This window comes from Oxalobacter paeniformigenes, from assembly GCF_027158465.1.
GTDB lineage: Bacteria > Pseudomonadota > Gammaproteobacteria > Burkholderiales > Burkholderiaceae_D > Oxalobacter > Oxalobacter paeniformigenes.
In genome coordinates this window covers 1-56,382 of record NZ_JAMKYL010000008.1, presented here as the reverse complement: position 1 = coordinate 56,382, position 56,382 = coordinate 1, and the positions used below count along the sequence as shown (strand labels likewise).

The window sequence follows — 56,382 nt, the reverse complement described above, 5'->3', positions numbered from 1 at the left end:
CATTACCGGTGATATTGAGACTATCACCTGAGACAACTTGAGCACTTGCTATGTTGATCGCACCACTTGTAGCAAATATTGCCAGACTTGCAATCATTGTTACAACCAACTTGGTACCTGATTTTCCAACAGTAGCAGCTAGTTCACTAGCAACGACCAGCATACCCTTGGAGCGGCTGAATATCACCTTGTATATTTTATTCACGTTTCTCTCCTTCATCATCATGTTTACTTTTACGGGATAACCCGCTCAGGATGACGGCATTGCCAATGTCTGTTATTAAGCATTAACAGACAACAAAAGAAACGTAAATTATTGATTTAAATAATATTTAAAACAAAAAATCCATCAGCACAAAAAGAAAATGCCATGTTTTTCGCGATGATTATGGAATCGATATCTTGTTTATTGCATTACAGAATGTTACTGTCCAGAAGTCATGATGTACGGTCCGTTAATGCTTATTATCATTCACATGCTTCGTTACATTTACACAACAAACTCATAATTGAGACAAACTAACCTGCCTGTCTTGCACTCAGCAAAACCACAGCTCCACGATGCACATCCGCCGTACTGTACGCTTTGTCCAAAAAGAATACCGTTGATAATTCAGATAAAAAGAAAGATATGTCTGCGAGATATATCATATGGAATGACTTTTTCGCCATACATGACACAAGTGCGATGTCTTGTCGGTTATTCAGAAAACCGTATTACGCCGGACTGCCTCAAACGAACGGATCGATTCGGACAACAGTTTGCGCCATTGTTGCCGGTCCGCAGGCCGCATGAACCTGACGGATTCTTCTCTGTCCCGAGGCAAATCCGGCATCATTGCCAGTGCACGCGAAAGGCAATCGAAACCATGTTCCAGCGTTTTTTTGGCACGACTTCCCAGCGCGTTTTGCTCGGCCAGCATGACGAACTCCCCGCACAATGAACGATCCGCTATCCTGTGCCATTCAACCCGTGAGAAAACGGTCTCGCTCACTGTTTCGACACCATCCGGCATATCGAGCATGTCTTCCAAACAAACGATCAGGTTGCGCAAACGACCTTCCAGAATCGTCCCGTACATATAAACAAAAAGCTGGACATGATTGTCACGCTGTTTCTTGACATGAAAGGCCAGTACGGCGATCAGTACCAGTACGACCACGATACCGGCAAGCGGCAATATTTCCTGCATAGTGAACGACCCGGAACGGTATTTCAGACCTGTGATACGCCCCCGAAAACAGGCAAACGTATCCGATCCGCCAAAAGGCTTTTGCTATCATAAAAGCCAGAACGGTTTCTGGCTATTCCGACAATCAAGGTTTTGCCAGTCTGTCGTTTTTCTGAAAACATCCTGCCGGCTCGCATATACCCTCCGACATGGTAAACCATTGCAGCGCAATGCCACCGGAAACACATACTGCAGCACTCAGTCGGTTTCGTTATATTTCCTGTCGGAACCGCGTGCTTTTTCGACAGGATATTTCAGAGCGTTTTTTTTCATTTTCCGCAAGGCAGCCTGTTGCAAATCGATTTTCGCCAGTGACGCAAAGCGTATCAGATACAACAGAATATCGGCCAGTTCTTCCTCGGTATGTTGCCGTACCGCCGGCTCGGCGTCGAGTTCATTCCAGTCATGCTGGCCACGCGTCCACTGGAAAATTTCCAGCAATTCCGAGGCCTCGACAGAAAGTGCGGACGCGATATTCTTGGGCGTATGGAAACGCCGCCAGTCGCGTTCATCGGCGAACCGTTCCAGCTTTTCAGCCAGCATCGCATCATCGATCATTTTGCGCACTCCGTCTGTTTTCAGCGATGCTGTCGTCCATCACTGCCACATGACCGACATCTTCGGCAGCACTCATCCGGATTTTCCCGAAATCGCGTCCGCTGGGCTGCTGATAAGCGAACAACCCGAATTCATGCAAAATAGAATAAAGATGATCGAAAATATCCGACATGATGGCTTCATATTCATTCCAGTCCGTCGTGGTCGTATAGCAATAAATTTCTATCGGCAAACCGGTCGGTCCGGGATCCATCTGACGAACCAGTATCGTATCGTTTTTGGCGATATCCGGATGATTGTGCAAAAAACGCTCGACATATGCCCGGAAAGTACCGACATTGGTCAGGCGTCTCCGAATCGGGAAACCGGATTTTCCATCGTCGAAACGGCTGTTCCATTCCGCGATTTCCTTTTCTTTCGCGTCAAGATAATCACGCAAAAGCGGCATATCCCGAAGGCTTTCCCGTTCCTGTTCCGTCAGGAAATGAATACTTGTCTGGTCGATATATATGGCACGCTTGATCCGCCTGCCACCGGATTCCTGCATACCTCGCCAATTCTTGAACGGATCGGTAATCAGACGGCGTGTCGGAAACGTCGTGATCGTCCTGTCGAAATTCCTGACCTTGACGGTATGCAATGCGATATCGATCACCGTTCCATCCGCATTGAGATTGGGGACTTCGATCCAGTCACCTACCTTGACCAGACCATTCGCTGAAATCTGGATACTGGCGACAAGCGAAAGCAGCGTATCCTGAAACACCAGCATCAATACCGCAGCCATCGCACCCAGACCGGACAGCAAGATAATCGGCGATTTGTCTATCAGTGTCGCGATGATCAGAATCCCCGCAATCAGATAAATACCGAGTTTGAGCAACTGGATATATCCCTTGATCGGACGACTGGCTGCAATAGGCCGCTGGTTATATAACGTTTCCACGATATTGAGTACACCGCTCAACGCCATGGCAAGCGTCAGAATGATGAAAGAGGCAGCAACAGCACGAACGATGTAGGCAACCTTTTCCGGAAGATGAGGAACCCATGCAATCCCGTGCGTGAAAACCGTCGCAGGTACGATATTCGACAATCGTGCGATCACCTTGTCGATCAGATTGCCGCCGACCTCAGGTATCGGAGAAAGTTTCAGCGCACGACGCACCAGACGGAGCAGTATTTTCTTGACGATGAAATTGAGTATCCACGAAATGGCGATCAGCAAGGCCAATGCCGCCAGTGTGTACAAAAACGGCGAACCATCGAAAAAGGAAAGATACTCGTTGATCAGTGACATCATGTTGGCTATCCGGTTGGGCAATGCAGAACTGCAGACGAACCGTCAGGCAGCTCCTTTGTTATCGCAGTGGAATATAGCATATTCCCCCTTTGCCGGCTTTACGTCATGTATGAAAATGCGATCCTTCTTATGACACCATCCGGTACCGTCAACCGGACATTTGCCTGAGCATTTACGATAACGATTTTCCCCTCGGTACCACGCATTCACCGGTGAAATTGGTATCATGCACCATTATTTACCGACAAACAGGAACTGCCAGCATGACTACCGCATCGAACGATCAGGACTTCCCGCCAAAAGGTTTGAACCCCGAATCCGTATGGAAACATTTTGCCGCACTGTGCCGGATACCTCGTCCATCCAAACACGAGGAACGCGTCCGTGATTATCTCGTGCAGTGGGCAACCGGTCAGGGACTGGAAAGCATCATCGACCGCGGCGGCAACCTCATCATCCGGAAACCGGCCAGCCCGGGACGAGAAAACGCATCCGGCGTCATCCTTCAGGCACATCTGGACATGGTCTGCCAGAAAAACGATGGCGTTATACATGATTTTCACAACGATCCCATCCATCCCGTCATCCGCGACAACCTGGTACTCGCCGAAAACACGACGCTGGGAGCTGATGACGGTATCGGTGTCGCGCTGGCACTGGCCGCTCTGGAAGATAACACACTGGTACATGGCCCCCTAGAGGCATTGCTCACCGTCGATGAAGAAGAAGGCATGGGCGGCGCCAACAAACTGGAAACCGGTGTATTGCGCGGCAACATCCTGCTCAATCTCGATAGCGAAACCTGGGGAGACTTTTGCCTGGGCTGCGCTGGCGGCATGGACATTTCCGTTTCCCGCCCAGGCCATTCCGAACCCATCCCGTCAGACTGGCAAACGGTCTGTATCCGTGTCTCCGGCCTGCGTGGCGGACACTCCGGCATCAACATCCATGAAGGGCGTGGAAACGCCATCAAGATACTGGTAAGGATACTGAATGCGCTGCAATCGTCCCTTTCATTGCGCCTTGCCAGCCTGACTGGCGGTACGGCACGCAATGCACTGCCCCGCGAAGCATCCGCAGTCATCGCCATCCGCCCGGATGATATGGACACGCTCACAGAACGGCTCGGACAGTTACAGGCAATTATCCGGCACGAACTGGCCGGTGTGGACGAAAAAGTCCGTATCGATTGCGAACCTGCTACTGCCGTAAACATCATGTCCATTGCCGACCAGCACCTCTGGCTGCGTACCCTCCATGCCGCTCCGCATGGCATATGGCGCATGAGTCCATCGGTTCCCGGTGCTCCGGAAACCTCGAACAATCTGGGAACAGTCAATCTGCAACCGGATAACGGAGCCTGTACACTGATGGCTCGCTCGACGATCGACAGTGCATGCAACGCGCTGGCGGATGAAATCACCAGCCTGTTCATGCTGTCCGGAATTCCCGTCGTGAAAGAAAACGCCTATCCGGGCTGGGCGCCCGACACCACCTCTCCACTGCTGACGACCTGCCGCAACGTTTACCGGCAGACCTTCGGTCAGGAACCTGCCACCCATATCATCCATGCAGGGCTGGAATGCGGCATCCTCAAATCCAAATACCCTGTACTGGATACCATCTCCTTCGGTCCGACTATCCACAGCCCGCATGCGCCGGGAGAATCCGTCGAAATCGACACAGTGGAAAAAGCATGGCGATTCCTGAAAGCCCTGCTCGCTACCATCGACTGACAACATATCCGGAAAAATCGTGATACAGCCGCCGGTTGCATACCGGCAGCTGTATCACGGCAAACGTCGCCCCGCGAATCTCCCTGTCATTCTCTTCCGGACCATACAAACGATATAAACACGCGCCATATTCCGCTTTACGGCACGATCCATATACCAAAACGGAATATCTGCCTTTCGTAGCGCAACCAATACGGTACGCCGCTCCGTTATGCGGTCCTTCGTGCGGCCAGTGCACGATAAAAAGCAATCTCGTTTTCCCAGAGCGTCGTCAAATCGACTTGTCCACTTCTGAAAGCCTCCAGAAAACCGGGTAATGCTTCCATCGTGATATATCGGACGGATGATGCATTCCCGACATCCAACCATGCATCCGGGTCGTTGCCATACCATCCGATCGCATTATCGCCATCCATCAATGAAGAGACATCCTTGGCCAGGTTGTTCGGATTGTCATAAACATGACAAAAATCGTCTCCGTCATCAGCGACCTGTAATTGCAAATAACCACTCGGATAAAATATGACGCTCATCTCCATCAGCATGCTCCCGATTTTCCGTTACAAACCGTTTGAACCGGTTTCTATCATATCCGAAAACCTTACACAAAGACCGCACCGCCTGCCGGCCTCCCTTGCCAGAAAACACAAACATACCGCGACGGACACGACGACAACACCAGACATATTCCCATCATCTGCGACTCGATATAACCTGCCGACAAACGACAGCAAGATTTTTGCACCATCTGTCATTTAACCGATCGGAAAATGACAACATACGATCACGACGCAAACCGAACAGACAAAAGCCAGCGTATCCATGATTTCCGAAACAATGCCGTTCATGTACTCCCCTTTCACGAAATACTGTCAATACATACAGTCTATCATACTGTATAAAAAAACAGTACTTTTTTCTTTCACCTGCCCTTCAGGCAATATCACAATGACCTGCTTACCATCACCCCATCACAAGAAACGACACCGCTTCCGGTGAGGACATCTCCATCATTCATCTGTAACGAACTGTAAAAAAACATTCCGCGTGCAAGACATCCTGCCATAATGTGTTTCACATCACCCTAATCAAGAAAAAACACCTGCAAACATTACTGTTTGCAGGTGTTTTTTCATCTTCCGGCCGCAGTTTCCGTCATCTGCACACCATCACGGATAGTGCTCCATAAACCTCTTTATCTCCATTTCCTGTGGACCACTTCGTGAACAGTACACCTTTCTCCTTGCGGTACAATCATTTGTACTTCCTGGCAATCAAACAGGCGTTTCCTTCATCCGTTCCCACAGCAACTTTCATCCTGTTTCCCGAATTCCATCGCCGATGTTCTCCATAAAAAAACCGCTTTTTCCGCTATCAAAACAAACGATTCACCAACAACATTAAAATCTTTCAGTGAATCGCCGGAAATGCAATATGAACGTTCCGGCAACATGTCCTGATAACGTGACAGGCCCGCCTTTGCCTCTTCACCACACTCCATGCACATCACGCCATCAGGACATAAAAAAATCTCCCGTCAGCAAAACGGGAGATTTGCAGACAGGAATGGCTATCGATCACTCATTGATGTCGAGCAGACCTGAATAGCTGACGAATGCTTTTTCGCCACGATAAATCGGCAGGGGTTTTTCACCTTCTTTCAGCGGGGTATCACGCTGCTGGTTTTCATTGGCGAAGCTGACATAAGCGAAATTGCCTCTGGCGCCTTTTGCCTTGTATGCGGCCTCGATTTCGTGGATATTGTCTGGAATTTTCGCTTCCTGCGGATAACGGACAGCTTGCACGACAACCCATTGCAGCCCTGTGTCGCCACCCATCCAGATCGATGGCTGCAATTCCGGATTGCTGTTCGATGCCGTAACCTGTTCCCCACTTTCGACCAGATTCTTGCGAACGACCTGAACGGCGAAATCATGCAATTCCCAATCTGTCATTTCGATCTTTTCGTCGGTGACGAGATCTGGCGGATTGACCGGCTTGCGATCTTTCAGGGAAAGCAGTCCCCAGCCTTTTTCCGTCGGCAACCAGTATCCGAACGAGAATCGCATCGGCATGATACAGGCATGTCCTTTGCATTTTTCCGCGATTTTCTGCAAGGCCGCTTCAGAACCCGGTGTCTTGAGCTGACCGTCCGCATCCTCGATCCGGACAAAAAACAGCTGATTGCCGAGACGGAACGAAAGATGTTCCATAAACGGCTGATCCAGATGGGCGCGTATCCATACCGGACCGCCTTCCACCTGACATTGCAGGTGACGTCCCGCTGCCTGCCAGCACTGGATGAAATCATCGGTTACAACTGTGGATACTTGTGTTTCCTGCATAATGTTTCCTGTTCAATGGGGGAATAAAACCGTATTGTACCGGACATTGATGACATACTGGTTTGCCATCACAGCAACCGGCAGCAATATCATATCATTATGTTCTGAAATGTTTGTCGACCAGATCCTGAGGCGAAGTTCCCCGGATAAATTCCGATTCGACGATCTGTATGAACGGCTGTTTGCCGCCACACCGCCGTATCACAGGCGTCGGACGCAATCCTTTTTCCAGCAATACCTGTACCAGCTGGAAATAGTAAGGCAAGACACCTTCGATGAAATCCCAGCGTTTCGGCGCAGCGATGGAATACAGCCAGCGATCGACAAAGTGCGCCGGATCCTCGCCTGTTCTGTGCGATTGCGCGATAGTTTCATCATACGCTTCTTTCAACACTTCTTTCAGCAAGGTTTCTTCAGCGCCTTGTATGCGCAATTCACGGATGACGTGGATTTCATATGCCTGTGGTGTCGGATACTGTTCTCTGAATGTCTGTACGGATTGCACGCCGCTTTTGACTTCGTTGACGATCCGGCTTTTGCCGAACCATTTTTTCAGGACACCCAGCAGAAACACGATTACTACCGCCCCAATGACGGCTGTCACGATCACCCATGTCTCCATTCACTCGCCCCCATAATCCCCCGAATTGTCTTTCCCGTCCCATACATTCCGATACAACGGTCACGGATGTCTGTTCCGTATTTTATCCCATGCATACCGTGCATGCCGCTAATTTGCCGGCTCGCCACATTCAGGCAAATCATCCCAGGATGTCGTATAACGCGGCGAGGCCTTTTCCTTTTTTGGCATCCATCGCCGGCTGAGTCTGTCGTCCTGTGACAAACGCAGCGTACCGTCTCCGAAGCGAGCATTGATGGTATCCATGATTTCATCGATCCGCTTTCTTTTTTCTCCCCCCACCGAAAACAGATCGGAACAGCCACTGTCGGCAGAGGACAATTCGCTGACGCATAACCCACCCTTTCGGTATTCATGTCCGTTGCGGTATATCCGTCGCAATCCATGCATGGCATACCGGCTGATTTCCGCAGTGCTATCTGTCGGTTCTGCAAACGGCATGCAAAAACAGGGGTGATATTGCGGCTTGTCCAACCTGAAAGGATCGGTTTCCAGAAAAACCTGCACCATACCTGCCACCAGTTTTTCCTGACGCAACTGTTTGCCAACATGGGCTGCATGAAACGCCATCGCGTTTTCCAGATCGTCCAGACGGGTAATACGCACTCCGAATGATCGGCTCGACAGTATCTGTCGTCTGGGCGGTCTGACTTGCGTGATATCGAGACAGGAAACGCCACGCAACTCAAGAATCAGCCGTTCCATCGTCACACCGAACTGCGCACGCATCATCCGGATATCGGCATCATGCAGCTGTGCGGCATTTCCGATCCCCATTCCTGCCAGAGTACGAGAGAGCCGCCGGCCGATTCCCCATACTTCTCCTGCCGGAATTCCCGACAACAGTTCCCGCTTACGCACCATATCCAGCGTATCGCAGGTAAAAACGCCTCCGGATACGGGATGTTTCTTTGCCACGAAATTCGCCAGCTTCGCCAATGTTTTGGTCGGTCCGATGCCGACACAGACCGGTATGCCGACTTCACGCCAGACGGTTTCCCGAATGGCAAACGCCTGTTTGAGGACATCCGTTTGCCCGGTCATATCCAGAAACGACTCGTCCACACTGTATTCCTCATGTACCGGAGAAAAAACCGACAACAGCCGCTTGACACGGTTACTCAAATCGGAATACAGCGGGAAATTGCTGGAAAATACGATGACTTCACGATTTTTCGGTACACTGCTGACCTTGAACCAGGGTACCCCCATACCGATACCAAGTGCCTTGGCTTCATTGCTGCGCGAAATGACACAACCATCATTGCTTGAGAGCACAACGACAGGACGCCCCTCAAGGTCGGGTCGGAATACCCGCTCGCAAGATACAAAAAAATTGTTGCAATCGACCAGTGCGATACACCGCTCCATCCGTTTCTCCGCACAAACCGCTTCCGCTGCCAAAAACCGGCTTGCTTCGCCAGACTCCATTTGCACCGGCATCGCGAAATACTGTGATTATATACAGTTATTTGTCTTGTGAAAATGCCATGCCGAACGGATCGGATGATCGTCGGACACAATCGGAAAGCACAACCCGGGTGATTTCCTCAAACGAACATGTTATGGTGTGGCCAAACCAATTCCACCGATACCATGACGATTGAAATTCCTTACCGCTGTCCGGACTGCCGTTTCGAACGTATGCTTGTATATGGCACACAATGGCAACATGTCGACGAATTGCACCGTTACCGACGCGATATCCAGCGAGGGAAATATGGCGATGTTGCCGGAAAGTGGCTTGCGCGGTATCCGGATGCCATGCTTGTCATCTCGACTGCCTTGTTCGCCTGCCGCCGCTGTGATGCACTGCAAACCGCAGAACGGCTTTCACTGTATGCGTCCGGCAAACAGGTATGGGAAATGCCGGTCCGCTGCATGTCCTGTCATGCACCGTGCCATGTTCTGGATAAACCGCCGTCATCCCTGCCATGTACCGCATGCGGCAAAATTTGCCTGCGCCTCTGATGCTTTCCACGATACCTGCCAATACCATAAAAAAGCACGTCCTGTATCCAAAGAAATCAGGAAAAACTGCTGAAAACCTTGTCGATTTATCATTTTTTTAGCGCCAAATTTCCATAAAATTGCGAATTTTGCACATAAAATATATCTAATATGTCTATTGTAGACATTTTGCGATATTACAAAAACCGCTACACCAAGACAGCATAAATTGCTCTTACTTGACAGTTCAAGGCTAATTTATGAGTAACAGCATCGCTGCACGGCTTGGTAAAAATATCGCCGCAGTCCGCAAGGCCTCAGGAAAAACACAAGCGGAAATCGCAGAAAAAGTCGAAATCGATACCGTATCGCTTTCCCGTATCGAACGTGGTATCGTTTGCCCGAGTATCGCCACACTGGATCGCATCGCCAAAGTACTGGACAAACCGCTGGGAAGGCTGTTTGACAGCGTCTCTTCCGGAACAACGGCGCTGGCCGACGATATCATCACCATGCTGGAACCATTGTCTGAAAGCGACCGGCTTTTTCTGCTGGAACAAATCCGTTGCTGGGCCAACCGTCTGGCGAAAAAACCATAGCTTCTCCGAATATTACACAGACCGTACGTGTCGATCCGTCACGGTACGATCGCTATCGTCCATTCTTCACACTGGATACCCGTACAGCAATCACGCCCGATTCGCAAACGGGAAACCGCCTGTTTGCGCCTCGCCGAAAACGACTTGTTCGACCCGTCCGAAATCCAGATACCGGCTGTACAATGCATCGGCCAGATCCGGTTCACCAATCATACGATAGGCGTCAATGCATGCTTCCAGCGTCAATGCCCCGAACCCGGAAACTGCCGGATCATCGGACGCCAGATGTGCACGATAACGTGCCACAGCACGCTCACACAAATCATTCTGCGCCGGATAGATAACGACGAACCGGCCGGTATCGTAACGCCCGTTACAAACCATCACCCGGCTCAACATATGCTCGCGCCACAGTTGCTGTATCGGACTTGCACGCAACGCCACCGCATCGGCATCCCTGTACAACCCGACAAGACGCGACAATTCATCGTGGCGCGCTTTCGGACGCGTCGCAGCTTCCGCCATGGATTCGGTATATTTGACCTCGAGGGCGATATGTCCGCTTTCACCACCTGTCGTCACACATTCCACGAGCACATCGAACGCCGTGTAATCGCCGGTATAATCCGGATCGCCACGCGCCGGAGAATGCTCGAAATAAATTCCCTCCACACTCTCGACATAATCCGGAAAAAGATACCTGAAAAACCGGTTAGCCTTTTCGTCATCAAGTTTCAGTTCTCCGAACAGATTGAAGCACAACGGCTGACTGGACAACAGATTCATCCATAGTCGTTCCTCGTCGATCAGCGCACCGGTTTCCTGATAAACATATTCCCTGTACGCCAGTGCAGCGATTTCCGGCGTCAGAAAATTTCTTCCCTTCAATCCGCAATCTTCACTGATAAGGCTGCCGATTTCTTTCAGACCATTCCGGCTGTCATGACAACTTCCAATCGGCAAATTCCTTTCCTCACGCCACAACGCCTGCAACAGACGCGCCGCCGCCATGAAACGGTGATCTCCGGGTTCATTTACCTTGTGCGCCTTCAGAATATGTTTCGGAACACAGGGAAGTTTTCTGTTTTTCATGATGCCAGTCCTTTTTCATACAGCCGAGGCAAAACCACCGGCAAGCAACAAACGTATCTTTTTCATGCAAGACAGCCTGTTTCCGGATTCCTGCGTCCTTGCCATCCACTTCATGTACATACCATCTGCATGAACAGATACATCATATGGCGTGTATGCGACAAACCGTTTCGCATACAAAAACGCTCCGAATACGTGCGTTCCATTATGGAAACACATCCCGGACCGTGACGATCCACAGCCTTCATCCGGCTTGCGACATCCTTTTATATCATCCCCGCGTATATGGCGGACACGACCGCAAACATGCGAAAGGTTCTGCCGCCATGACCGGCAGCATCGACACCCTAAAAAGAAGAAAAAACGGAGAGAAAATACCAAGTGGACAAACGGCAGTATCCGCAATCAGAAACGCCTGCCGCCTCCGGTGCCTCGGCATCGGTAAAAACGACGACAAACAAGTCGGCTGCCGTCAAACACTATTCTTCGGTATCCTGACGCGAGGAAGATGCACACGACGAAAGCTTGTCGACCCAGCGCTCGATTTCTTCCATCAAAAACAGCCGTTCGGCCTGACCGAGCTTTTCCAGCTGCGCAATTATGTTTTCCGCCATCACAACCGAACTGGACGAAGCCGATCCGATCAACTGCCACAACGCGACCCCCAGTTCATCGGCGATTTTGTCCAGCGTCGGGATACTGGGCATGATGATGCCACGCTCCATTCTCGACAAGGAGCCCGTATCGATCCCCAGCTTCTCGGCGACATCGGCTTGTGTCCGGCGAACGGCTTTCCTGGCTTGCGCGATATTGCGTCCTATACGAGCCGCAATGTTCTTTTCCATAAGCAACCATGACCATTTCAGATATGCAAAGTCATGTTGTCTTATGCCAAGACATTTTGTAACATCATAAAATGCCATATCAGGCGTATAACGCCCTTATTTGTCCAGCTTATTGTTTTTTGCGCCCGTTGCTGGCTATCTTTCTGAAAATAAAGGCAATCCCGCCATTCCGATCAAAAACAGGTATTCGGAACCGGGGATGCGTAAGCATTGCATGTGCTTTCGGTTATGGGTGCACGATATCCCTTCCATGCCTGCCGCAATCTGCCTAATACCACCCCATCCGGTTCGCCTGCAACATGTTTTAGCGCATGCGTGGCATATTACGATATACCGTATTAGTTCATCGTATCCGTCATAACCGGATCATGACACATACAAAACAACCTTTTCCGGAAAACACGCGACAAAATACAAGCACTTGTGCTCTGCCAACCTGTAAACGTCAGTCTCCGGCATACGTCCTGACACATCCTGCAAAGCATCCTTCGCCCGCATGTACTGCAAGCGCTGCTGCACAGTATGACGACACACAATACCTTGTACTATGAACTGGCGAAATGACCGATTATCTGACAACCGACGACATCACCGACATCCATGCCACACCTGTTTCGACCTTGCGTGGCATGAGCCGCCTGCGGCGTCATTCTCCACATCAAAGGCATTACGCCGGACGGTGACAACGGCGAAATATACCGCCAGATCATCCAGTGGATCGCCCACTGACACAGGACGCCTGCGAAAAATCACCACCGGTTGCGTAAACCGGGGGACAACAGCGGCATAAAAAGATAATAACGATTTGTGCAGAAATTTTGTACCGATCTTGAAACGATCATTCACAGACTGAACCATTTTGCGGTCAGTAGAAGGGGAGTAGCCTATCCCAAAAACCGTCTTTGGAAGATTTTCCAAAAAAAAGACCGCCAGAAAACTGATCTTTGGCGGTTTCTTTTGCTTGTACTAGCGACTTAATCTGTGGCTTGGAAAGCGACACAACGCTATACAATGTTCCCGGATCGATGTTGTCATCACGGTCGTATGGCTGGCTATCATGGAATCGTCCCAGAAAGGTGCTATGCTGATTCCGCAACAGAAAAGCGCAATTGAAAGTAGAAAGAATTTCTGCCCATCTCTGATATATCCACAGAATGCGTTACAGGTTCTAAAATAAAATATTACCATCTTTCATTGAATGGAACATGCACTAATCGCCACCAACATCTCCTTTCCATTTTCCGGATACATACCATGCATTCCTGAAAGGCAAACAAAAATGCCAAATAATCGATATTTGTTGATTCCTTTTGCTTTTACAAGCAGACTAATCTACAGCGTAATATCAATAGTAAATTATTTCAAAATGTCATAAACTGATATAGATTGTGCATGCATGATTTGTTCTTGTGTCATTGCATTCTTAACTATTAGCAACCCATTTTTTGCATTTTCAGAACTATTTGCAACATGACTAAACAAAACATAAGCATAAATCTTGTTTTTGGGGACGCCATTTCCATCGTAATAAGCCCATGCCAAGCATTCTTGCGCAATAGCGTGACCTTGTTTTGCTGCTTTTTTCAGCCAATACACTGCTTTTTTAGGATTTTTTTTTACGCCTTGCCCAGACATATACATACTACCCAAGGCTGTCTGTGCGTTGGGTTCTCCTTGTTCCGCTGCCTTTGTTCTCCAATAAACAGCTTCTTTATAGTTCTGCGAAATTCCTACTCCAACGAAATAGGCATATCCCAACGAGGATTGGGCAAGTGCATATCCCTGTATTGCTGATCTTTGCCACCAATAGACAGCTATTTGCGGTTCTGGTTGCACAAATTGCCCATTAAAATATAAATTTCCTAATGTATATTGATCAGCTGCATTACCACCCGCTGCACTGATCATTAATTGCTGAATCTGGTAATTGACTCGCTGGAGTTCTTGTCTCCTATTTTCTTCTTCCTGATATTGCCGCCTCAAACGTTCATTTTCCATCTCTTCTCGTATTGCCTGCTGACGCAATATTTCATTTTCATAAACACGTCTTTCGGCATTAGACCATACCTCTCCCAGAGTCGGCATACGTTGCGCATAGGATATATTCAAAATTAAATATAAAAACAAGTATAAAAAAATCCTTTTTCCTAACATAATAATCCTTTAACCTTAATACATCAACAAGAATATTTAATATTTACATGTCACACTAAAATACTTTCGCTGAAGTAGGGTCTTTTAAATTTCTCGTAAATGTATTACACAGAAAGCAATATCCCCCATTGAAATTCGCCTTTAAGATTAGACGTTGAATTCTTATTCAACCATAAAACTCTTGTTATTTTATAGCAGTTTCTTACATTTTTTAAACATATTTTTATCATTAAAAATAACCAAATCATGATGAACTGCCGCCCCCATCACGTGGTTATTTCACGAGTGAATAGCAGTACTTGCCCCATGCTTCCATGATTTTTTGCGTTCTCCTGGCAGCCTGGCTCGGTCATAGGCTCCCTGATAGGCATAGTACTTCCCGTGTACCATGCACAGTTCCACTGCTTCCAGATCAAACAGACGGTTGTTTCCCAGCTCATCATCTTTTGCCCACGTCGTGCACGTCGAACACGCTGTCCAGCGTACTGTAATGCGTCATGGTTTGCCTCGCTCTGCGCACATGTTCGGATCAATCCGGCCACTTTTTATGCAATCCATCAATGAGCATTCTCATGGCATCATCCGATAAATGTGTTTCCTGATTGCAGGTGAAGACATAGGCGATTCCGGATAGCGCACCAGATTCTCGAGCAATTTGATAGCGTAACTGGATATAAAGAGGGTTCTGTCGCGCTTGGGTATTTTGATCTTGTCATGTTCCACGGGAACGACCCATATTCCCTTCTACAGATCAAATTCTTTCCAACGCGCCAGTCTGACTGCCTGTGAACGGGCAGCCATCGGTATGCTGAATTCGACTGCCTTTGCTGACATGGATAGATAGCCATGTATCTGCTTCATCAGTAACGGCAATTCCTTTACAGAGCAGGCAGCAAAATTTCCCTTTGCTTTCCGGTGCTTCTGCATGGATCCCATCAATACGCCCAGTGCACCATGCATGTCAGCCTGATTTTCCCGATTCTATCCTTTATGCAAGACTATCGCACACTGGAATATCTTATTGATATAGGTTCTGGTTTTTTTGCGATTGCCGGAATGAATTGCCAGATCAGTTCCATATTTTTGCGGATATCTTCCGACGCGATGGTTTCACCACCCAGAATTGGAAAAACGTGTTTCTTCAGAATCTGTGGCGACCTTGTTCGCCTTTGCATTCTGGCACCAGCATCCATTCACTATTCTGTCATGCACTCTCAAGCGTGATCTGCTCAAATGTTATGGTATCCAGTTCCACCTTTTGAACAATTTCTGTCTCAACTGTTCCTTTTCCAGTTTGCGCTATTCGACAGTATTCTGCACTGCATTGATCTTTTTTCTTTGTTCATGCGCATCGATGCGTGCCTGTTTCAGTGAACATTGTGGATAGTTTCCAATCTTGAAATCATGACGTTTTTTCGTGATGTCGGTATAACGCAAAAAGAAGTAAGCCTGACGTCCTGCTTTTTTAATATAAAGTCCCTTGGCACCGCCTACCGCATGAACACCATTTTTCAGATTTTTCACTTCTATCGCAGTCAGTTCCCGTGCTATCTTCGGCATATTTTATGATGGTTAATTTATACAGTGACCTTTTAGAACTCAAGAAACCATCATTGCAACCACCATAAAGACATGGATTTTATAAAACCACAATAAACCTTATGAGACAATAAACTCACATAAGTGATTGAAAGATAAAAAAATCCCAGACGTCTTTTGACTGTCTGGGACTATGTTCTGGCGGAGAGAGGGGGATTCGAACCCCCGATAGGCTATTCACCTATACACGCTTTCCAGGCGTGCGACTTAAACCACTCATCCATCTCTCCTGCAATGGACTACTTGTGAAGCGTCGCATTGTAGCATAAAGATAAGGAAAAACCTCATCTTTATGCCATTTTTTTGCATTCTCACAACGATTGGCGCAGTTGTTCGAGGATGGCAGGGTTTTCCAGGGTGGAAATGTCTTGCGTGATTTCCTCGCCGCGTGCGATGACACGCAAGAGACGTCGCATGATTTTGCCGGAACGCGTCTTCGGCAGGTTTTCGCCAAAGCGGATTTCCTTGGGACGCGCGATCGGGCTGATTTCCCTGGAGACCCATTTCCGCAGGTCGGATGCGATGTGTTTCGCAGCCTCACCTTTGGGCAGTTCATTCTTCAGAATCACGAATGCGCAAATGGATTCACCGGTCAAATCGTCCGGCTTGCCGACGACTGCCGCTTCGGCGACCATCGGATGCGCCGACAGGACGGACTCGACTTCCATGGTTCCCAGCGCATGACCCGAAACGTTGAGAACGTCGTCGATACGGCCGGTGATGGTGAAATAACCGGTCTGCGGGTCACGGATCGCGCCGTCGCCTGCCTGATACAGTCTGCCACCCAGTTCTTCCGGCCAGTAGTGGGTCTTGTAACGTTCATCATTTCCCCAGACTGTCCGTATCATGGATGGCCACGGACGATTGATGACGAGAATGCCGCCCTGCCCCCATGGCAGTTCCTGCCCGGTTTCGTCGACAACACTGACCGACAGTCCCGGCAACGGAAGCGTGCAGGACCCTGGAACGAGCGGTGTCGCGCCCGGCATCGGAGCGATGACGTGACCGCCGGTTTCCGTCTGCCAGAAGGTATCCACGATCGGACAACGTTCTTTTCCGATATGCCGGTAAAACCACAGCCATGCTTCCGGATTGATCGGTTCTCCCACAGAGCCGAGCAGGCGCAGGCTGGAGAGGTCGTAATGTTCCGGCGCAACGCGATTGTCTTCACTGCTGGCTTTTATCAGCGAACGAATGGCGGTCGGTGCCGTATAGAAAATACTGACTTTGTGTTTGTCGATCATTTCCCAGAACCTGCCGGCATGCGGATAGGTCGGCACGCCTTCAAACAGCAAAATGGTCGCACCGGTCGCCAACGGACCATAGGCATTGTAGGTATGCCCGGTAATCCAGCCGATATCGGCGGTACACCAGAAAACGTCCGAGGGTTTGATGTCGAATGTCCAGCGCATGGTCATGATCGCCCAGAGCAAGAAACCGCCGGACGCATGTTGCGCGCCTTTTGGATTGCCGGTCGAACCCGATGTATAGAGGATGAACAAGGGATGTTCTGCATCGACCCATTCCGGTTCACATTCCGCTGATTGCCGTGCCATCAGTTCATCCATCCAGCAATCGCGTCCTTCGGTAAAGGGAATGCCATCGCCAGTGCGACGGTACACGACGATGTTTTTGACCGTATGGTTATCGTTCAGTGCGAGCGCTTCATCGACGATGGCTTTGAGCGGCAAACGGCGGCCACCGCGAATTTGCATGTCGGCCGTGATGACTGCGACGGCGCCGGCATTGACGATACGTTCGCCCAGTGACGGAGCGGAAAATCCGCCGAATACGACGGAATGGATTGCGCCGATCCGTGCACATGCCTGCATGGCGACGACGGCCTCGATCGACATGGCCATATAAATGACGACGCGATCGCCCTTGCCGACACCAAGAGATTTCAGACCGTTTGCCAACCGGCAGACACGTTCATGCAGTTGGCGATACGTGACTTTCGTCACGGTACCGTCATCTGCTTCGAAAATGATGGCATCCTTTTCCGCATTGCCGTTTGCAAGATGTTTGTCCAGACAGTTCCATGATACGTTGAGTTCACCGTCCTCGAACCATTTGTAAAACGGTGGATTGGTGTCGTTGAGGACTTTGGTGAACGGTTTGTGCCACAACACGTTTTCCCGTGCCAGTTCTTCCCAAAAGCCTTCATAATTTTCTTCCGCAGCACGGCACAGTGCGCGATAGGCGTCCATTCCCGGAATCGCCGCATTTTTCACGAAATCGACTGGTGGATAATAAAAAACGGTTTCTTTTTTTTCAGCTGGATTCGCTGCCATTTGCTCACTCCTGTATGGATGGTTCGCCGGTATGCTTGGCCGGCACGTTCATGCCGCTTCTTTTGAAGGCGACTGTTTTTTTACAATTTGGCCGGATCATTTTGCCGTCACTGACGGTACTGTCCGCTTCTTTATGCATCGGTACGCTGTCCGGACATCATTTATATATCGAAAATAATATAGGTTATATGATATTTTAATCTAATTCGAAAAAGATAGCGCAAGCAGACTTTTTCGTCAAACGGGGGCCATGTTTTTTTGCCAGTTTCATCCCGGCACATGCGCAGTACGAGCAGAAACCTTTAAAATATTCTGTTATGTCCCAAACTTCTTTCCCCCTCTTTGAACCGGATAACGCACACTTATGACTACGCTCATCAAACAGGACGATCTGATCGAATCCATCGCAGCCGCACTTCAATACATCAGCTACTATCATCCTGCCGACTATATAAGGCATCTGGCACAGGCCTATGAGATCGAACAAAGTCCCGCCGCAAAAGACGCCATCGAACAGATTCTGACCAATTCACGCATGTGCGCACAGGGCAAGCGGCCGATCTGTCAGGATACGGGTATCGTCAATGTTTTTCTGAAGGTAGGTATGGATGTGCGGTGGGAAGGATTCACCGGCAGTATCCATGACGCGATCAACGAAGGGGTCCGGCGTGCCTATACGTTCCCTGACAACAAGTTGCGCGCGTCGGTCGTGGACGACCCGCAATTTGCACGCAAGAACACCCAGGACGATACGCCGGCCGTCATCATGATGGATATCGTGCCGGGCAATACGGTCGAGGTCACGGTCGGCGCCAAGGGTGGTGGTTCGGAAAACAAGTCTTCCCTGAAAATGCTCAATCCGTCGGACTCGATCGTCGATCATGTTATCGAGACTGTCCGGCACATGGGGGCCGGCTGGTGTCCGCCGGGTATTATCGGCATCGGCATCGGCGGTACGGCAGAAAAGGCTGTGCTGATGGCAAAAGAAGCGGCGATGGAATCGCTGGACATGGCCGAACTGAAACAACGTGGTCCGCAAAACCCGCTGGAAGCTCTGAGAATCGAACTGTATGACAAAATCAATGCACTGGGTATCGGCGCACAAGGTGTCGGCGGCATGACGACGGTACTGGATGTGAAGATCAATATGTATCCGACACACGCGGCGTCCAAACCTGTTGCCATCGTACCGAACTGTGCTGCGACGCGCCATGCACATTTCGTTCTGGACGGCTCCGGTCCGGTCTATCTTGAACCGCCGTCGCTTTCCGACTGGCCGCAAATCAACTGGCATCCGGATACCGAAAAATCTGTTCGCGTTGATCTTGATACCCTGACAAAAGAACAGGTCACGTCATGGAAGCCGGGACAGACATTGCTTTTGAACGGAAAGATGCTGACGGGCCGCGACGCCGCCCACAAACGGATCGCCGATATGCTCGCCCGCGGCGAAAAACTGCCGGTCGATTTCACGAACCGCGTGATCTACTATGTCGGCCCTGTCGATCCGGTACGCGACGAGGTAGTTGGTCCTGCCGGTCCGACGACTTCGACCAGGATGGACAAGTTCACGGAAATGATGCTTGGCCAGACCGGTCTGATCGCCATGGTCGGGAAAGCCGAACGTGGTCCCGCGGCTATCGATGCCATCAGAAAACATGGCTCGGCCTATATGATCGCCGTCGGCGGTGCGGCTTATCTGGTCGCGCGTGCGATTCAGAAAGCGCGTGTGGTGGCATTCGCCGATCTGGGTATGGAAGCGATTTACGAATTCGAGGTCAAGGATATGCCGGTTACAGTCGCTGTCGATGCAAAAGGTACATCATTGCATACGACCGGGCCGGCGGAATGGGCCATCAAGATCGCCGCTTGTCATCACGATACGGCCGCAACGAAAGCCTGATCATGCTTTCCGCTTCCGGTCCGATAGGCGTTTTCGATTCCGGTGTGGGCGGGTTGTCCGTTTTGAGACATATCCGCGCCCAGCTGCCGGATGAAGATTTGATCTATTTCGCCGATTCAGGCCACGCGCCGTATGGCAGCAAGTCCGAGGCTTTTGTCATCGACCGTTCATTCAGGATCGCCGACTTTCTGTTGTCGCAAAAGATCAAGGCGCTGGTGGTGGCATGCAATACCGCGACCGCAATGGCGATTCATCTGTTGCGGGACAAGTATCCCGATTTGCCGATCGTCGGTGTGGAACCCGGCCTGAAACCGGCCGCTGCAAAAACCATTACCGGCATCGTCGGTGTGATGGCGACCGAACGCACGCTTTCCAGCAACAAGTTCCATGTCCTGCATCAGACGCTTAACGACAGGACAGGCGTGCATTTCATCATGCAACCATGTCCCGGCATGGCTGATCTGATCGAGCATGCCGAACTGGATTCCGAACCGATCCATGCACTGGTGCGCCGCTATCTGACGCCGCTGCTTGAACAAAAGGCCGACACGGTGGTGCTGGGTTGTACGCATTATCCGTTCGTGCGGCATGTGATCGAAAAAATCGCAGCCGAATCCGGCTGTCCGGATCTCAGGATCATCGATACCGGTTATGCGGTCGCACGCCAGTTGACGCATCTGCTCGATATTTATGCCATAAGGCGTGGCAAAACAGACTGTGCCTCCGCCATGCAGGCTTATACTTCGGGCGACCCGAAAACGATCGGCCATCTCATTGCACGGTTATTGCAAACCACTATGCCGGTCGCCTATATTTCACTGTAACGGTTTTTTTATGCACACCGTATTTTTCACCGATACCGGAGAACGATCATGAAACGTTTACTGCTTTTGCTGCTGCTCCCGCTGGCAGCGTGTACGACGCCCGACAGCAATGACTTCAACCAGAACCTGTTGCCGCTGCCGGAAAATGCGACAAGCTACCAGTGCGACAGCGGCAACCGTATCATCGTGACCTATACCGGCAGCGACAAGGCCGAGCTGCTTTACCGGCAGGAAAAAATCGCGATGGATATCACCCGTTCGGCCAGCGGTGCACGCTATGCGGGTGAGGGACTCGTCTGGTGGATCAAGGGTAACGATGCCAACCTGTTCATGGCGGACAAGGATAACGATACCGGCAAACAAATCGAACGCTGTACGGTCGTGCTGAAGTGAACGGCCAAACGACAGATTGCGGATACGGCTGACGACACGAAAAAACGTGCCGTGAACGCCGTCAGGCTTTCCGTCTTCTGTTACCATTGTCCTGATTCCGTTTCAACCTACCGATGGAGGATGTATTCGTGAGCACTTCAGTCAAAATCACCGTACTGGTCGATACCGAGTCGTTCGACGAAAATCTGGCCAAGGAACACGGTTTTTCAGCCTGGATCGACGCAGGCGACCGCCATATCCTGTTCGATACCGGCCAGATCGGCGGCATGCTTTCCAATGCGCAACGTTTGGGTATCGATCTGAAACAGGCCGATACGCTGGTATTGAGCCATGGTCATTTCGACCATACCGGCCAGATTCCGCAGTTCCTCGAACAAAACGACAAGGCGCAAATTTATTGCTGCTACAACCTCGATATCACCCGTTACAGCTGCAAGATCGGTACGGCGCCACGTTCCATCGGTATGCCGGAAGCGTCGCGGCAGGCACTGGCATCCATTTCGCCCAGCCGCATCCATGAAGTGAATACGCCACGCTACCTGACTCCGCATATCGGCATCACCGGACCGGTACCGCGCACTTCCCGTTTCGAGGATACCGGCGGCCCGTTCTTTCTGGATGATCACCGCGGTGTCGACGATCTGATCGAGGACGATCAGTCCATGTGGTTCGAGACCGACAAGGGCCTGCTGATCCTTCTGGGCTGCTGCCATGCCGGTCTGGTCAATACCGTGGAATACATCAAACAGATTTCCGGTATCGACAAGGTTCACGGCATCATCGGCGGCATGCATCTGGTCAATGCCGATGAAACGCGCCTGCAATATACCTTCGACAATATGAAGCGCTGGAAACCGGATATCCTGATTCCCTGCCACTGCACGGGCGCGACACCGGTCGCCCGGATGATCGAGGCGATCGGCAGCGATATCGTCAAATGGGGATGCTCCGGTTTTACGGTGGAAGCCTGACTGATAACTGACTAGAGGAGAAATTTTTTATGGTATTGCTTGAGCTGGCTATTTTCCCGAACGACAAGGGCACGAGTCTGAGCCCTTATGTCGCACGTTGCATGGACATCATCGACAAGAGCGGTCTGACCTACCAGTTTTCCGCGATGAGCACCACCATCGAGGGAGATTGGGACGATGTCATGAAAGTCGTCGGCGACTGCTTCAAGGCACTGGCCAAGGATTGCGACCGTATCAGTGTCATGACTCGCGTGGATTACCGTGCCGGCAGCGAATCCCGTCTGAAAAGCAAGGTACAATCCGTGGAAGAAAAACTGGGGCGAGATCTCGTCAAGAAAAAATAACGGCTTTCCGCGCATGAAAAAAGCATGGCATTCGCCATGCTTTTTTTGTCGGTTTCCCGTACGCTAGCCGACCTTTTTCTTGCCGGTTTCCACGATCTTGAGCGCACTGGCGATAAGCCCGCTCATATCGCTCAAATTGGTCGGCACGATGATAGAATTGCCGGTTTTTGCCAGCTTCTCGAACGCGGCGACATACTGTTCCGCCACTTTCATGCTGACTGCATCGCTGCCACCCTCGGCAGCGATGGCCTGTCCGACCTTGCGCAAAGCTTCGGCATTGGCTTCGGCGATTGCGATGATGGCTGCCGCTTCCCCTTCGGCACGGTTGATCGCCGCCTGCTTTTCACCCTCGGAACGTGCGATTTCCGCTTCACGCTGACCATCGGCCAGATTGATCTGTTCCTGCTTGCGGCCTTCCGACGCGGCGATCAGTGCACGTTTTTCGCGTTCGGCGGTGATCTGTGCCTGCATGGCCTGCAATATCTCGGCAGGTGGTGTCAGATCCTTGATTTCATAGCGCAAGACCTTGACGCCCCAGTTCTGGGCGGATTCATCCACTGCACTGACGACACAAGTATTGATGTATTCACGTTCCTCGAAAGTCTTGTCCAGCTCCATGCGTCCGATCACGGAACGCAGCGTCGTTTGCGCCAGCTGGGTAATGGCGGCGATATAGTTGGACGATCCGTAGGAAGCACGCATGGCATCCGTGATCTGGAAATACAAAATGCCATCCACCTGAAGCTGGGTATTGTCCTTTGTGATGCAGATTTGTGAAGGCACGTCCAGCGGAATTTCTTTCAGGCTGTGCTTGTAGGCTACGCGATCAATGAACGGAACGACCAGATTGAGCCCGGGCCCCAGCGTACTGTGGTATTTACCCAGCCTTTCGACTACCCATGCATGCTGTTGCGGCACGACATTGACTGACTTGATCACGAATACCACGATCACCAGCAGAAAAACCGCCACAAGAAACATCGAATCCAAATTCTTTCCCTTTCCTTGAAACCGTTGAGAATATCCGCACCGCTTATGCCGGCCGATTTTCGACCAGCAGGGTCGCGCCACGAATTTCGCGAATGATGAAAACGCCGGCTGTTGGAGTACCGGATGGCAAAAGTTCCACATCCCAGAACGCACCGCGATACTGAACGCGCGAACGGCAAACGCCATCGGAAGCTTTGTCCCACTGTGCGATATCGATGGACTGGCCGATATCGAGATGAACCGACGGATTGCGTTGCGCTTCCGGCCTGTGTTTTCTGAATACTTTGCTGTGACGCAAAATGACGGTTACGATACCGCCGGTCGCACCTGCCACGACACATTGCATGTAAAACGACAGATCTGTCATGGCCGCCAGCGCACCGGCACCACAACCGATGGCGATCATCAGCAGATAAAACGTTCCGGTAAAAATTTCCGCCGCGATCAGTATACCGGCGGCGATCAGCCAAACAGTCCAGCCTGTCATGCGTTCCTTTCAGAGGATTGCCAGCCTGCCGCAAGACATGCCGTCCTGTTTGCGGACAGCATATCCTGCTCACGATACCGGCCGATTGCCGGAGATACCGGCATCAGCACCCCTTGGTCTGGCTTTCCGCCAGCATTTTCCATGTCGCGACCACCGAATCGGGATTGAGCGACATGGAATCGATCCCCTGCTTCATCAGCCAGCGTGCGAAGTCGAGGTGATCCGACGGCCCCTGCCCGCAAATGCCGACATATTTGCCCTGGCTGTTGCAAGCGGCGATCGCCCTGGAGATGAGCGACAGAACGGCCGGATCGCGTTCATCGAAATCGGCCATCAGCAATTCCAGACCGGAATCACGATCCAGTCCCAGTGTCAGCTGTGTCAAGTCGTTGGAACCGATCGAGAAGCCGTCGAACATTTCCAGGAACTCGTCTGCCAGAATCGCGTTGGAAGGCACTTCGCACATCATGATGATACGCAAGCCGTTCTCGCCACGCCGCAAACCGTTGACCGCCAGCAGATCAATGACGGAGCGCGCCTGCTTGAGCGTACGCACGAAAGGCACCATGATTTCGACATTGGTGAGTCCCATCTCGTTGCGCACTTTTTTCATCGCTTCGCATTCCATATGGAAGGCTTCGGAGAACGACGGTGCGATATAACGCGAAGCACCACGGAAACCCATCATCGGGTTTTCTTCTTCCGGTTCATAGCGCGTACCGCCCATCAGGGTACGATATTCATTGGATTTGAAGTCCGACAGTCTGACGATGACCGGTTTCGGCCAGAATGCCGCAGCGATGGTGGCGACGCCTTCGGCCAGTTTCTGGACATAATAGGTACGTGGGGATGCATACCCTCTGGAAACGGATTCGATACCCTTCTTGAGATCCGGATCAACATTCGGATACGCGAGAATGGCATTGGGATGGACGCTGATTTCATTGATGATGAATTCCAGACGCGCCAGACCGACACCGCCATTGGGAATGGCCTGCAACTTGAACGCCATCTGCGGATTGCCGACGTTCATGGCAAGCTTGACTGGCAACACCGGCAAGGCACCATAGGTAATGCGGGATTCCTCCATTTCCAGCATGCCATCGTAGATGCATCCGTCTTCACCCTCGGCACACGATACGGTAACCATCTGCCCGTCCTTGAGCACTTCCGTTGCATTGCCGCATCCGACGACGGCAGGCACACCGATTTCACGCGCCACAATCGCGGCATGACAGGTACGCCCGCCACGGTTGGTGACGATCGCCGCCGATTTGCGCATGACCGGTTCCCAGTTCGGGTCGGTCATATCCGCCACCAGCACGTCGCCTTCCTGCACCTTGTCCATTTCGGATGGATCTTTCACGATACGGACACGACCGATACCGATTTTTTGTCCGATCGCGCGCCCTGTCGCCAGCAATGCACCATTTTCCTTGAGTTTGAATACCTGTACCGACTCGCCGGTTTTCTGTGAATTGACGGTCTCGGGACGTGCCTGAAGGATATAGAGCTTGCCATCGATACCGTCTTTGCCCCATTCGATATCCATGGGCCGACCATAATGGTTTTCAATGGTAACGGCGAATTTCGCCAGTTCGATCACCTCGGCATCGCTGATCGAGAAACGGCGCCGTTTCTCATCCGGAACCTCAACGGTTTTGACGGGTTCGGCAGCGGCAGGATCGTCGGAATAGACCATTTCGATCAGTTTGGAGCCGATCGAACGCCGAATGATCGGCATCTTGCCTTTGGCAAGCATCGGTTTGTGGACATAAAATTCGTCCGGATTGACCGCACCTTGCACAACCGTTTCACCCAGACCGTAGCTGGATGTGATGAACACGACATCCTTGAATCCCGATTCGGTATCCAGTGTGAACATGACGCCGGACGCGCCCCGGTCGGAGCGCACCATCCGCTGGATACCTGCGGAGAGCGCCACATCGGCGTGCCTGAAACCGCGCTGCTGTCGGTAGGAAATCGCACGGTCGTTATACAGGGAAGCGAACACTTCCTTGACGGCACGCAGGACATTGTCCTCACCGACAATATTGAGGAAGGTTTCCTGCTGGCCTGCAAAAGAGGCATCCTGAAGGTCTTCCGCCGTAGCCGATGAGCGGACCGCTACAGACAGCGTACCATTCATGTTTCCCGCCATCTTACGGTAATGCGACAGGATTTCACGTTCCAGCCGCGGCTGGAACGGTGTTTCGACAATCCACTGGCGAATTTGTGCTCCTGCCTCGGACAGCGCTCGAACATCATTGATATCAACGCCGGCCAGACGGTTTTCGATCCGTTTCGCCAGCGTTTCGCCGCCATCAGCACTGTATGCCAGAAAATCGCGATATGCCTGTGAAGTCGTGGCAAACCCGCCCGGTACCCGGACGCCTTTTTCCTGCAACTGGCTGATCATTTCGCCCAGAGACGCATTTTTTCCGCCTACCGCAGGAACATCTTTCATTCTCAGGTCTGCAAAGGGAATGACATAGACAGCCTGCTCGTTGCTTGCTGGTGATGCTGCTTCCGACATAGTGATCTCCTCGCGAAGGGGGAATGCGTACCGAATGAACATGGCATGACATCCCGAAAAATATGGATTCATCTTTTATTGTACCGCCAGAGAGACTGTGTTTTTCAAAAATAATCCTTACAATAAAAGAAATTGTTCCTTACCAGATTCTCTCATGACAGACCTTATGACGACACAACAGGAAATTCCGCCGCGTACCGTTTTCATCGTTTCGGACGGTACCGGCATTACGGCAGAAGCAATCGCCAGATCGGTGCTTTCCCAGTTCAACCTGTCCTCGTCCAGGGTCCATATCCCGTTTGTGGATACGGTGGAAAAAGCCGTCAGGGCACGCCAGCAAATCGAAAACGAGTATTTGCAGACCGGACAGCTGCCTATCGTATTCTCGACGCTGGTCATTCCGGAACTGGTCATGATCATCAGGGAAGCCAAGGCCTTGCATCTTGATGTGATCCAGACCTTTGTGGAACCGCTGAAACGTGAACTGGGTATCGCGCCGAAACGGGAAATCGGCCTGAGCCACCAGAACATGGAAAGCCAGGAATACAAGGATCGTATCGAAGCCATCAATTTCACACTGGCACATGACGACGGCCAGTCCAATCGCAATCTGGATGAGGCCGATGTCATTCTGGTCGGCGTTTCACGAAGCGGCAAAACACCGACCAGCCTGTATCTCGCCATGCAATACGGTCTGAAAGTGGCGAATTATCCCCTGATTCCGGAAGATTTCGAACGGGGGCAACTGCCGGCTTCATTGATGCCCTACAAACACAAGCTGTTCGGACTGACTATCCAGCCTGAACGGCTGGCCGAGGTCCGGAACGAGAGACGACCGAACAGCAAGTATGCCTCATTGCAGAACTGCCGCTATGAGGTCACTGAAGCGGAAGCGATGATGAATCTGGAAAAAATTCCCTATCTGTCATCGACTTCCAAATCCATCGAGGAAATCTCGACAGCGATTTTGAGCGATATGCGCACAAGCTCGGGCCAGCGACCGTAACCAGATACGGCTAACGGTACAATTCCAGTTCGAAAGACGCAGCATACGGCAATCCGATGCCAAGCCCGGATGCCGTACGGCGGTTCAGGCCGAGCACACGGTCGTCGAAACCATAGCCACGATCACGCAAATTGCGCTGGTGTTGCGAATCGTGATAACGCAACAACCGGCTTTTCCATTGTGCCTGCCGATCGTCGAACGCGAGATAAAAGTCTTTTTTCATTTCGACGGTTTTGACGTCGCTGTTCATCATCATGGCAACCGGCCACTCGACGGAAGCGGCAATGGTTTTCATCATGGCATACATGGCACGATGCGCACGGTTGGTATCGTTGCCGTGCGGCATGAACAGCATATCCGGACGAATTTCCCGAACCAGTTCTTCCAGCACCTTCCGGTTTTCTGCAGTATCGGCAACCTGATCGTCATCCGCGTTGGCCAGCGCGAGAAAACGGTAGTGTTCTTTCGGCAAGCCGAAAAAACGGAAGCTGCCGGTCTGTTCCATCACTCTCAAACGCGTCCGGTCGACTTGTGTCATACCAGCCCCATAAACCTTGTCGATACCACTGCCTGTTTCCGCCACCAGCACATGCAAATCATGTCCCTGGTCGGCCAGATAACGCAGGGTCACACCGATCGCATCGAAATCATCCGGATGTGGCGCCGTTACCAGCAGGTTCAGCTTGCCTGGCCATCTGACGCTTCTGAGGTCAACCGGACGAATACCATCCAGCAAAAAATCCAGATTCATGTTTTGTTCTCCCAATACCATTATCGATTTTACGGATATATTGCCTTCATGTCCGATGTATAAACACACCCGAAAAACCGTTTATATCGTCACCGGTGCGCTCTGTTCCCATTCAGGTCTTGTCATACCACAGGTCCAGTATTTTTCTGACCGGCGCATAACTCTTGCGATGTACCGGCGAAACACCGTATTGTTTCAGCCGCTCCAGATGAAATGCTGTCGGATATCCCTTGTGCCGGTTAAAACCATATTCCGGATACTGTTCATGCAAATCCAGCATGACGGCATCCCTGGCTGTTTTCGCAAGAATGGAAGCTGCCGAAATGGCAGGAACCCTGTCATCACCACGGACGATGGCAGTAGCAGGAATCGCCAGTCCCTGCGGACAACGATTGCCATCGATCAATGCCTGTTCGGGCAAAACGGTCAACCCCTCGATCGCCCGTTTCATCGCCAGCATGGATGCCTGCAGGATATTCAGCGTGTCGATTTCCTCGACGGAACATTGCGCAATCGCCCAGGCCAGTGACTTTTCCCGGATTTCGCGTGACAATTCATCACGCCGCCTTTCCGAGAGTTTTTTCGAATCGCGCAGGCCATCGACAGGACGATCCGGATCGAGTATGACGGCAGCGGCAAAAACCGGCCCGGCAATCGGTCCTCGTCCTGCTTCATCGACACCACACACACGCCTGCTGGCCGATACAAGGTTTTCGTCAAACGGCAAGGATAACGAGACGGCACAAGCGGACGATCTGTCAGCCATTTTCTTTCATCACATCCAGAATGGCTTGAGCACTCGTCTGCGCCGTGTTGCGCAACAGCGAATAGTGCATGGCGACAAAGCGCTCCTGAAGACTGCGACGATTGTTCTCGTCGGTCAACTGGAACCACAAGGCATCGGCAAGCGACTTTCCTGTTGCATCGTTTTGCAACAGTTCCGGCACGATCATTTCGCCTGCCAGAATATTGGGCAATCCGACCGGCGGCTTGACGATATGGCGCGCGATTTCCCATGTGGCACGCATCAGTTTATAGGCAATCACCATGGGTTTCTTGAACAGCGCGACTTCCAGTGTTGCAGTTCCTGAAGCTACGAGCACGGCATCGGATGCCGAGATGGCGGTATGTGATTGCCCTTTCACGACTTTCAATGGTAATTCATCGAGATGTGTGCTTTTCATCAAACGCGTGAAATAAGCGAGCTGTTCATCTCCTGCCATGGGGATGATGAACTGGATGTCAGGATCGCGTTGCAAAAGGATTTTCGCTGCTTCGACAAACGGCACACTGTGATACTTGAGCTCCGACATCCGGCTGCCCGGCAAAATGGCGATGACGGGTTTATCTGCCGCCAGTCCGAGACTGTCCCGTGCAGCATGCGTGTCGGAACGCATCGGGATACGTTCGGCCAGCGGATGGCCGACGCAAGTAACCGGGATACCCGCTTTCTGGTAAAGGACTTCTTCAAACGGAAACAGAACCAGTATACGGTTGACCGCCTCGGCAATTTTTTTGATACGGCCGCTCCGCCATGCCCAGATCGACGGACTGACGAAATGTACTGTGCGGATACCGGCCTTTTTCAGCGAGACTTCCAGATCGAGATTGAATTCCGGCGCATCGATACCGACAAAAACATCCGGTTTTTCGGCCAGCAAATGATCACGCAAATGATTGCGGATACCACGGATCTCCCGGTAATGCGTCAGTACCTCGAAAAGTCCGTTGACGGCCAGTTTTTCCATCGGCCAGTTGCTGACGAAATCGTAGCGCGCCATTCGTGGACCGCCAATACCGTGCATCAGTGTGTCCGGCAGCTGTGGACGCAATGCTGACAAAAGCGTTTCACCGAGCATGTCACCCGATGTTTCTCCGGCAACCATGGCTATCGTTCTCATTCGCCGGCTCCTTTCAGGGACGGAACATGACCTTTCATGGCCCGCCTACCGCAACAGGCCTCTTTGCGCGCTTTCGATAAAGGCATGCATCTGGCGGATATAGTCGGCGGATGCCGGCGCGCCCTGTGCCTCTTCCAGCAGTTTCCGTTTGGCATCGTCCAGAGACAAGCCTGAACGGTAAACCGTCTTGTAGGCACGCCGGATATCCGCGATCTGTTCAGGCGTGAACCCACGGCGGCGAAGACCTTCGGAATTGATGCCGTATGTCGCGGCAGGCGTGCCGGATACCATCAGAAACGGAGCGATATCCTGCGAAATATGCGAGCCGAATCCTGTCATGGCATGCGCACCAACACGACAGAACTGGTGAATCAGTGTAAAACCGCCAAGAATGACCCAGTCGCCGATATGGACATGTCCTGCCAGCTGTGCACTGTTGGCGAAAATGGTATTGTTTCCGACCTGACAATCATGCGCGAGATGAACATAGGCCATGATCCAGTTGTCGTTGCCCAGACGGGTGACACCCTCGTCCTGAACCGTTCCCAGATTGAAAGTGCAGAATTCGCGAATGGTATTGCGATCACCGATTTCCAGTTTCGTCTGTTCCCCGGCATATTTTTTGTCCTGTGGCATCCCGCCCAGCGATGCAAACTGGAAAATACGGTTGTCCTCGCCGATAGTGGTATGTCCTTCGATAACGACATGTGGTCCTACCTGTGTGCGGGCACCGATTCTGACATCGGGACCGATAACGGAATAGGCTCCCACTTCAACGGAACTGTCCAGTTCCGCCTTCGGGTCGATGATTGCAGTAGGATGAATAGCCATCAGGATTCCGCTTTCTGAGCCACCACGCCACCACGGATGGCACACATGAGTTCTGCTTCGACAGCCAACTGGCCATCCACCAGACCACGGGTTCTGAATTTCCACATACCACGGGAACTGCGAATCAGTTCAGCTTCCATAACGAGCTGGTCTCCCGGTTCGACAGGCCGTTTGAAACGTGCGCTATCAATTGTCGCAAAATAGACCAGCGCGTCCTTGTCCAGCTTGCTCGCATACGACATGAATGCAAAGATGGCGGCAGTCTGTGCCAGCGCCTCGATGATCAGGACACCCGGCATGACCGGATGATTCGGAAAGTGACCGTTGAAGAATTCTTCATTGGCCGTTACATTCTTGATCGCCGTGATTTTCTTGCCGGCTTCCCAGTCCAGCACACGATCGACCAGCAACATGGGATAACGATGTGGCAACAACTCCCTGATCTGATGAATATTCAAGCTCTTCATTTTTCTGTTTTGGTCATTGATTGGATGGTTTTCTCAAGTTCGCGGATTTTATCTCGCATGGATCCCAGTTTACGGGTCAGCACAGCCGTCTTTTCCCATTCAGCATGTTTTGCAAGCGGATAGAAGCCTGAATAAACACCGGCTTCCTTGACGGAACTCTGCACGACACTGGCTGCGGTGATATGCACCCTGTCTGCAATTGTCAGATGCCCACCGATCATGGCGGCACCACCTACGGTACAATTTTTGCCGAATATGGCACTGCCGGCGACGCCGACACATCCAGCCATCGCCGAATTTTCGCCGATATGGCAGTTGTGCCCGATCTGTATCTGGTTGTCGAGCTTGACGCCGTTCTCGATAATCGTATCGGACAATGCGCCACGATCCACTGTCGTATTGGCACCGATCTGGACATCGTTGCCGATCACGACGCGACCGGTTTGCGGAATCTTGATCCAGACGCCATCCTCATTGGCGAAGCCGAAACCTTCACAACCGATCACGGCGCCTGGCCGCAAGACACCTCTTTCACCGATTTCACAACCGTACATAAATACGACACGTGGGAAAAAGTGGCAACCTGCGCCGACCTTCGCATGTTTTCCGATAAAACAGCCAGCCTCGATCAAACAGTTTTCGCCGATTTCGGCACCTGCCTCGATCGTGACGAACGGGCCGATCGTCGCACTGGGCGCCACTTTAGCCGAGGGATCGATTACAGCACTCGGATGAATACCTGGCGCTGGAGGAACCGCCTTGAGGCTGACGAAAAGCTGTGCGGCTTTCGCGAAATAGGCATAGGGATTTTTTGCTACGATCCTCGCCCCGCCGAACAAATCGCCGACCAGCTGGTTGTCCTTGGGGGAAATGATCAGCGCAGCGGCCTTGCTGCGACTGACTTCATTGCGCAAGCGCGGATTGGTCAAAAACGTGATATGGTCTGCATCGGCATTGTCCAGCGGTGCGAATCCGACTACCGGAACACGGCCGTCACCGATCAGTTGACCGCCGAAGCGGTCAACCAGTTCTTCAAGAGTAATCGCCATTCTGGTTTGTCTGGGTATTACTGGTTAAGCGCTTTCAGTACCTGGTCGGTAATGTCGACGCGAGGAGAAATATAAACCGCATCCTGAACGATCAGGTCATATTTTCCTTCCTTGGCGATACGGTTGATTTCCTTGTTGACGCGATCGAATACCTTGGCGATTTCCTCGTTGCGACGCTGCATGAAGTCTTCACGGAATGCACGTTGCTTGCGCTGGAAATCCTGGCTCAGATCGGCCAGTTCACGCTGGCGTTTGATGCGCTGCGATTCGGAAAGAACCGCCATATCCTTGTCGAGTTTTTCACCCATGGATTTCAGACGTGCCTGCGTATCGCGCAATTCCTGGTTACGTTTGGAAAAATCGTTTTCCAGTTTCTTTTCGGCAGCCTTGGCCGGTGCCGATTCGCTCATGATCCGGTCAGGATTGATATAACCGACCCTGTATTCCTGTGCATTGGCCAACCCGAAAGCACCCAGACACAATGCCAGAACGACCGCCTGTTTGGCGGACAAGAATGATTTAGCCAGATTTTTCAAGTTACTTCTCCAAAAAAAGAATCAACATTGCGATTATGCCACCAATTCCTTAAAAACCGGTACCCAGCTGGAACTGGAACGCTTCCTTGCGATCGCCATCCTTGGCATTGAGCGGAATACCGTAGCTGAGTTTGAGCGGACCCAGCGGTGAAACCCAGCTGACGCCGAAACCGGCTGAATATCTCAGATCACCGAAATCGAACTGGTCTTCATCCGAGAAAACATTACCACCATCGAGGAAGGTGAACCAGCGCAAGGTTCTGTCGCCCCCCATCCCTGGCATCGGGAACTGGAGTTCGATATTGCCGACAACACGCTTGGCACCGCCGAGATATTCGCGGTCACCTTCCCAGTCGCGTTCCACCGGACCCAGTGATGAGCTTTCGTAGCCACGAACCGTTCCCATACCGCCGGCATAGAAGTTCTTGAACACCGGATAAGGTTTGCCTCCCAAGCCCTTACCATAGTCGATCATACCGTTCAGGGCCAACGTACCGCCCGAAAACATCGGGAAAAAGTACTGATGCTGGTAGGAAGCCTTGTAATACTTCATATCGCCCATCGGAGATACTTCCAAATTGGCTTTCTGGTAACGCCCCTTGGTCGGTACCAGCGAACTGTCCCTGCTATCCCGCGCCCAGGCAACCGTAAACGGAATACCATAAGCTGTGGCATCCTGGCCATCACCGAAGTCCCTCACGAAATCCTTGTACCGCTGCGGGCTATCCCAGTAAGTTTCCAGCGAGTTCCTTTCGATCCCAACACCGAAGAATACCCTGTCCACCTCAGTGAACGGCACACCGAACTTGACGTTGGCACCCAGCGTTTCCACCTTGTAATCGCTGTCATTGATCAATGGCGGCCGGATGGTACGGTAAAACAGTTCATAACGACGGCTGATGCCGTCATCCGTAAAATACGGCGTGTTCTGCGTGATGGCGATCGTCCGGTAACGTTTGCTGGTGTTGATATTCAGAGCCACGTCATTACCGGTACCTGCAAAATTCTGCTGTTCGATGGACCCGGACAAAAGCAGCTTGTCTTCCTGCGAGAAACCGGCCCCCAGCATCAGGTTCCCTGTCGGCTTTTCGGTAACCTTCAGGTTGACATCGACCTGATCCACGGTTCCCGGCACTTCGGGCGTTTCGACCGTCACTTCCGTAAAGAACCCGAGACGGTCGACACGGTCACGGGATATCTTGATGTTCTTGCCATCATACCAAGAACCTTCCATCTGCCGGAATTCACGCCGGATGACTTCGTCGCGTGTTTTGGTATTGCCGGCAATATTGATTTGCCGCACATAAACCCGTTTGCCAGGATCGATGAAAATCGTAAAAGCGACTTCCTTGTTTTCACGGTCGATATCCGGCTGCGGGTTGACGTTGGCGAATGCATACCCGAAATTTCCCAGATATTCCGAAATTTTCTTGGAACTGGCCGTCAGTTTTTCGCCAGAATACACTTCGCCTTTTTGCAATTCGATCAGCGAACGGATTTCTTCCTCGCGTCCGAACAATTCACCTTCCAGATGAATGTCGGATACCGTGAATTTTTCGCCTTCCTTGATATTGAGGGTAATGTAGATATCTTTTCTGTCGCTTGTGATCGCCACCTGTGTGGATTCGATCTGCATTTCGATATAGCCGTTATTCTGGTAAAACGACTTCAATGCTTCCATGTCGCCAGTCAGTTTTTCCTTGGAATACTGGTCGGCACGTGTATACCATGTGAACCATCCGGGTGTACGCAGTTTGATCTGCTCCATGAGCTCCTTGTCGGAGTAGGCCTTGTTCCCGACGAACTTGATTTCCTTGATTCGTGACGCCTGGCCTTCGTCCACCGTAAAATTGATTGCGACACGGTTTCTCTCTACAGGCGTAACCGTCGTCGTGATCTTGATGTCATACAGACCACGCGACATATACTGGCGCTTCAATTCCTGCTCTGCCCGGTCAAGCAAGGCACGATCATAAATACGCGCTTCGCCGAGGCCGACATCTTTCATCGACTTGACCAGCATGTCCTTGTCGAATTCTTTCGTTCCCGTAAATTCGACACTGGCGATCGCCGGCCGTTCCTCGACGATCACAACCAGAATGTCGCCTTCCGCATCGATCCTGACGTCCTTGAAAAATCCGGTCGCATACAGGGAGCGAATTGCCGTAACGGCCTTTTCATCGTTGAACGTGTCGCCGACACGCACCGGCAGATAATTGAACACGGTACCTGCTTCCGTACGCTGGATACCCTCCACGCGAATGTCTTTCACCGTAAACGGTTCAATTGCCAATGCATGACCGGCGTACAAAAGCGCGCTGAATGCTGCCAGCACTGGCAAGCGAAACGGTAAACGACGATGAAATAATTTCATGAAACCCATTTAAAGACACTTACAGAAACCGGCAATCCTTCCTGGCACCATTCAGAAAAAAAGACGCACGACGTCGTTGAACACAGCAACCAGCAACAGGATCCCGAGAATACCGATGCCGATTTTGTAACCGATATCGGCCACTTTCTCCGGAATGGAACCACCGGAGACAATTTCCACAGCATAATACAGCAAAAGACCGCCATCCAACACTGGTATCGGCAGCAAATTCATCACCCCGATACTGATACTGATAAAAACAATGAAATGCAGATACCGGATCAGGCCAGCTCGTGCTGTCTGCCCTGCATAATCGGCGATGGCAATCGGACCGGTAATATTCTTCAGCGATACATCACCGGTAATCATCTTGCCGATCATTTTTACCGTAATGACCGAAGTCTCCCAGGTTTTGTAAGCACCTTCCAGAAAAGCGACGGGAATACTGTAACGCAAAACAGTCATCTCCGGCATGACGGAAATACCTGCATCGATTTTTCCGACCAGATTGTCCTTTTCCGGGCGAGCTTGCGGTATCAGTGTAATTTCGTACGGCTTTCCGTCACGCAATACCTCCAATGCCAGTGTCTGTCCCGGTGAAGACCGGATACAGTTCACGAGAGCCAGCGAATCCAGTATCGGTTTGCCATTGACGGCCAAAACCCTGTCACCTGTTTGCAGACCTGCTTTTTGCGCCACCCCCTGCTTGCTGACAGGACCGATAACCGCAGGAGGACGTTCTACTGACAAACCCAGCTTGCCGATAAAATCCTTGTCCACATCGTCGATAGATACATGATGCGTCGGAATAATCGCGGTTGAGGTTGAAGAACCGGCAGCATCGTCTCCAGCGTCTCCAGGAAGCCGATAGGTCAACGAAACCGCCGGACGCTCTTCCATCAGGACTTCGGTCAGTTTCCAGCGCACTTCCTGCCAGTTGTGGATCGGCACTCCGTCAATCGCTATGATCGTTTCACCGCCACGCAATCCGGCCTGGTACGCCACGGTATTTTCCGGCACTTCACGCAATCTCGCCACCGGTTCCGGCATACCATATATATACAAACCCGTCAGCACAAAAACAGCCAAGACGAAATTGGCCAGCGGGCCTGCCGCGATAATGGCCATACGCCGCCATACGCTCTGGCTTGTGAACTCCCGTTTCCTGTCTTCGGGCGAAACCGCATCCAGATCGTCTGCACGCGCGTCCAGCAATTTGACATAGCCGCCCAGCGGCAACAAGGAAATCGCCCATTCAGTCTGGTCAGGACCGAAACGGCGACTGTACAAAATTTTGCCCATTCCCAGTGAAAAACGCAAAACTTTCACATTGCACAGCCGTGCCATCCAGTAATGGCCCAATTCATGAATCACGATCAGTACCGACAAGGCCAGGACAAATGCCAGTAATGTTTGAATGAATATCATTGCAAAATCAGATTCGTGGCGACCGTTCGGGCTGCGCGGTCATGCATTAACACGCTGTCGATTCCCGTAATCGAACTTTCCGTTGTCACCTTGTCCAGAACACGTGCAACCACGTCGTCGATACGTCGGAAACTGATACGCTGTTCCAGAAAAGCCTGAACGGCGACTTCATTTGCTGCATTCAGGATCGCCGGTGTCGCGCCACCGGTTCTGAGTGCATCATACGCCAGTTTGAGACATGGAAAACGTGCAAAATCAGGTGACTCGAACTGCAATGTCCCGATTTGCGCCAGATCAAGCGGTTTCACACCGGAAAACATTCTGTCCGGATAAGCCAGCGCATGCGCGATAGGAATTCGCATATCCGGATTGCCCAGCTGTGCGATGACTGATCCATCCACATAGGACACCATGGAATGAATAACGCTTTGCGGATGAATCACGACATCAATTCTGCCGGCCGGGATCCCGAACAGCCAGTGCGCTTCGATCACTTCCAGCCCCTTGTTCATCATTGTAGCCGAATCGACCGATATTTTACGGCCCATGATCCAGCGTGGATGGGCAATCGCCTGCTCTGGCGTCACACTGTCGAGCGTATCGACCGGACGGTGCAGAAAAGGGCCGCCGGATGCCGTCAGCACGATTTTGGATACCCCATGCTCATGGGGAGAGCGCTTGTAGCGTGATGGCAAGCACTGGAAAATGGCATTGTGCTCGCTGTCTATCGGCAGGAGCGTGGCTCCGCTGGCCAGAACCGCATCGATAAACAGCTGCCCTGACATGACCAGCGCTTCCTTGTTGGCCAGCATGACTTTCTTGCCGGTACGTGCGGCCGCCAAAGCCGGCGCCAGACCGGCCGCGCCGACAATCGCCGCCATGACTGCATCGCAATGGTCTGATGCGGCGACATCACACAATGCTTTTTCGCCATAGGCCACTTCCGTCCGGATACCTTTTGCACGCAAATTCCGTTCAAGCACCGCAGCGTCCGCCGCATTGCCAACCACTGCGATTTCCGGCAAAAAACGTTCGCATTGCCGAAGCAATGCGTCCACACGCCGGTTGGCCGTCAGTGCATAAACGGTATACTGTTCGGGATGCCGGGCCAGAACATCCAGTGTGGATACGCCGATAGACCCGGTGGAACCCAGCACGGTAATACGTTGCGGAACCGCTGCCATGATTTTACAACCACATCCCCAATAAAAGCGCCAGCGGTAGTACGGGAATCAGCGAATCAATCCGATCCAGCACCCCGCCATGCCCCGGCAACAACTGACTGCTGTCCTTCATACCGGCACGCCGTTTCAGTTTGGATTCGAGCAGATCGCCCAGAATACTCAAGGCGACCAACGCAACCAGACCGCAAATCATGGCGATCCAGCCGTATTTCTCGAAAATTCTTGCGGCCAGTGTCGTCTGCCATGTCGTGAAACACAACACGCAGGAAGCGACCAGCAATACGGCGACAACTCCACCGATCACACCTTCCCATGTCTTTCCTGGAGAAATGGATGGTGCGAGCTTGTGCTTGCCGAAAGCGCGCCCTGCAAAATAGGCTCCGATATCAGCCAGCCAGACGATTTTCAACACCGACAACAACAATAATGCCGACTGGTTATACAACATATAAACCGCAAGGAAACTGCCCAGAATGGAGACCCAGTACAGGAACTGGTAAAGACGCCCTGATATGCTACCTTGTACCGGCAACTCCCGAAACAGGGACGGTATGAGATAAAGTATCCAGATAACGACCGATACGATTGCGAACCAGATGCAAATCTCTTCCGTCAGCCACAGCGACAATCCGGCAAAAACGAGACCCGCCAGAACAGCAACGACAACCGGACTGCGGTTGCCGAACAATCTGGCGTTTTCCCAGGAAGCTGCACAAAAAAAGGCCAGCAGAAAGAGTTTGAACAGCCACTCGTTCTGTGACCACAGAATCAGAAACAGGACGGCGGCAAGACAGACGGCCGTATATATGCGTTTTTTCAGCATCGGCTTACACCAGTTGTTCGCTTGTTTTTCCGAATCGTCTTTCTCTTGTCTGGAATGAAACGATCGCTTTTTCCAGCTCGCTGTCGTCGAAATCGGGCCAGTAAGTATCTGTAAAGTATAACTCGGTATAGGCCAATTGCCAGAGCAGAAAATTTGATATCCGTTTTTCGCCGCCTGTCCGGATAAACAGGTCCGGATCCGGTGCATACGACAATGCCAGCGACGATGCCAGCCGTTCCGTCGTCATTTCTTCTGCACCGATACCATTTCGAATGAGATGACGTGCCGCCTGCAGGATATCCCACTGCCCACCGTAATTGGCGCAAACCGTCAGGGTCAGTGCCGAATTGTCTGCCGTCTTCTTCTGTGCACGAACGATCGCATCCTGCAGTTCAGGTGCGAAACGACTGGTATCACCGACCACTTTCAACCGGATACGGTTGGCATGCAATCTGTCCGTTTCCTTTTCCAGCGTCGCCATGAACAGATTCATCAGAAAACCGACTTCCTCGCTGGGCCTGTTCCAGTTTTCCGAACTGAAGGCGAATACCGTCAGATATTCGATTCCACGCGCCAGACACCCCTCGATCGTACGCCTGATCGCCTCAACCCCCCTGGCATGTCCCGCAATCCGTGGCAAAAAACGTTTTTTCGCCCAGCGGCCATTACCATCCATCACGATGGCGATATGGCGCGGCATCACTCTCTTGTCAGACATGACGAAACCGTCAAACCGTCATGACTTCTTTTTCTTTTTCAATCAACAGCTTGTCGATCTGCTGCACAAATTTGTCAGTCAGTTTCTGGATATCGTCCTGTGCACGACGTTCATCGTCCTCGGAGCATTCCTTTTCCTTGACCATCTTTTTCAGCGATTCATTGGCATCACGACGGATATTGCGGACAGCAACCTTGGCATCTTCGCCTTCCGTCTTGACCAGTTTGACCATTTCCTTGCGCCGTTCTTCCGTCAGCGGTGGCGTTGGTACACGGATGATATCGCCGACAGACGAAGGATTGAGCCCCAAATCGGAGTCACGGATCGCTTTTTCGATCACATTGACCATCTTCTTTTCCCATGGCTGGACGGAAATGGTCCGTGCATCGATCAGCGTCACGTTGGCCACCTGGTTGATCTGTGTCGGCGTGCCGTAATAATCGACCTGGATATGGTCGAGAATGCCGGTATGCGCCCGTCCGGTACGGACTTTTGCCAGGTCGGCTTTCAGCGATTCCACCGACTTGTTCATTTTCTGTTCGGCATTTTTCTTGATATCGGCAATACTCATGAGTCATCCTCTTGCAAAATAAACGGTAAAAAGAGAACAGGCACCGGCATTATAGCGTTTCCATCTCAAAGATGGACCAGTGTCCCCTCATCCTCGCCCAGCAACACCCGTTTCAGCGCTCCGTGCTTGAGAATCGAGAAAATCTTGATCGGCAACTTCTGGTCACGACATAACGCAAAGGCCGCTGCATCCATCACTTCGAGATGTTTTTCAATCGCCTCATCGAACGTGATATGCGAATAACGCGTCGCCGAGGCATCCTTCATGGGATCTGCACTGTATACGCCATCCACCTTGGTGGCCTTCAGTACGATTTCCGCTCCCATTTCAGCACCACGCAGCGCCGCTGCCGTATCCGTGGTGAAAAAAGGATTGCCGGTACCGGCTGCAAAAACGACGACCTTGCCTTCTTCCAGATATTGAAGCGCCTTCGGTCTGACATAGGATTCAACTACCTGATCAATACCGATGGCGGACATGACACGAGCCGTCAGACCATTTTGTTCCATTGCGTCGGCCAGTGCCAGCGAATTGATCACCGTCGCCAGCATCCCCATATAATCGGCCGTCGCCCGGTCCATTCCCTTGGCACCCGGTGCGACACCACGGAAAATATTGCCGCCACCGATGACAATCGCCATTTCCACGCCGAGATTGACGGCATCGACCACATCCCCGACCATCTGTTCGATCGAAGCACGATTGATACCGAACTGATCTTCTCCCATGAGTGCTTCGCCCGACAATTTCAGAAGAACCCGCTTGTATAGTGGACTGGTCATAACCGATTTCCTTTTCCTACCGCCTTAACACAATGAAAAATGCAAATCCCTAGCAAAACGGGCCTTTCGGCCCGTTTGCAAAAATCACGCCTTGGCTGCAGCCATCTGTGCGGCCACTTCCGCTGCGAAATCATCCGACTTCTTCTCAAGCCCTTCACCCACGACATAAAGGGTATAAGACTTGATCGTCGTATTCTTTTCTTTCAGCATCTGGCCGACCGATTGCTTGTCGTTCTTGACGAACGGCTGGTTCAGCAATGAAACTTCCTTGAGGAATTTCTGAACAGAACCTTCGACACGACGCGCCACAATGTCGGCTGGCTGCGCTTTCTTGCCTTCGGCCACTGCCTTGGCGGCATCTTCATCCGCTTTCTGCTTGGCGATCGTACGTTCCCGTTCGATCAGTGCCGGATCGACCTGTTCGGCCGAGAGGGCTGCCGGCTTCATGGCGGCGATATGCATCGCTACATCCTTGCCGACCTGTTCGTCCGGACCATCGTATTCGACGATCACGCCGATACGTGAACCATGCAGATACGAAGCGATCTTCACATCGCTCTGATGACGTGCGAAACGGCGGATGGACATGTTTTCACCGATACGACCGACCAAATCAGTACGTTCCTGTTCAACCGTCTTGCCGTTCAGCGGCAATGCGGACAACGCTGCGACATCGGCAGGATTGTTTTCCGCAACCAACTTGGCGCAGGAATTGGCCAGCGCGATGAAGTCATCGTTTTTCGTCACGAAATCGGTTTCGCAATTGACTTCGGCGATAGCTGCCGTATTGCCGTCGACATGAATCGCGATAACACCTTCTGCCGCGATACGGCTGGAAGCTTTCGAAGCCTTGTTGCCCAGTTTGACACGCAGAATATCTTCCGCTTTCTGCATGTCACCGTTTGCCTCGGTCAATGCCTTTTTGCATTCCATCATCGGGGCATCGGTTTTTGCTCGCAGCTGACCCACCATAGCTGCTGTAATGACTGCCATACTGTTCTCCTCACAGAGGGGGCAATAGCCCCCGTTTGACTGAATGTTCCAGCCGGTTTTCCGGCTTTTGCCGGAAAACCGGTACGATTACTTGCTTTCTTCAGCGGCTTCTTCGCCCTTGATGGTTTCCAGCACTTCCTGCATGGCGCTGGCGCGACCTTCGAGAATTGCATCGGCAACACCACGTGCATACAGCTGGATAGCCTTGGATGAATCATCGTTGCCCGGAATGACATAAGCCAGTCCTTCAGGCGAATGATTCGTATCGACAACACCGATTACCGGGATACCGAGCTTGGCTGCTTCGGTAACGGCACCCTTGTGGTAACCGACATCGACGACGAAAAGTGCGTCAGGCAAACCGTTCATATCCTTGATACCGCCAATGGATTTCTGCAGCTTGGCCACTTCGCGCTGGAACATCAGGCCTTCTTTCTTGCTCATTTTATCGACCGTGCCGTCCTCGATGGCCGCTTCCATATCTTTCAGGCGCTTGATGGAAGTACGGATCGTCTTGAAGTTGGTCAACATGCCGCCCAGCCAACGCTGGTCGACATATGGCATACCGGCACGCTGCGCTTCGCTGGCGATGATGTCGCGGGCCTGCCGTTTCGTTCCGACCATCAAAATGGTACCGCGATTGGCTGCCAGCTGACGGATGTAATTCATCGCGTCGTTATACATGGTCAGCGTCTTTTCCAGATTGACGATATGGATTTTGTTGCGATGGCCGAAGATGAAAGGAGCCATCTTCGGATTCCAGAAACGGGTTTGATGGCCGAAATGCACACCGGCTTCCAGCATTTCACGCATGGTAACAGACATAGTAATCTCCAGGGTTAGGTCTTGAATCCGCCCAAACACCCGACATGCGGGCACCCTTTCAGGCCGGATTCGCGATTGAAAAACAAAATAAGGTCTTGAAAAATTTCAAGAGTTCGTCATTGTACTGTAAAAACCGTTTCTCTTGAAGGGAGCACACCGCAAAAAGACACGAAAACGTGGCACAAAATCCTTTTCCGCCTTCGGGGGCTGCACCATATGCATCATATGCCGCATAATGAAACCATTGCCGACTTTTAATATTCTTTCCGGAGTCTGCCATGAACGCCCTATATTCCATCAAGGCCGTCCGTACCATCGAACAAACGGCGCTTGCCGAACTGCCCAAGGGAACCCTGATGCAACGCGCCGGCCGCAAAGCAGCCGATCTCGCATTGTCAATCCTCTCCCAACAAGGTGATGATACCCCGGGAAAGGTTCTCGTATTGGCAGGCCCCGGAAACAATGGCGGAGACGCCCTGGAAATGGCCACGCTGCTGGCCGATGCAGGCATTCATGTCTCGGTACTGCTCGTTGCCAACCGGAAAAAACGCGAACCTGAAGAAGCACGCATGGCAAGGCAAAAAGCCGTCAAAAGCGCCATTCACTGGGAAGATGCCCTCTCGCTCAATACCACGCTTGAATCGATCAGTGGCCGGCAATGGTCGCTTGTCGTCGACGGCATGTTCGGTATCGGCCTGAAAGAAGCGCTGACCGGCAGTCGCAGCCAGCTCGTCGAAATTGTCAATACACTGCCCTGTCCCATTCTGGCGCTGGACGTCCCCAGTGGCCTGAATGCCGACACCGGCAATGTCGTCGGTGACGATGCCGTCGCCATCCGTGCTACGCATACCATCACGTTCATCGCAGACAAACCCGGATTGCACACCGGAAAAGGACGTGACCACGCAGGTGAAGTCCATATCGCCAGTCTGGATGTGGACAAAGCCTGTTTTCCTGATACACAGTGCTGGCTGAACGGCCCGGAACTCTTCCGAACCTTCCTGACACCACGCCGTCACGATACCCATAAAGGCAGTTATGGCAGACTCGCCATCATCGGAGGTGCGCCAGGCATGACGGGGGCTCCGGTACTGGCTGCCCGCGCAGCCCTGTATTGCGGTACCGGTCTGTGCTACGCCGTTTATCTGAACGATCCACCCGCCTACGACCCCGTCAGTCCGGAACTGATGTTCCGTGCAGCACATCGCTTCGACTTCGCAACCGACGTCACCGTCATCGGCCCCGGATTGGGAACATCAGCACCTGCGCGCAAATACCTGACTCGGGTCATCGAATCGAACCAGCCTGCCGTTTTCGACGCCGACGCACTGAACATCCTGTCCGATGACGCCGACCTGCAGCAGTCTATGGCAGAACGCCGAGCACCAACCATCATCACACCGCATCCCCTCGAGGCTGCACGCCTTCTGGGAACCGACAGCAAAACCGTCCAGTCGGATCGGCTCAAGGCAGCACGCATGCTGACGAAAAAATACCATGCCATTACCGTTCTGAAAGGCTCCGGCACCGTTATCTGCTCGCCGGACGGCAAAACCGTCATCAACCCTACCGGCAACCCGGGACTGGCCACTGCCGGCACCGGAGACGTCCTTTCCGGCATGACGGGCAGCTTGCTCGCGCAGGGCTGGCATGCATGGGAAGCGGCATTGGCTGCCGTCTGGCTGCATGGCAAGGCTGCCGACCGTCTGGCACAGGCACACATGGGGTGTATCGGCATCACTGCCGGCGAAATCGCACCGGTCGCACGCGTCCTGCTCAACGAACTGATCGCTGCAACACATTCATAAAAAAACCCCGGTTTGACCGGGGTTTTTCATTCCTGCAAGCAATCAGTGCGTCACCACATTGCCGCCACTGACATTGTTTTCCGGCTTGTCGGCTGCTACCGGCACGGCAGGTTGTTCTTCCGTAATCGGTTCCGGCTGACGTTCCAGCGCAATCTCCCAGACCTTGTCGATCCAGCGTACCGGAATGATTTCCAGCTTGTTTTTGACATTGTCCGGAATTTCCGCCAGATCCTTGACGTTTTCCTGCGGAATCACCACTTTCTTGATACCACCACGCAACGCTGCCAGCAGTTTTTCCTTCAAACCACCGATCGGAAGCACTTCGCCACGCAAAGTGATTTCCCCAGTCATGGCAACATCGGCCCTGACAGGTATGCCGCTGAACACCGACACCAGCGCCGTCGCCATCGAAATACCGGCAGACGGGCCATCCTTCGGAGTCGCTCCTTCCGGCACGTGAATATGGATATCCTTTTTCTCGAAAGCCTCGTTTTTGATGCCGAGATTATTCGCACGGCTTCTGACAACTGTCCGTGCTGCCTCAATGGATTCTTTCATCACGTCACCCAGCGTTCCCGTCCGGATAATCTGTCCCTTGCCCGGAACCGTCACCGCCTCGATCGTCAACAGTTCGCCACCGACTTCCGTCCAAGCCAGTCCGGTCACTTCACCGATCTGGTTTTCCTTTTCGGCAACGCCGAAATCGAACTGTTTCACGCCCAGGAACTTGTCCATATTCTTGGGTGTCACGACGACTTTGCGCTGCTGTTTCTTGAGCAGCATCATCTTGACGACCTTCCGGCAAATCTTGGAAATTTCCCGTTCCAGTGCACGTACACCGGCTTCCCGGGTGTAATACCGGATGATGTCGCGAATCGCCGCTTCAGTAATCGACAATTCGGTATCCTTCAGGCCATTGCCTTTCATCTGCTTGGGCAGCAGATACCGCTGTGCGATACTGGTTTTTTCATCTTCCGTATAACCCGACAGACGGATGACTTCCATTCTGTCCAGCAATGCGGGCGGAATATTGTAGGAATTGGATGTCGCGATGAACATCACATCCGACAAATCGAAGTCCACCTCGACATAGTGGTCGGAAAAAGTGTGATTTTGTTCCGGATCCAGCACTTCCAGCAGAGCGGCTGCCGGATCGCCACGAAAATCTGCACCGATCTTGTCCACCTCATCAAGCAAAAACAGCGGATTGCGAACCCCTGCCTTGACCAGACTCTGCAAAATCTTGCCAGGCATAGCACCGATATAGGTTCGGCGATGGCCACGGATTTCCGCCTCATCGCGCACGCCACCCAACGCCATACGGACATACTTGCGGTTGGTCGCACGCGCGATCGACTGTCCAAGCGATGTCTTGCCGACTCCCGGCGGCCCGACAAAGCACAGAATCGGCGCCTTGACCTTGTCCACACGCTGCTGGACAGCCAGATATTCCAGAATACGTTCCTTGACCTTTTCCAGCCCGTAATGATCGTTGTCCAGCACCCTTTCCGCATTGGCCAGATCGTTGCTGACCTTGGATTTTTTCCGCCATGGAAGTGAAACCAGCGTTTCGATATAGTTTCTGACGACCGTCGCTTCGGCTGACATCGGCGACATGGATTTGAGCTTGCGCAATTCTCCCATGGCCTTGTCCTTGGCTTCCTTGGGCATTTTGGCGGCGATGATCCGTTTTTCCAGCTCCTCGAGATCGGCGCCTTCCTCACCTTCACCCAGTTCACGCTGAATGGCCTTGACCTGTTCATTCAGATAGTATTCGCGTTGCGATTTTTCCATCTGGCGTTTGACCCGGCCACGGATACGTTTTTCGACCTGCATGATATCGAGTTCGCCTTCAATCCGTTCCAGCAGGTATTCAAGCCGGCGCTCGATCTTGACCATTTCGAGAACGACCTGTTTCTGTTCCAGCTTCAGCGGCAAATGCGCGGCGATCGTATCAGCGAAACGTCCGGGTTCCTCTATTGACGACAGGGATGCGACCACTTCCTGAGGAATCTTCTTGTTCAGTTTGACATACTGGTCGAACTGCTGGACGATCGCACGCCGCATGGCTTCGATTTCCGGTTCGCTTTCACTGACGGAATCGACCGGAGAAACATCGGCCAGCAAATGGTTTTCACCAGCCTCGACATGTTCGATTCTGGCACGCTGCACCCCTTCAACCAGCACCTTGACTGTTCCGTCAGGCAGTTTGAGCATCTGCAATACCGTCGCCAAGCATCCGATTTCGTAAATATCATCAGCACCCGGATCATCTTTTGCCGCGGTTTTCTGGGCTGCGAGCATAATGGTTTTTTCGGTTTCCATTGCCGCTTCAAGCGCATGTATGGACTTGTGCCTTCCCACAAACAACGGGATGACCATATGCGGAAAAACCACGACATCCCTGAGCGGAAGCAATGGAAATCTAGACGGCTTTTTATCTGTTGAAGTCATCATGACAAACCTTATGTAACAAGCATAGTGGTGATATTGGTCCGTTTCCCGAAATTACAAGACCCATATCGCAAATATTACTGAAAGCTATAAGGCAGATGGATACATCTGCCTTCAAAACGGAAATATCGCCGGCCCTGCCGGCCCCTGACCGTTCAATCCCGGACAACCGTTTCCTCTTTGTCCCGATAAATCAGCAAAGGTTTCGTTTCATGTGTGACGGCATTTTCATCGATGACCACCTTGACGACATCTTTCTCTGTCGGCAGGTTGTACATCACATCAAGCAGCAACTGTTCCATAATGGAGCGCAGTCCCCGGGCCCCGGTCTTGCGTTCCAGCGCCTTGCGCGCAATAGCACGCAACGCTTCCGGACTTATTTCCAGCTCGGTACCTTCCATTTCAAGCAGTTTCGTATATTGTTTCACCAGAGCGTTTTTGGGTTTGACCAGAATATCGACCAGCGCCTCTTCCGTCAGATCGTTCAACACAGCGACGACAGGAAGTCTGCCGATCAGTTCCGGGATCAGTCCGAACTTGATCAAATCTTCCGGTTCGACATTCAAAAGCATCTCGCTAGCCGTTCTTTCACTCGGACTTTTAACGGTCGCCGAAAAACCGATACCCCCCTTTTCCGAACGGTTTGCAATGATCTTGCCCAGTCCGTCGAAAGCGCCTCCGCAAATGAACATGATATTCGACGTATCGACCTGGATGAAATCCTGGTTCGGATGCTTGCGTCCGCCCTGCGGCGGCACTGACGCTATGGTACCTTCAACCAGCTTGAGCAAGGCTTGCTGCACCCCTTCTCCCGACACGTCACGGGTAATGGAAGGATTGTCGGACTTGCGCGAAATTTTATCGATTTCGTCGATATAGACGATGCCGCGCTGCGCCTTTTCGACGTCGTAGTCGCAATTCTGGAGCAATTTCTGGATGATGTTTTCGACATCCTCACCGACATAACCCGCTTCTGTCAGTGTGGTGGCATCGGCAATCACGAAGGGAACATTGAGCATGCGCGCCAATGTTTGTGCCAGAAGCGTCTTGCCTGAACCCGTCGGGCCAACCAGCAAAATATTGCTTTTGGCCAGTTCGACATCATCGTTCTTCCCGCCATAATACTTCAGCCGCTTGTAATGATTGTAAACCGCGACAGACAGGATTTTCTTTGCCTGTTCCTGACCGATCACATACTGGTCGAGCAACTGGCAAATTTCCCTTGGCGTCGGCAATTCGGACCCCTTTTCCCTGTCCTGTTCCGGAGCGAGCAACTCATCACGGATAATGTCATTGCATAAATCAATACACTCGTCACAAATATAGACAGAGGGGCCCGCGATCAACTTTTTCACTTCGTTCTGACTCTTTCCGCAAAACGAGCAATAAAGCGTCTTTTCGGCAGGTGTGGATTTGTTTTCAGACATGAGTATTCGTGCAGGTATAAAGATTCAACAGGAAAATGACGGATAAGAAGATAACACAAAGCGGGATTCATGACAGACGGCATCGAAAAAAACGCCCGAACATGACGTTCGGGCTGTTTTGCAAACAGGCCGCCTGTCAGTTCCGTCTGATCAGGACCTCGTCGATCAGCCCGTAGCTTTTCGCTTCGTCGGCCGACATGAAATTGTCTCTTTCCGTATCGCGTGCGATCTGTTCGATGGGCTTTCCCGTGTTTTCCGACAGGATGCCATTCAGACGTTCACGCAAATACAGAATTTCGCGTGCATGGATTTCGATATCGGTTGCCTGACCTTGCGCACCACCGGACGGCTGGTGGATCATGATCCGCGAATTGGGCAATGAAAAGCGTTTCCCTTTCGCGCCTGCAGCCAGCAGAAAAGCGCCCATCGAGGCAGCCAGCCCGGTACACAACGTCGAAACCTGCGGCCGGATAAACTGCATCGTATCGTATATGGCCATACCTGCCGAGACGGACCCGCCCGGCGAATTGATATAAAGCGAAATATCCTTTTCCGGATTTTCGCTTTCCAGAAACAGCAACTGTGCAACGATCAAATTCGCGCTCTGATCCGTCACAGGGCCTACCAGAAAAATGATCCGTTCCTTCAAAAGCCGTGAATAGATATCGAAGGCTCTTTCACCACGGCCACTCTGTTCGATCACCATGGGGATCATGCCCAGCATACTGGTATCCAGCGCAGAATCACGAAACTGTGTCATGTCAATTCCTGTTCAATCTAGCGAAAATCCGTTATTCCGGATTACATCTGCTGAGCCATCAGCTCATCGAAAGACATTTCTTTTTCAACGACCTTGGCCTTGCTGAACACATAATCCACTGCATTTTCTTCCATCAGCATGGACTCCAGTTCCTTGCGACGGCTCGGTTCATTCAGATAGTAATCCATAACCATCTTCGGATGCTCATAGCTGGATGCGATTTCGGTTGCTCTTTCCTTGAGCTTATCATCGGAAACGGCCAGAACATTGTCTTTCATCAATTCGCCCAGGAGCAGGCCCAAACGGACACGACGTTCTGCCTGTGCAGTAAACAGTTCGGGAGGCAGAGCGATATCTTTTTGTGCCGGATTGCGGATAGCCAGATCGCGACGGGTCAATTCGGTCAGCTCGCCGATTTCATGTTTGACCAGCGACTGCGGTACGTCGAATTCGGAAACCTTGATAAGCGCATCCATCACACGGTTCTTGTTGATGGCGGTCAAACGGTTCTTGACTTCACGTTTGAGGTTCGTTTCGATATCTTCACGCAACTTGGCGACGTTACCATCCTGAACGCCCAGTGCCTTGGCGAATTCCTCATTGACTTCCGGCAGGTGAGCCTGTTCGATCTTGTTGACCTTTACGGTAAATTCGGCGGCCTTGCCGGCGACATCCTTGCCATGATAGTTTTCAGGGAACGTCAGCGGGAACACTTTCGTTTCACCGACTTTCATACCACGAATGGCAGCCTCGAATTCGGGCAACATCTGTTTTTCACCCAGCACGAACGGAAAACCTTCGGCCTTCCCGCCTTCAAATTCAACACCGTCGATACGGCCGGTGAAATCGATCGTGACACGATCACCGTCTTCTGCCGTTACATTGTCGCCTTCCTTGGCATGGAAGTGCGCCTGACGTTTTCTCAGGATTTCGATGGTTTTGTCCACTTCGGCATCGGTTACGGTTGCAACGGCCTTTTCCAGCTCGACCGTACCCAGATCACCGATTTTCACTTCCGGATACACTTCGAAAGTGGCATAGAATGCGACTTCATCCTTGGCGACGTCGTCACCGGTCTTTTCATCAAAACGCGGCGCGCCGGCAATCTTGAGACCGTTTTCCTCGACGGCCTTGCTGAAAGCAGCACTGACCTTTTCGTTCAGGACTTCATTATGGTAGTACGCACCATATTGCTGCGCGACCATCTTCATCGGCACTTTGCCAGGTCTGAAACCCGGTGCCTTGGCAGTGCGAGCGCGTTCTTTCAGCCGTTTTTCAACTTCAGTCGTAATGTCGCTAATAGGGAGAGTGATAGTCAGACGTCTTTCGAGCTTTTCCAGGTTTTCAACAGCGTTTGCCATGTATCTATTCCAAAAAATAGGGGATTCCTGCACCGGCCAGCGATCTCGGAACCGTTTTGTATTTGCAAAAATAAACATGCCCCCGTCTGCATCACCGGGCGCGGACGCCACGGGAAACGCGGACAAAAGGCAATTATCCATAAAAACAGTTCGACATTCTATCCGAAATTGGCAGTTTGCAGCAAAATTCTGTTGACAACGAGCGCATTCGAACAGCGCTTGCAACGTCGTGCGCGGATTCCGGAACACCCTGATATTGCGATCTTTTCTCATTACCCATTTGTGGGATAGCGTTATTTAATTTAAAATAATGGGTTTTACAGGACCGCGTCATTCCAAATTGCCTTATCAAACCGGTCAACTATTGAATAACCAAGAGGACAGTTTATGACCCACGTTGTCACCGACGCCTGCGTACTCTGCAAATATACAGACTGTGTGGATGTATGTCCGGTCGATTGTTTCCACGAAGGTCCCAACACATTGGTGATCAACCCGGACGAATGTATCGATTGTGCCGTCTGTGTCCCGGAATGTCCTACCGAAGCCATTTTCGCCGAGGAAGACGTGCCGGCCGACCAGCAGCAGTACATCGCATTGAATGCGGAACTCGCGAAAAAATGGCCGACGATCACTCGCTCGAAAGATCCCATGCCCGACGCGGATACATGGAAAGACGTCAAGAACAAGATTATTCATCTGATTAAATAAATTTCTCTCAACACCCATACGGTTGTTGCAGGACAGCCCTATCTTGTGCATTCGCCTGATGACGGCGACGGTTGTCATGCAACCCGGTATCTCACAGGAATCCCACCCACAATGGAAGCTAAAGTTGACAACATGCCCATCGAAGCCGATGCCGTCATCGTCGGTGCCGGCCCTGTCGGGCTGTTTCAGGTCTTCGAACTCGGCCTGCTCGAAATCAAGGCACACGTCATTGACTCATTACCCGTCGTCGGCGGTCAGTGCGTCGAACTGTATCCTGACAAACCGATTTACGACATTCCCGCTGTGCCCAGCTGTACCGGTCTGGAACTGACCGAAAACCTGATGAAACAGATCGAACCGTTTTCGCCGACCTTCCATCTGGGACAGGAAGTCGTGAAAGTCGAACGCCGTGAAGACGGCCGTTTCGATCTCGAAACATCGATCGGCACCCGCTTCATCACCAAAACTGTATTCATTGCGGCCGGCGTCGGTGCCTTCCAGCCACGTACCCTGAAACTGGACGGCATCGAACAATTCGAAGGTTCCCAGCTTTTCTATCGTGTAAAGGATCCGGAATTTTTCAGAGGCAAAAATCTGGTGGTTTGCGGTGGCGGCGACTCTGCGCTTGACTGGTCGCTCAAACTCGTTGACGTCGCCGAATCGGTCGTTTTGCTGCATCGTCGCGAAGAATACCGCGCCGCACCGGCCTCTGTTTCCAAAATGAAAGCCTTGTGCGAAGACTTCTGCATGCAAGCCATCACGGGACAAGTCACCGGTTTCGAAGCAAAAGACGGCAAACTGACCGAAATCAAGGTCACCGGCCTGGACGGCGTCACCCGCCGCGTCCCGCTGGACTGCCTGCTGGTATTTTACGGATTGTCCCCCAAACTGGGCCCGATCGCCGACTGGGGACTGGAAATCGACCGGCGCCAGATCGTCGTCGATACTGAAAAATTCATGACCAACATCCCTGGTATTTTCGCGGTCGGAGACATCAACATCTATCCGGGCAAGAAAAAACTGATTCTATCGGGCTTTCATGAAGCCGCACTGGCCGCCTTTGCCGCTGCGCCATTCGTATTCCCGCAAAAGAAAATCCATTTGCAATATACGACGACTTCGCCGAAGCTGCACAAGGTGCTCGGAGTCGAAACGCCGGTTTTCGACTGAACGAAATATCACTGTTCATGCCGTTAACCACCGGTTAACGGCTTTTTTTCGCTCTTTGTCACGCCACTTCGAGATAACGAAATCCCAACATGACTGCCGCCGGTAAAAACAGGGTATCCGCAGAAGACATTCTGTCATTATTGCCACAAACGCAATGCGGGCAATGCGGTTACGATCATTGCAGAGCTTATGCCGAAGCGATCGCGGCAGGTACTACAGCCATCAATCGTTGTCCGACAGGCGGACAGACCGGTATTCGCAGACTGGCCGACCTGACAGGAATGCCTGCGCTGCCGCTGGATACATCCTGTGGAACGGAAAAACCACGCGCAGTCGCCACCATCGATGAATCGAAATGCACCGGTTGTACCATTTGCATCCAGACTTGTCCGTTCGACGCCATCGTCGGCGCGGCTAACATGACTCATACGGTACTGTCCACGCACTGTACCGGCTGCGAACGCTGCCTTGCACGCTGTCCGGTCGACTGTATCATCATGAAACCGGCCAGCGGTACGAAAACCGGCTGGGATGCATGGTCGCCCGAACAGGCACAAACCGCAAAAATGCGCTATGAACGGCATATTGAACGACTGCAACGTGAAGCGCGACAGGAAACCGCACGATCATCCGACGCAAAACAGGTACAAAAAAAATCGGATATTCTCAAAAAAATCCTGGCACGTACACACGCCAACAAAACGCCGCCGTCCGGCACATCCTTGTGACTGCAGAGCAAACACGTCTGCTCTGCGACTTCCGCAGCATGATATCCGGAAAAGTGGCATCATACCGTTTCCCACTTTTCACGTTATGCCATGAGTCCTGAAAAAGTCACCGAGCTGTTCGAGCGTTTCAAGAAAATCAATCCGAATCCACGCTCCGAGCTGCAATTCCAGTCACCCTATGAATTGCTGGTCGCCGTCATGCTCTCTGCGCAGGCCACCGATATTTCCGTGAACAAGGCAACGGAAAAACTGTATCCGGTTGCCAATACACCGGAAGCGATCGTCCGGCTGGGAGCCGACGGCCTGATGCCCTATGTGAAAACGATCAATCTGTATCCGACGAAATCACGCAATATCGTGAAAATGTCGGAAATATTGCTGGAAAAACATCATGGCGAAGTGCCTGCCGACCGTGCTTCGCTCGAGGCACTCCCCGGTGTCGGTCGCAAAACCGCCAATGTCGTACTGAACGCAGCCTTTGGCCAAAATACGATGGCAGTCGATACCCATATCTTCCGGGTCGCGAACCGTACGAATCTGGCGCCAGGCAAAACCGTGCTGGAAGTCGAAAGCCGACTGGTCGCTGTCATTCCGGAACGCTTCATGCATGACGCGCACCACTGGCTGCTGCTTCATGGCCGCTATGTCTGCAAGGCACGGTCTTTCCGGTGCGATGAGTGTCCGATCCGGGATTTGTGCGAATATCCCGACAAGACGCCGGCAGCGAACCTGCCGCCGGCATGAAAGTTTATCTGTCGCGCCGTCTTGGCTGACCCTGCTGACCACGTCCTCTGCCACGCTGCTGCACAAATCCGCCTTTCATTCCCTGCGATTCCATACCGACATAACCGAATGTGGTCTGCAGTGGATCGGGCTGGCGGTTGCGTCCGCCCCCCTTCTGGTTTCCGGTTTTTTTCTGCGACTGGACCGGCACTTGCCATTCATGCATGGACAATACTTCAGGTTTCTGGACAGCCGGATATCTGGTACTGTTTTTGCGCGACTTGCTGCCATCGGACGATTTCTTGTCCGTTTTGCTTTCCATTCCCAGCATGCGCAGCATCGCGCGGACAGTATTTTCATCCAGTTCTTCCCAACGTCCGCGCTTGAGCGACTGCGGGAGCGTAACCGACCCATAGCGCGTACGGATCAGGCGCGATACGGTCAGACCGACCGCCTCGAACATGCGACGGACTTCACGATTGCGCCCTTCGCCGATCGTGACACGATACCACTTGTTGACCCCTTCGCCACCACCGTCTGCGATCCGGGAAAACTGGCCGATACCATCGCCCAGCTCGACACCCGATAACAATTTCTGACGCATACTCTCTTCCAGCTCACCAAGTGTCCGCACCGCATATTCACGTTCGATGTTGTACCGCGGATGCATCAGCCGGTTGGCGAGATCCCCCGAATTGGTAAAAAGCAGCAAGCCTTCCGTATTGAAGTCCAGCCTGCCGACAGCCAGCCATTTGCTGTTTTTGAGAGACGGCAATCCGTCGAATACCGATGGCCGTTTTTCAGGATCGTCACGACTGACGATTTCACCTGCCGGTTTGTGATAAATCAGCACTTTGGGCAAACTTTTGGCGATCTTGCGCTGAATCAGTTTTCCGTTGATCCTGACCTGATCAGTCGGCAAAATACGTTGCCCGATATGTGCCGGTTCACCATTGACCGAAACACGTCCGGAAACGATCAGTTCTTCCATATCTCGTCTGGACCCCAACCCTGCATCGGCCAGCACCTTGTGCAGCTTCGGTGCATCGTCTTCTGCCGTCAGTTCACGTCTGAGCTTTCTGGGTTTGTTCGATGCACTGCCCTTTCCGGCAGCCGTGCCTTCAGTTTCACCGTTAACCTTGTCGAATTCACCGGAGACGACGAAACGGAACACATCATCGTTTCCGCCAGTTCCCGCTGCCGGATGTTTGCCCGCTTTGGCTGCATTGCCGGAACGTACTCGCTTTGTCGTACCCTTTTTCCCTCCGGCCGTCGCAATCTGTGCATTCTTGCCACCGTTGGCGAACGATTCGCCATCCATGCCGTCATCCGCCTGTTCCTTGCGCACTTCCTCACCCGTCTGCAATGCGCTTTCCGATACGGCACGTTTTTCGGCGACATTACGTACCGTTCTTTTCTTCCGGGTCTTTTTCTTTTCCGGCATGCCTTCCGACACCGTTTCCACACTGTCGGCCTGTGATAACGTCAAATCCATTTCTTCATTCATTTCAATCATGCTCATGCAATCATTACAACCCTTCGTCATGAAACCGTCTTGCCGCGAAAACGGCATATATGTCACGACGGATCGATATCCATTTCCTGCAACGCCTGCAATGGCGGCAATTCTTCCAGAGACTTCAGTCCGAGATCGTCGAGAAACTGCGCCGTCGTCGCCAGAAGCGCAGGCCTCCCCGGCACTTCACGATAGCCGATCGTTTCGATCCATCCACGCTCTTCCAGCATCCGGATGGACTGGGTATTCACGGCGACTCCTCTGATACGTTCGATATCGCCACGGGTAACCGGCTGGCTGTAAGCGATGATCGCCAGTATTTCCATGGTGGCCCTGCTGTAACGCGGTGGTTTTTCCTGCCGCAGCCGTTCAAGATAAGGCTTCATTTCCGCACGGCTCTGGAAACGCCATCCATTGGCGACCTGCACCAGCTCCAGTCCTTTCCCTGCCCAGTCCTGTTTCAGTTCTTCAAGCAGCGATCTGCAACGATCCGAGACGGCCATCCTGTTCATGTTTTTGCCATCCATGAACATGTTGGCGATATCCTGCAATGACAACGGTTCCTGCGTGCACAACAGTGCCGCCTCGAGGATAATTTTTTCCTCTTTTGTATTCATACGAACCAGGAAAAACCGATCATTTTATCGACCGGACATACTGCCATGATATGAACCGGTGAAAGCGATGCTT

General features: G+C 52.0%; 53 protein-coding genes, 1 tRNA gene and 1 pseudogene. 15 read left to right on the top strand and 40 right to left on the bottom strand.

Going from position 1 to position 56,382, the window contains the following annotated elements; genetic code table 11:
* The 4 genes from NAI64_RS08485 to NAI64_RS08470 form a co-directional block, all read right to left on the bottom strand.
* Nucleotides 1–205 (bottom strand): ESPR domain-containing protein (locus NAI64_RS08485; protein WP_269299593.1); only part of this gene is annotated, 205 nt, incomplete at its 3' end.
* 499 nt (nt 206–704) lie between these two features.
* A complete protein-coding gene (locus tag NAI64_RS08480) occupies nt 705–1,193 on the bottom strand; it encodes a hypothetical protein (protein ID WP_269299591.1) in 489 nt (162 codons plus the stop codon).
* A gap of 237 nt (nt 1,194–1,430) precedes the next feature.
* The gene (locus NAI64_RS08475) at nt 1,431–1,790 is read right to left on the bottom strand and encodes a nucleotide pyrophosphohydrolase (RefSeq protein WP_269299589.1); all 360 of its coding nucleotides are present in this window, start codon (nt 1,788–1,790) and stop codon (nt 1,431–1,433) included.
* Complete coding sequence (locus NAI64_RS08470) at nt 1,780–3,093, bottom strand: mechanosensitive ion channel family protein (RefSeq protein WP_269299587.1); 1,314 nt, start codon at nt 3,091–3,093, stop codon at nt 1,780–1,782. The genes NAI64_RS08475 and NAI64_RS08470 overlap by 11 nt, the downstream gene beginning before the upstream one ends.
* A 263-nt stretch (nt 3,094–3,356) precedes the next feature.
* Here NAI64_RS08470 and NAI64_RS08465 point away from each other — a divergent pair, with 263 nt between their 5' ends.
* Nucleotides 3,357–4,829, top strand: coding sequence for an aminoacyl-histidine dipeptidase (locus NAI64_RS08465; RefSeq protein WP_269299585.1), 1,473 nt, complete (start codon nt 3,357–3,359; stop codon nt 4,827–4,829).
* Nucleotides 4,830–5,038: 209 nt separating this feature from the next.
* Here NAI64_RS08465 and NAI64_RS08460 read toward each other — a convergent pair whose 3' ends face one another.
* From NAI64_RS08460 to NAI64_RS08445, 4 genes are all read right to left on the bottom strand, one after another.
* Nucleotides 5,039–5,362 (bottom strand): hypothetical protein, encoded by a 324-nt coding sequence (locus NAI64_RS08460; RefSeq protein ID WP_269299583.1) that lies wholly within the window; start codon nt 5,360–5,362, stop codon nt 5,039–5,041.
* 1,044 nt (nt 5,363–6,406) lie between these two features.
* The gene (locus NAI64_RS08455) at nt 6,407–7,174 is read right to left on the bottom strand and encodes a hypothetical protein (RefSeq protein ID WP_269299581.1); all 768 of its coding nucleotides are present in this window, start codon (nt 7,172–7,174) and stop codon (nt 6,407–6,409) included.
* A 97-nt stretch (nt 7,175–7,271) separates the two neighbouring features.
* Nucleotides 7,272–7,796: a hypothetical protein gene (locus NAI64_RS08450; RefSeq protein ID WP_269299579.1), complete on the bottom strand. Its 525-nt coding sequence runs from the start codon at nt 7,794–7,796 to the stop codon at nt 7,272–7,274.
* A gap of 108 nt (nt 7,797–7,904) precedes the next feature.
* A complete protein-coding gene (locus NAI64_RS08445) occupies nt 7,905–9,245 on the bottom strand; it encodes a Y-family DNA polymerase (protein WP_269299576.1) in 1,341 nt (446 codons plus the stop codon).
* Between the two features lie 165 nt (nt 9,246–9,410).
* Here NAI64_RS08445 and NAI64_RS08440 point away from each other — a divergent pair, with 165 nt between their 5' ends.
* Both NAI64_RS08440 and NAI64_RS08435 read left to right on the top strand, forming a co-directional pair.
* Nucleotides 9,411–9,785 (top strand): hypothetical protein, encoded by a 375-nt coding sequence (locus tag NAI64_RS08440; protein ID WP_269299574.1) that lies wholly within the window; start codon nt 9,411–9,413, stop codon nt 9,783–9,785.
* Nucleotides 9,786–10,024: 239 nt separating this feature from the next.
* A complete protein-coding gene (locus NAI64_RS08435) occupies nt 10,025–10,363 on the top strand; it encodes a helix-turn-helix domain-containing protein (RefSeq protein WP_269299573.1) in 339 nt (112 codons plus the stop codon).
* 90 nt (nt 10,364–10,453) lie between these two features.
* Here the strand turns inward: NAI64_RS08435 and NAI64_RS08430 are convergent, their stop codons facing one another.
* Both NAI64_RS08430 and NAI64_RS08425 read right to left on the bottom strand, forming a co-directional pair.
* Nucleotides 10,454–11,455, bottom strand: a complete 1,002-nt coding sequence (locus NAI64_RS08430) for a PGN_0703 family putative restriction endonuclease (protein ID WP_269299571.1) — start codon at nt 11,453–11,455, stop codon at nt 10,454–10,456.
* A gap of 479 nt (nt 11,456–11,934) precedes the next feature.
* Nucleotides 11,935–12,300, bottom strand: a complete 366-nt coding sequence (locus tag NAI64_RS08425; RefSeq protein ID WP_269299570.1) for a helix-turn-helix domain-containing protein — start codon at nt 12,298–12,300, stop codon at nt 11,935–11,937.
* Nucleotides 12,301–12,860: 560 nt separating this feature from the next.
* Here NAI64_RS08425 and NAI64_RS08420 point away from each other — a divergent pair.
* The gene (locus NAI64_RS08420; protein WP_269299568.1) at nt 12,861–12,983 is read left to right on the top strand and encodes a hypothetical protein; all 123 of its coding nucleotides are present in this window, start codon (nt 12,861–12,863) and stop codon (nt 12,981–12,983) included.
* 673 nt (nt 12,984–13,656) lie between these two features.
* Here NAI64_RS08420 and NAI64_RS08415 read toward each other — a convergent pair.
* The 5 genes from NAI64_RS08415 to acs all read right to left on the bottom strand — a co-directional run bounded on the left by NAI64_RS08415 (nt 13,657) and on the right by acs (nt 18,347).
* On the bottom strand, nt 13,657–14,454 hold the full coding sequence (locus NAI64_RS08415; RefSeq protein WP_269299566.1) for a tetratricopeptide repeat protein: 798 nt from the start codon (nt 14,452–14,454) through the stop codon (nt 13,657–13,659).
* A gap of 744 nt (nt 14,455–15,198) precedes the next feature.
* Nucleotides 15,199–15,414 carry a hypothetical protein gene (locus NAI64_RS08410; protein WP_269299565.1) on the bottom strand — a complete coding sequence of 72 codons (216 nt, stop codon included), beginning with the start codon at nt 15,412–15,414 and terminating at the stop codon, nt 15,199–15,201.
* Nucleotides 15,415–15,753: 339 nt separating this feature from the next.
* Complete coding sequence (locus tag NAI64_RS08405) at nt 15,754–15,978, bottom strand: Arm DNA-binding domain-containing protein (protein ID WP_269299563.1); 225 nt, start codon at nt 15,976–15,978, stop codon at nt 15,754–15,756.
* A 214-nt stretch (nt 15,979–16,192) separates the two neighbouring features.
* A tRNA-Ser gene (locus NAI64_RS08400) sits at nt 16,193–16,283 on the bottom strand.
* Nucleotides 16,284–16,364: 81 nt separating this feature from the next.
* A complete protein-coding gene (gene acs, locus NAI64_RS08395; RefSeq protein WP_269299561.1) occupies nt 16,365–18,347 on the bottom strand; it encodes an acetate--CoA ligase in 1,983 nt (660 codons plus the stop codon).
* A 364-nt stretch (nt 18,348–18,711) separates the two neighbouring features.
* Between acs and NAI64_RS08390 the strand changes: the two genes are divergently transcribed.
* The 5 genes from NAI64_RS08390 to NAI64_RS08370 all read left to right on the top strand — a co-directional run bounded on the left by NAI64_RS08390 (nt 18,712) and on the right by NAI64_RS08370 (nt 22,782).
* The gene (locus NAI64_RS08390; protein ID WP_269299559.1) at nt 18,712–20,250 is read left to right on the top strand and encodes a fumarate hydratase; all 1,539 of its coding nucleotides are present in this window, start codon (nt 18,712–18,714) and stop codon (nt 20,248–20,250) included.
* A complete protein-coding gene (gene murI / locus NAI64_RS08385) occupies nt 20,217–21,074 on the top strand; it encodes a glutamate racemase (protein ID WP_269299558.1) in 858 nt (285 codons plus the stop codon). Before NAI64_RS08390 ends, murI begins: the two co-directional genes overlap by 34 nt.
* A gap of 48 nt (nt 21,075–21,122) precedes the next feature.
* Nucleotides 21,123–21,467, top strand: a complete 345-nt coding sequence (locus NAI64_RS08380) for an MliC family protein (protein ID WP_269299556.1) — start codon at nt 21,123–21,125, stop codon at nt 21,465–21,467.
* A 128-nt stretch (nt 21,468–21,595) separates the two neighbouring features.
* Complete coding sequence (locus tag NAI64_RS08375) at nt 21,596–22,438, top strand: MBL fold metallo-hydrolase (RefSeq protein ID WP_269299554.1); 843 nt, start codon at nt 21,596–21,598, stop codon at nt 22,436–22,438.
* A 29-nt stretch (nt 22,439–22,467) separates the two neighbouring features.
* On the top strand, nt 22,468–22,782 hold the full coding sequence (locus tag NAI64_RS08370; protein ID WP_269299552.1) for an MTH1187 family thiamine-binding protein: 315 nt from the start codon (nt 22,468–22,470) through the stop codon (nt 22,780–22,782).
* A 63-nt stretch (nt 22,783–22,845) separates the two neighbouring features.
* Here the strand turns inward: NAI64_RS08370 and NAI64_RS08365 are convergent, their stop codons facing one another.
* The 3 genes from NAI64_RS08365 to ppsA form a co-directional block, all read right to left on the bottom strand.
* A complete protein-coding gene (locus NAI64_RS08365) occupies nt 22,846–23,763 on the bottom strand; it encodes an SPFH domain-containing protein (RefSeq protein WP_269299597.1) in 918 nt (305 codons plus the stop codon).
* Between the two features lie 52 nt (nt 23,764–23,815).
* Nucleotides 23,816–24,259 carry an NfeD family protein gene (locus NAI64_RS08360; protein WP_269299551.1) on the bottom strand — a complete coding sequence of 148 codons (444 nt, stop codon included), beginning with the start codon at nt 24,257–24,259 and terminating at the stop codon, nt 23,816–23,818.
* A gap of 103 nt (nt 24,260–24,362) precedes the next feature.
* Nucleotides 24,363–26,795 (bottom strand): phosphoenolpyruvate synthase, encoded by a 2,433-nt coding sequence (gene ppsA / locus NAI64_RS08355; RefSeq protein WP_269299549.1) that lies wholly within the window; start codon nt 26,793–26,795, stop codon nt 24,363–24,365.
* A 154-nt stretch (nt 26,796–26,949) separates the two neighbouring features.
* On the opposite strand from ppsA, the gene ppsR reads away from it, so the two are divergent.
* Nucleotides 26,950–27,801, top strand: coding sequence for a posphoenolpyruvate synthetase regulatory kinase/phosphorylase PpsR (gene ppsR / locus NAI64_RS08350; RefSeq protein WP_269299547.1), 852 nt, complete (start codon nt 26,950–26,952; stop codon nt 27,799–27,801).
* Nucleotides 27,802–27,811: 10 nt separating this feature from the next.
* Here ppsR and NAI64_RS08345 read toward each other — a convergent pair whose 3' ends face one another.
* The 16 genes from NAI64_RS08345 to rpsB form a co-directional block, all read right to left on the bottom strand.
* Nucleotides 27,812–28,552 carry a PIG-L deacetylase family protein gene (locus NAI64_RS08345; protein WP_269299545.1) on the bottom strand — a complete coding sequence of 247 codons (741 nt, stop codon included), beginning with the start codon at nt 28,550–28,552 and terminating at the stop codon, nt 27,812–27,814.
* 112 nt (nt 28,553–28,664) lie between these two features.
* Nucleotides 28,665–29,318, bottom strand: coding sequence for a ribonuclease HII (rnhB, locus tag NAI64_RS08340; RefSeq protein ID WP_269299544.1), 654 nt, complete (start codon nt 29,316–29,318; stop codon nt 28,665–28,667).
* Entirely contained in the window at nt 29,311–30,453 is a 1,143-nt protein-coding gene (lpxB, locus tag NAI64_RS08335) for a lipid-A-disaccharide synthase (RefSeq protein WP_269299542.1), read from the bottom strand. The genes rnhB and lpxB overlap by 8 nt, the downstream gene beginning before the upstream one ends.
* A gap of 45 nt (nt 30,454–30,498) precedes the next feature.
* The gene (gene lpxA / locus NAI64_RS08330) at nt 30,499–31,284 is read right to left on the bottom strand and encodes an acyl-ACP--UDP-N-acetylglucosamine O-acyltransferase (RefSeq protein WP_269299540.1); all 786 of its coding nucleotides are present in this window, start codon (nt 31,282–31,284) and stop codon (nt 30,499–30,501) included.
* Nucleotides 31,284–31,751, bottom strand: a complete 468-nt coding sequence (gene fabZ / locus NAI64_RS08325; RefSeq protein WP_269299538.1) for a 3-hydroxyacyl-ACP dehydratase FabZ — start codon at nt 31,749–31,751, stop codon at nt 31,284–31,286. The genes lpxA and fabZ overlap by 1 nt, the downstream gene beginning before the upstream one ends.
* Entirely contained in the window at nt 31,748–32,800 is a 1,053-nt protein-coding gene (gene lpxD / locus NAI64_RS08320) for a UDP-3-O-(3-hydroxymyristoyl)glucosamine N-acyltransferase (protein WP_269299536.1), read from the bottom strand. Before lpxD ends, fabZ begins: the two co-directional genes overlap by 4 nt.
* Before the next feature lie 17 nt (nt 32,801–32,817).
* The gene (locus tag NAI64_RS08315; protein WP_407946926.1) at nt 32,818–33,336 is read right to left on the bottom strand and encodes an OmpH family outer membrane protein; all 519 of its coding nucleotides are present in this window, start codon (nt 33,334–33,336) and stop codon (nt 32,818–32,820) included.
* Between the two features lie 49 nt (nt 33,337–33,385).
* A complete protein-coding gene (bamA, locus tag NAI64_RS08310; protein ID WP_269299534.1) occupies nt 33,386–35,710 on the bottom strand; it encodes an outer membrane protein assembly factor BamA in 2,325 nt (774 codons plus the stop codon).
* 51 nt (nt 35,711–35,761) lie between these two features.
* On the bottom strand, nt 35,762–37,138 hold the full coding sequence (gene rseP / locus NAI64_RS08305) for an RIP metalloprotease RseP (RefSeq protein WP_269299532.1): 1,377 nt from the start codon (nt 37,136–37,138) through the stop codon (nt 35,762–35,764).
* Nucleotides 37,135–38,322, bottom strand: coding sequence for a 1-deoxy-D-xylulose-5-phosphate reductoisomerase (gene ispC, locus NAI64_RS08300; RefSeq protein ID WP_269299530.1), 1,188 nt, complete (start codon nt 38,320–38,322; stop codon nt 37,135–37,137). Before ispC ends, rseP begins: the two co-directional genes overlap by 4 nt.
* 4 nt (nt 38,323–38,326) lie before the next feature.
* Complete coding sequence (locus NAI64_RS08295) at nt 38,327–39,145, bottom strand: phosphatidate cytidylyltransferase (protein WP_269299529.1); 819 nt, start codon at nt 39,143–39,145, stop codon at nt 38,327–38,329.
* Between the two features lie 4 nt (nt 39,146–39,149).
* Nucleotides 39,150–39,863 (bottom strand): polyprenyl diphosphate synthase, encoded by a 714-nt coding sequence (uppS, locus tag NAI64_RS08290; protein WP_269299528.1) that lies wholly within the window; start codon nt 39,861–39,863, stop codon nt 39,150–39,152.
* A 10-nt stretch (nt 39,864–39,873) separates the two neighbouring features.
* Complete coding sequence (gene frr / locus NAI64_RS08285) at nt 39,874–40,434, bottom strand: ribosome recycling factor (RefSeq protein ID WP_269299525.1); 561 nt, start codon at nt 40,432–40,434, stop codon at nt 39,874–39,876.
* Nucleotides 40,435–40,499: 65 nt separating this feature from the next.
* Nucleotides 40,500–41,216: a UMP kinase gene (pyrH, locus tag NAI64_RS08280; protein ID WP_269299523.1), complete on the bottom strand. Its 717-nt coding sequence runs from the start codon at nt 41,214–41,216 to the stop codon at nt 40,500–40,502.
* 84 nt (nt 41,217–41,300) lie between these two features.
* Nucleotides 41,301–42,209, bottom strand: coding sequence for a translation elongation factor Ts (gene tsf, locus NAI64_RS08275; protein WP_269299522.1), 909 nt, complete (start codon nt 42,207–42,209; stop codon nt 41,301–41,303).
* Between the two features lie 87 nt (nt 42,210–42,296).
* Nucleotides 42,297–43,034 carry a 30S ribosomal protein S2 gene (rpsB, locus tag NAI64_RS08270; protein ID WP_269299521.1) on the bottom strand — a complete coding sequence of 246 codons (738 nt, stop codon included), beginning with the start codon at nt 43,032–43,034 and terminating at the stop codon, nt 42,297–42,299.
* A gap of 278 nt (nt 43,035–43,312) precedes the next feature.
* On the opposite strand from rpsB, the gene NAI64_RS08265 reads away from it, so the two are divergent.
* Nucleotides 43,313–44,842 (top strand): NAD(P)H-hydrate dehydratase, encoded by a 1,530-nt coding sequence (locus NAI64_RS08265; RefSeq protein WP_269299519.1) that lies wholly within the window; start codon nt 43,313–43,315, stop codon nt 44,840–44,842.
* 42 nt (nt 44,843–44,884) lie between these two features.
* Here the strand turns inward: NAI64_RS08265 and lon are convergent, their stop codons facing one another.
* The 4 genes from lon to tig all read right to left on the bottom strand — a co-directional run bounded on the left by lon (nt 44,885) and on the right by tig (nt 50,844).
* Nucleotides 44,885–47,299 carry an endopeptidase La gene (gene lon / locus NAI64_RS08260; protein ID WP_269299517.1) on the bottom strand — a complete coding sequence of 805 codons (2,415 nt, stop codon included), beginning with the start codon at nt 47,297–47,299 and terminating at the stop codon, nt 44,885–44,887.
* 152 nt (nt 47,300–47,451) lie between these two features.
* On the bottom strand, nt 47,452–48,723 hold the full coding sequence (gene clpX / locus NAI64_RS08255) for an ATP-dependent Clp protease ATP-binding subunit ClpX (RefSeq protein WP_269299515.1): 1,272 nt from the start codon (nt 48,721–48,723) through the stop codon (nt 47,452–47,454).
* 136 nt (nt 48,724–48,859) lie between these two features.
* Nucleotides 48,860–49,483 carry an ATP-dependent Clp endopeptidase proteolytic subunit ClpP gene (gene clpP, locus NAI64_RS08250; protein ID WP_269299513.1) on the bottom strand — a complete coding sequence of 208 codons (624 nt, stop codon included), beginning with the start codon at nt 49,481–49,483 and terminating at the stop codon, nt 48,860–48,862.
* 41 nt (nt 49,484–49,524) lie between these two features.
* Entirely contained in the window at nt 49,525–50,844 is a 1,320-nt protein-coding gene (gene tig / locus NAI64_RS08245) for a trigger factor (protein WP_269299511.1), read from the bottom strand.
* Between the two features lie 387 nt (nt 50,845–51,231).
* On the opposite strand from tig, the gene fdxA reads away from it, so the two are divergent.
* The 4 genes from fdxA to nth all read left to right on the top strand — a co-directional run bounded on the left by fdxA (nt 51,232) and on the right by nth (nt 54,197).
* Nucleotides 51,232–51,555 carry a ferredoxin FdxA gene (fdxA, locus tag NAI64_RS08240; protein WP_269299509.1) on the top strand — a complete coding sequence of 108 codons (324 nt, stop codon included), beginning with the start codon at nt 51,232–51,234 and terminating at the stop codon, nt 51,553–51,555.
* Between the two features lie 111 nt (nt 51,556–51,666).
* Entirely contained in the window at nt 51,667–52,725 is a 1,059-nt protein-coding gene (locus NAI64_RS08235; protein ID WP_269299507.1) for an NAD(P)/FAD-dependent oxidoreductase, read from the top strand.
* 89 nt (nt 52,726–52,814) lie between these two features.
* The gene (locus tag NAI64_RS08230) at nt 52,815–53,453 is read left to right on the top strand and encodes an RnfABCDGE type electron transport complex subunit B (RefSeq protein ID WP_269299506.1); all 639 of its coding nucleotides are present in this window, start codon (nt 52,815–52,817) and stop codon (nt 53,451–53,453) included.
* Between the two features lie 90 nt (nt 53,454–53,543).
* Nucleotides 53,544–54,197, top strand: a complete 654-nt coding sequence (gene nth, locus NAI64_RS08225; protein WP_269299505.1) for an endonuclease III — start codon at nt 53,544–53,546, stop codon at nt 54,195–54,197.
* Between the two features lie 4 nt (nt 54,198–54,201).
* Here nth and rluB read toward each other — a convergent pair whose 3' ends face one another.
* Nucleotides 54,202–55,692, bottom strand: a complete 1,491-nt coding sequence (rluB, locus tag NAI64_RS08220; RefSeq protein ID WP_269299503.1) for a 23S rRNA pseudouridine(2605) synthase RluB — start codon at nt 55,690–55,692, stop codon at nt 54,202–54,204.
* Between the two features lie 95 nt (nt 55,693–55,787).
* A pseudogene (scpB, locus tag NAI64_RS08215) lies at nt 55,788–56,309 on the bottom strand (SMC-Scp complex subunit ScpB); the annotation flags it as partial.
* Nucleotides 56,310–56,382 lie beyond the last annotated feature (73 nt).

Coding starts and splice junctions, on each gene's coding strand:
- NAI64_RS08480 (WP_269299591.1), bottom strand. CDS start 1,193: ATGCAGGAAATATTGCCGCTTGCCGGTATCGTGGTCGTACTGGTACTG.
- NAI64_RS08475 (WP_269299589.1), bottom strand. CDS start 1,790: ATGATCGATGATGCGATGCTGGCTGAAAAGCTGGAACGGTTCGCCGAT.
- NAI64_RS08470 (WP_269299587.1), bottom strand. CDS start 3,093: ATGATGTCACTGATCAACGAGTATCTTTCCTTTTTCGATGGTTCGCCG.
- NAI64_RS08465 (WP_269299585.1), top strand. CDS start 3,357: ATGACTACCGCATCGAACGATCAGGACTTCCCGCCAAAAGGTTTGAAC.
- NAI64_RS08460 (WP_269299583.1), bottom strand. CDS start 5,362: ATGAGCGTCATATTTTATCCGAGTGGTTATTTGCAATTACAGGTCGCT.
- NAI64_RS08455 (WP_269299581.1), bottom strand. CDS start 7,174: ATGCAGGAAACACAAGTATCCACAGTTGTAACCGATGATTTCATCCAG.
- NAI64_RS08450 (WP_269299579.1), bottom strand. CDS start 7,796: ATGGAGACATGGGTGATCGTGACAGCCGTCATTGGGGCGGTAGTAATC.
- NAI64_RS08445 (WP_269299576.1), bottom strand. CDS start 9,245: ATGGAGTCTGGCGAAGCAAGCCGGTTTTTGGCAGCGGAAGCGGTTTGT.
- NAI64_RS08440 (WP_269299574.1), top strand. CDS start 9,411: ATGACGATTGAAATTCCTTACCGCTGTCCGGACTGCCGTTTCGAACGT.
- NAI64_RS08435 (WP_269299573.1), top strand. CDS start 10,025: ATGAGTAACAGCATCGCTGCACGGCTTGGTAAAAATATCGCCGCAGTC.
- NAI64_RS08430 (WP_269299571.1), bottom strand. CDS start 11,455: ATGAAAAACAGAAAACTTCCCTGTGTTCCGAAACATATTCTGAAGGCG.
- NAI64_RS08425 (WP_269299570.1), bottom strand. CDS start 12,300: ATGGAAAAGAACATTGCGGCTCGTATAGGACGCAATATCGCGCAAGCC.
- NAI64_RS08420 (WP_269299568.1), top strand. CDS start 12,861: ATGACCGATTATCTGACAACCGACGACATCACCGACATCCATGCCACA.
- NAI64_RS08415 (WP_269299566.1), bottom strand. CDS start 14,454: ATGTTAGGAAAAAGGATTTTTTTATACTTGTTTTTATATTTAATTTTG.
- NAI64_RS08410 (WP_269299565.1), bottom strand. CDS start 15,414: ATGCATGGTGCACTGGGCGTATTGATGGGATCCATGCAGAAGCACCGG.
- acs (WP_269299561.1), bottom strand. CDS start 18,347: ATGGCAGCGAATCCAGCTGAAAAAAAAGAAACCGTTTTTTATTATCCA.
- NAI64_RS08390 (WP_269299559.1), top strand. CDS start 18,712: ATGACTACGCTCATCAAACAGGACGATCTGATCGAATCCATCGCAGCC.
- NAI64_RS08380 (WP_269299556.1), top strand. CDS start 21,123: ATGAAACGTTTACTGCTTTTGCTGCTGCTCCCGCTGGCAGCGTGTACG.
- NAI64_RS08370 (WP_269299552.1), top strand. CDS start 22,468: ATGGTATTGCTTGAGCTGGCTATTTTCCCGAACGACAAGGGCACGAGT.
- NAI64_RS08365 (WP_269299597.1), bottom strand. CDS start 23,763: ATGTTTCTTGTGGCGGTTTTTCTGCTGGTGATCGTGGTATTCGTGATC.
- NAI64_RS08360 (WP_269299551.1), bottom strand. CDS start 24,259: ATGACAGGCTGGACTGTTTGGCTGATCGCCGCCGGTATACTGATCGCG.
- ppsA (WP_269299549.1), bottom strand. CDS start 26,795: ATGTCGGAAGCAGCATCACCAGCAAGCAACGAGCAGGCTGTCTATGTC.
- ppsR (WP_269299547.1), top strand. CDS start 26,950: ATGACAGACCTTATGACGACACAACAGGAAATTCCGCCGCGTACCGTT.
- NAI64_RS08345 (WP_269299545.1), bottom strand. CDS start 28,552: ATGAATCTGGATTTTTTGCTGGATGGTATTCGTCCGGTTGACCTCAGA.
- rnhB (WP_269299544.1), bottom strand. CDS start 29,318: ATGGCTGACAGATCGTCCGCTTGTGCCGTCTCGTTATCCTTGCCGTTT.
- lpxB (WP_269299542.1), bottom strand. CDS start 30,453: ATGAGAACGATAGCCATGGTTGCCGGAGAAACATCGGGTGACATGCTC.
- lpxA (WP_269299540.1), bottom strand. CDS start 31,284: ATGGCTATTCATCCTACTGCAATCATCGACCCGAAGGCGGAACTGGAC.
- fabZ (WP_269299538.1), bottom strand. CDS start 31,751: ATGAAGAGCTTGAATATTCATCAGATCAGGGAGTTGTTGCCACATCGT.
- lpxD (WP_269299536.1), bottom strand. CDS start 32,800: ATGGCGATTACTCTTGAAGAACTGGTTGACCGCTTCGGCGGTCAACTG.
- bamA (WP_269299534.1), bottom strand. CDS start 35,710: ATGAAATTATTTCATCGTCGTTTACCGTTTCGCTTGCCAGTGCTGGCA.
- rseP (WP_269299532.1), bottom strand. CDS start 37,138: ATGATATTCATTCAAACATTACTGGCATTTGTCCTGGCCTTGTCGGTA.
- ispC (WP_269299530.1), bottom strand. CDS start 38,322: ATGGCAGCGGTTCCGCAACGTATTACCGTGCTGGGTTCCACCGGGTCT.
- NAI64_RS08295 (WP_269299529.1), bottom strand. CDS start 39,145: ATGCTGAAAAAACGCATATATACGGCCGTCTGTCTTGCCGCCGTCCTG.
- uppS (WP_269299528.1), bottom strand. CDS start 39,863: ATGTCTGACAAGAGAGTGATGCCGCGCCATATCGCCATCGTGATGGAT.
- frr (WP_269299525.1), bottom strand. CDS start 40,434: ATGAGTATTGCCGATATCAAGAAAAATGCCGAACAGAAAATGAACAAG.
- pyrH (WP_269299523.1), bottom strand. CDS start 41,216: ATGACCAGTCCACTATACAAGCGGGTTCTTCTGAAATTGTCGGGCGAA.
- tsf (WP_269299522.1), bottom strand. CDS start 42,209: ATGGCAGTCATTACAGCAGCTATGGTGGGTCAGCTGCGAGCAAAAACC.
- rpsB (WP_269299521.1), bottom strand. CDS start 43,034: ATGTCTGTTACCATGCGTGAAATGCTGGAAGCCGGTGTGCATTTCGGC.
- NAI64_RS08265 (WP_269299519.1), top strand. CDS start 43,313: ATGAACGCCCTATATTCCATCAAGGCCGTCCGTACCATCGAACAAACG.
- lon (WP_269299517.1), bottom strand. CDS start 47,299: ATGATGACTTCAACAGATAAAAAGCCGTCTAGATTTCCATTGCTTCCG.
- clpX (WP_269299515.1), bottom strand. CDS start 48,723: ATGTCTGAAAACAAATCCACACCTGCCGAAAAGACGCTTTATTGCTCG.
- clpP (WP_269299513.1), bottom strand. CDS start 49,483: ATGACACAGTTTCGTGATTCTGCGCTGGATACCAGTATGCTGGGCATG.
- tig (WP_269299511.1), bottom strand. CDS start 50,844: ATGGCAAACGCTGTTGAAAACCTGGAAAAGCTCGAAAGACGTCTGACT.
- fdxA (WP_269299509.1), top strand. CDS start 51,232: ATGACCCACGTTGTCACCGACGCCTGCGTACTCTGCAAATATACAGAC.
- NAI64_RS08235 (WP_269299507.1), top strand. CDS start 51,667: ATGGAAGCTAAAGTTGACAACATGCCCATCGAAGCCGATGCCGTCATC.
- NAI64_RS08230 (WP_269299506.1), top strand. CDS start 52,815: ATGACTGCCGCCGGTAAAAACAGGGTATCCGCAGAAGACATTCTGTCA.
- nth (WP_269299505.1), top strand. CDS start 53,544: ATGAGTCCTGAAAAAGTCACCGAGCTGTTCGAGCGTTTCAAGAAAATC.
- rluB (WP_269299503.1), bottom strand. CDS start 55,692: ATGATTGAAATGAATGAAGAAATGGATTTGACGTTATCACAGGCCGAC.